Source organism: Enterobacter sp. BNK-34 (assembly GCF_048684445.1).
In the GTDB taxonomy this organism is placed as follows: Bacteria; Pseudomonadota; Gammaproteobacteria; order Enterobacterales; family Enterobacteriaceae; genus Enterobacter; species Enterobacter pseudoroggenkampii.
Genome location: NZ_JBLQUA010000001.1, coordinates 3,645,004 through 3,702,674 on the forward strand (window position 1 = coordinate 3,645,004; position 57,671 = coordinate 3,702,674).

Here is a 57,671-nt window from a genome sequence, read left to right on the forward strand (position 1 = left end):
GCGGGTCGGCAAAAAAGGTGCGCCAGCCGGTGTCCTGATAACCCGCCACCGCGGGCGTCAGGCCGTTGCGCGAGAGTGAAAATTGCTGAGGTACCGGTGACGCCGGGCGCTGGTACTCAGGGGCCAGCGAGACGCAGCCTGCCAGGATAAATACCGTACTGATGCTAAGTCGTTTTAACAGGAACATAACGGTCCAGATGAAGTCCAGAGTATTTTTAGGGCTACTCTACGGAACACATCCTGTTTGACGGGTGACAGGATAATGACAATGTTGTCATTTTTAACGTAAGTCATTGTGAACGGTCGCGGGCGCCATAGAATGTCATCAGCAGCCATTCTGGGGAGCACGATGAAAATACTGATCGTCGAAGACGAAATGAAAACCGGTGAGTACCTGAGTAAGGGGCTGACTGAAGCGGGGTTTGTCGTAGACCACGCGGATAATGGCCTGAACGGCTACCATCTCGCCATGACCGCTGAATACGATCTGCTGATTCTGGATATCATGCTGCCCGATGTGAACGGCTGGGACATTGTCCGTATGCTCCGCTCTGCCGGCAAAGGGATGCCCATTCTGTTACTTACGGCTCTCGGTACGATTGAACATCGGGTTAAAGGGCTGGAGCTGGGCGCGGATGATTATCTGATTAAGCCTTTCGCCTTTGCCGAGCTGCTCGCCAGGGTAAGGACGCTGTTAAGACGCGGAAATACGGTGATCGCGGAAAGCCAGCTTCAGGTGGCTGACCTGACGGTTGACCTCGTGTCGAGAAAGGTCAGCCGGGCCGGAAGTCGCATCCTGTTAACCAGCAAAGAGTTCAGCCTGCTGGAGTTTTTCATGCGCCATCAGGGGGAAGTGCTTCCCCGCTCCCTGATTGCCTCCCAGGTGTGGGACATGAATTTTGACAGCGACACAAACGCGATTGACGTGGCGGTAAAGCGGCTGCGCGCGAAAATCGATAACGATTTTGAACCGAAGCTGATCCAGACGGTGCGCGGCGTGGGCTATATGCTGGAGGTGCCGGATGCACGTTAAGCTTCCCCGGCGCCCCTTTTCTCTTGCCCTGCGGCTGACCTTTCTTATCAGTCTCTCCACTATACTGGCCTTTTTCGCCTTTACCTGGTTTATGCTCCATTCCGTTGAAAAGCATTTCGCCGAGCAGGATGTCAGCGATCTGCAGCAAATCAGCACTGCGATGCACCGCATACTGCAATCACCGGCCGATCCCGATCAAAAGAAAATCAGCAAGATTAAAGAGTCGATCGCCAGCTACCGCAACGTGGCCGTCCTGCTTCTGGATCCGCAGGGCAATACCCTGTTCAGCTCGGCGCAAGGGGCGGCTTTGCGCCCGGCAATGAACACGGCGAACTTTAGCGAACACCGTCGCGCACAGGATGTGTTTCTCTGGACGGTAGAAGACCCGGCCAACCCCATGCACGCCGGGTCCGACATGAAAATGGAAACCTACCGGATTATCGCCTCTTCAGGCACGGCGACGCTGCAGGGAAAAACCCAGGACTACGTCATGCTGATCGGGCTCTCCATTAATTTTCATCTCCACTATCTTGAGGCGCTGAAAAAGAATCTCCTGGCGATTGCGGCGGTTATCAGCCTGCTGATTATCCTTGTCATTCGCATCGCGGTGCGCCAGGGACATTTGCCTCTGCGTAACGTCAGCAACGCCATAAAAAACATCACCTCTGAAAATCTGGATGCACGACTGGAGCCGTCCCGCGTACCCGTTGAGCTGGAGCAGCTGGTCATCTCCTTCAACCAGATGATCGAAAAGATTGAAGATGTCTTTACCCGTCAGGCTAACTTTTCCGCCGACATCGCGCACGAAATCAGAACCCCCATCACCAACCTGGTGACGCAAACGGAAATCGCGCTGAGTCAGAACCGCACTCCGAAGGAGCTGGAGGATGTGTTGTACTCCAGCCTGGAAGAGTACAACCGGATGACCCGCATGGTCAGCGACATGCTTTTCCTGGCGCAGGCGGATAACAATCAGCTCATCCCTGACCGGGTGATGTTTGATTTAAGCGCCGAGGTCATGAAAGTCTTCGATTTCTTCGAAGCCTGGGCGGAAGAACGCCACATCGCGCTGAAGTTTAACGGGATGCCCTGCCTGATAGAAGGCGATCCGCAGATGTTCAGAAGGGCCATCAATAATCTGTTATCTAACGCCCTGCGCTATACGCCAGCGGGCAAAACGGTGACGGTCTCACTGCGAAAACAGGATAATGACGTTGAGCTGGTGACAGAAAACCCCGGCACGCCGATCCCGCAGGCGCATCTGCCGAAGCTGTTTGACCGTTTTTATCGCGTCGATCCGTCCAGGCAGCGTAAAGGCGAAGGCAGCGGCATTGGGCTTGCCATCGTGAAGTCCATCGTCACGGCACATCAGGGTAAAGTCCGCGTGGAATCGGATGCGGTGTCGACGCGCTTCATCCTCACCGTGCCGGGGAAAGTGCTCTGAGCGTCAGCAAACAGCGCGGCACACCTCAAGGACCTTTTCCCTGAGCCACCGGTGCGCCGGGTCCCTCTCCATGCGCGGATGCCACATCTGTGAAACCGTTATGGTCCGGGTCTTAAAGGGCAGTTCAAAGACGTGCACGCGCTCGATCATCGCCTGATTGAGCAGATATAACGCCGGCACCATGGCAATCAGATCGGACGCCAGCGCCACGGATAACGCTGTCGGGAATCCTGGCACCACGCTGGCGACCTTGCGCTTCATCCCGCGATCCGCCAGCGCCTCATCGACAACCCCGTGCAGCGATCCGTCCGGCGAGGCCACCACATGGCCCCAGGCGACATAGTCGCTCAGGCTGACCTCCGGCTGCTCTGACAGCGGATGCCCCTTACGCACCGCGCCAACAAACCGATCCTGAAAGAGCCTTTGCAGCCGTATTTCAGGCCCCATATTGCCCTGCACGCCGATCTCAAGGTCGACCAGCCCCTCACGTAAATAGCGCGACGTTTTTTCCGGTTTCGGTGAGAAGCGGATGCACACCCCGGGCGCGACGCTCGCCACCGCAGCAATCAGCAGAGGCCCAAATGCCACTACAAAACCGTCGTTGGCCCGGATGGTGAACAGCCGCTCAAGATTTTCCACCTTCAGCGTGTCGGTGGAGGGCTGCAGCACCGCCCTCGCCTCGTGCACGGCGCTTCTGGCGCGGTCCCGGGTGGCTTCGGCCCAGGGCGTCAGCACCATATGACGCCCGGCCCGCACGAGGATCGGATCGCCGGTCACCTCCCGCAGCCGGCTCAGGGTGCGGCTCATGGCGGAGGTGCTCAGGTTCAAACGTCGCGCCGCGCCCGCCACGCTGGCTTCTGCCAGCAGAACGTCGAGCGCAACCAGAAGGTTAAAGTCAGGATCGGACACGATGCCTCCTCAGATGTGGCGTTACGTGCAATGATTAAGTGCAAATGCTGCGTCTTCCGCCCTGTATACCGCATGATTATAGTTTCGTCATCACGATTCTTATTCGGAGTAACGACGATGACGCTCTTTTCAAACCAGCCCGGCGATGATGGTTTACCCGGGCACGAACGCGCCAGGGTGATGGCCGCCGTTATGACCACCACGCTGATGGGCGTTTTTGACGGTACCATGATCAACATCGCGCTCCCCTCCATGGCAAGAGCGATGCAGGTCCCTGCGAACGTTGCGGTCTGGTTCGCCAACGGTTATCTGCTGTCAGCGGCGATGACGTTGGCCATCTTCGCGGCGCTGGCAGCCCGCGTGGGCTATCGCCCAATCTTTCTGGCCGGGCTTGCCACCTTTACGCTCACCTCGCTCGGCTGCGCGCTGGCAACAACGCCGGAAATGTTAACCGGGATGCGAATTCTGCAGGGCATCGGCGGCGCGGCGACCCTGAGCATCGCCCCGGCGATCTTGCGGTCCGTTTTTCCGGGCCGACTGCTGGGCCGTATTCTGGGGCTGCACGCCCTGCTTATCGCCTCCAGCACGGCGATTGCCCCGGTACTCGGCGGAACAATACTGGACGCCCTGAGCTGGCAATGGCTGTTCGCCATTAACCTTATTCCAGGCAGCATCGCCCTGCTGCTGGCATGGTGGGCCTTGCCGCGGGAATCGGCCGCTGACCGCACTCCCTTTGACGCGCCGGGCGCCGTGCTCTCCGCCGTCCTGTTAGGTTCAGCGATCATGCTGGCCGACAGCCTTCAGCACGTGACGCAACACATTAACCAGGAGGCCGTCTGCTGGGGCGTTCTCGCGCTGGTCGGCGCCTTCGCCTTTACATGGCGTATCCGGCGCGCACAACATCCGTTACTGCCGCCGGTGATATTCAGAAACGGGCGCTTCACCCTCGCCGCGCTGACCTCGCTGGCGTCGTTTGTGAGCCAGGGGATCACGTTTGTCGCGCTGCCGTTCCTGTTTCAGAGCGTGTATGGCTACAGCCCGGTGGTGTCGGCGCTGCTGTTCACCCCGTGGCCGATTGGCATCGTGCTGATTGCACCGCACGCGGGTCGCTGGGCGGATACGATCTCCGCGCCACTGATCTCGACCCTCGGGCTGGTGATTTTTGTGGGTGGGTTGGTCCTGCTGGCCACGTTGCCGGAGAATCCTTCCGTGTGGAATATCTGCCTGCGCAGTCTGGTATGCGGTATTGGATTTGGCTGCTTCCAGAGCCCCAATAACCGGGAAATGCTCGCTAACGTCGCGCGGGAATATGCCAGCTATGCCTCCGGCGTGTTGTCGATTGTGAGGACATTCGGCCAGTGTCTCGGCGCCGCCGTGGTGGGGGTGCTGCTGGGAGCAGCGGCAGGATGGGACCATCAACATGCTATCCAGGTTGCACTGTGGCTAGCCGTCATCGCCTCGACGGGTTCGGTGGTATTTAGCCTGAGCAGGCTGCGCTCTGCTCGGCCTACAGGCAAGCGTTGCACAATGTAAGCCGGGTAAGCGCAGCGCCACCCGGCAAGAAAGACGACTCGTTTGTTTACTCCAGCGCCAGCAGCGCAAAGCTCGCCAGCCAGTGCCCGCCGCTATAGTGGCTGCCGACGACATGCCCGACGCTGGCAGCCAGATGTTTCGTCACCGCCTCGCGCAACGCCGGTTGCGCCGGGTGGCTGGCAGGAAGCACTTTCGCAATGTGCTTCATACACCACGCGCGGCTGAGGTTTAACCCGTCCAGATGGGCAATTTTCGGGTCGGTACGGTCGCTCACCTCCGCCGGGTTCATCAGTGCCGTAACGGCGCTCACCTCCGGCAGAAACGCGTCAAACCAGGCCGGGAAGTCTTCAGACACCTTGCTCATCAGCAGCGCCTCCGTCAGCGCGCCGGAAATATACTCGTCTCCGCCGGGCTCATAATGAGCCGGATAGCGCGTGTCGGCGAGATAAAACCGCTCCGCTGCCGCCAGAATCGCCTGTTCAAGCGCCTTGTCTCCGACTGCGCGACCGTAATCGAGCGCCAGCGCGAGAGCAAACGCCGTGTTGTAGTGCGTCCCGACGCGGATCGGATAGGTCAGCTTAGCAAGATAATCCAACAGCCTGTTGCGAATATCCTGGGTGAGCGGCTCCAGCGTCCGGTACCAGCCCGCGGCCTGCGGCAGCGACGACTGTTTCAGCTCCTGGGCCAGCGCCAGCAGCCAGCCGTAACCATACGGGCGCTCAAACGAGGCGCGGAACGGCGCGGTGAAATAGGCCAGCTCCTTCGCCACGTTCTCTTCGGTCATATGCTCGTCAAAAAGCGCGACGATCGCGTCCCGGCACGGTAATTCTGGATAGAGGCGCACGCAGCGCAGCAGCAGCCAGTAACCGTGCACCGCCGAGTGCCAGTCAAAACAGCCGTAGAAAATGGGATGCAGTTCACGCGGCGGCAGAACGTCACCATCATCATTAAGCAGGTGCATGATGTGGTTCGGGTATTCCTGGCGCAAATAGGTCAAAGGCATGCGGGCAAACGCGTCGGCCTGATGTTGCGTTAATTCCATGACAGCTCCTTAGCGAAACACGAGGAAATACATTAAGAACACGTTCACCACCAGCAGGGTTAACGCGGTCGGGATCTGGATCTTGATCACCTGATATTTGTCTTTCAGCTCCAGCAGCGCGGCGGGAACGATATTGAAGTTCGCGGCCATCGGCGTCATCAGCGTGCCGCAGTAGCCCGCGTACATGCCAATCGCCAGCAGCGGCGCAGGGTTGCCGTGATGCACGTTGATCAGAAACGGCAAGGCGATACCGGCACTTAACACCGGGAAGGCCGCAAAGGCATTACCCATAATCATGGTAAACAGCGCCATACCCACGCAGTAAATCACCACCAGCATAAAGCGGCTGTCCGGGTTCACAAACAGGCTCACCACCTTCTGTACCGAGTCGCCCGTGTTGGCCACCACGAACACGCCGCCGAGCATGGCCAGCATCTGCGGCAGGATCACCGCCCAGCCGATAGTATCGACAAGACGACGGGACTGACGAACGGCATGCAGCGGCGTGCCTTTGGTCAGCCACCAGCCGGTGAGGATCGCCGCGACGCAGGCTACGCAAAGCGCCGCCAGTGTGAGCTGCTTCTGATCGAGCAGAAACACGCCGCCGACCGTAACGCCCTTCAGGAATAACGTGCCCAGCACCGTCACCACCGGGATCATCAGCGCGGGCAGGAACAGCCAGTTTTTGAGCCGGTTCGATGAGGCAACGCGCTCCTCCTCGGTCGACATTTTATAGTGCCCTTTCCCGACCAGACCAAACCCCGCCAGCAGCGCGATGGCGATAACGCCGCCGCCGATAATCCGGTACGCCAGCGATTTGCCGAGTTCCTGAACCATCAGATCGCCAAACAGGAAGATCCCGCCAAACAAGAACCAGAACAGCGCGGTGGTAAAGCGCTTCGGATTGGCGCGATCGCGCAGGGTCATCACAACCAGCAGCATCACGACAAAGCCAATCAGGTAGTACACGCGGTTAATGGTGATAAGCGTCATCATTGCGCGGCCTCCTGCGTACCCTGCTCTGCACGCCAGGCCATCACGTCGCGACGGATACTTGCATCGAGGCGCAGCAGGCGCGTCATATGAATAATCAACGCCGCAATGGCGGTTGGAATGGCCCACAGGCCGATATGCAGCGGTTCAATGCCCTGAATGCCATTCTCTTTCAGGAACGCGTCGATCAGCAGCACCGCTCCAAAGGCGATAAAGATATCTTCCCCAAAGAAGACCGCGATGTTGTCGCACGCGGCGGCGTGGGCTTTGATTTTGTCGCGAATGTGCTGCGGCAGCTCGCCATATTCATTCAGCGCCGCCCCTTCGGCCATCGGCGCCAGCAGCGGGCGCACCGTCTGCGCGTGACCGCCCAGCGACATCAGGCCCAGCGCGGCGGTACCTTCACGGGCGACAAAATAGAGCATCAGAATACGCGCTGAGGTGGCGCTGGCGATCTTCGCCACCCAGGCCTGGGCGCGCTCTTTAAGCCCGTAATATTCCAGCAGACCAATCACCGGCAGGATCAGGATGAAGGTGGCCAGCGATCGGCTATTGACGAATTTCTCGCCGAAGGTCTCCAGCAGCATGCCGAAATCCATCCCGACCAGCAGACCCGTCGCCAGCCCCGCCACCACGACCACCAGCAGCGGGTTGAAGCGCAGTGCAAAACCAATAACCACGATCGGTATCCCGATCAGCGGCAGCAGCGTAGTACCGTCCATAACGTTTACCCTATCGAAAGTGAGCGTTGCGCGCCGACGGCTATTTTTTTAATTTGCGGCGAGCGATGTTGTGTTTTGTTGGCAGGCTTCGCAAAACCTGCGCTAAAAAGCTATATCTGAACCTCAAAAACATGTAAACAAATTATCAATAAAATGTTCTTATTTTATCGATGAGTTTACATTTCTGGCTAAGGAACGTTATGACCTCAGAAAAGAGTGCTTCACCCGATCGCGACGATATCAACGATGGCCGGATCGTCTCTTCCCGCCACCTGGTATCCGAGCGCTGCGCGGAGTTATCAGAGCTGGAATATGCGCTGATCATGACCAGCAACGCGTTTAACAAATGGATGGTGCGCTGCATGACGGCTGCCGGCGAGCCCGATATGGGCGCCTTTGACGTTTCGCTGCTGCATCACGTGAACCACCGCGACCGCAAGAAAAAGCTGGCCGATATCTGCTTCGTCCTCAACGTGGAAGATACCCACGTGGTGACCTATGCCCTGAAAAAGCTGGTCAAAGCAGGCTACGTGACGAGCGAGAAAGCGGGTAAAGAGCTTTTTTTCTCTACCACGGAGGAAGGGAAAGCGCTGTGCATGAAATACCGGGACGTGCGGGAAGCGTGTCTGATTGCGATCCACGCGGAGAGCGGCATTGCCGGGAAGTCGATTGGCGAGACCGCGCAGCTGTTACGCACGATCTCCTCCCTGTATGACACCGCCGCCCGGGCGGCGGCGTCACTGTAATTAAGGTCGTCGGAACAGCGTTATGCTGCGACCGGCCAGTTCATATTCTACGGTTTCGGTGATCGCTGTCCCGGTGGCAGCATCATCCGCCGTAGACAGCTCCAGCACCCATCCCCCTTCGCCAAACTGCGGGATCTGGAACGGCACGGTGCCTTCAAACGGGTTGAACAGCATCAGCACGTCGTGCCAGATACCGTCCTCCTGCCGAAGATCCGGCCTGCTGATGGAGACCCCAAGCGTCGAACCTTCATCCCACTGCTCGGCCTGCTGTGGACCGCCTCCGGCATTGAACCAGCGGATCTCCAGCCCGTCGCGCCAGCTCTCACGACGCAGCAGCGGCTGCTGCGCGCGCAGGGCAATCAACCGCCGGGTGAACTCGCGCAGCGCGGCGTCATTTTCGGACAGCCCTTTCCAGTCGATCCATGAGATCTCACTGTCCTGACAGTAGCCGTTATTGTTGCCCTTCTGCGTACGGCCAAACTCATCCCCGGCCAGCAGCATCGGCGTGCCGTGGGAGAACAGCAGCGTGGTCAGAAAATTACGTTTCTGCCGTTCGCGGGTAGCAATAATATCCGGGTTCTCGGTTGGCCCTTCCTCGCCGTAGTTGTACGAGCGGTTATCGTTATGCCCGTCGTTATTGTCCTCACCGTTGTCGGCGTTGTGCTTTTCGTTGTACGACACCAGGTCATTCAGCGTAAAGCCGTCATGGGCGGTGATGAAGTTGACGCTGGCCCACGGACGACGGCCGCGCAGATCGTACAGATCGCCGGAACCGAGCAGACGCGCGGCAAAGTCCGTGGAGACGTTATCCCCTTTCCAGTACTCGCGAACGGTGTCGCGGTATTTGTCGTTCCACTCCCCCCAGCCCGGCGGGAATCCGCCCACCTGATAGCCGCCGGGACCGATATCCCAGGGTTCACCAATCAGCTTGAGTCGGGATAAGACCGGATCCTGAGTCATGGCGTCAAAAAAACCGCCGCGCGGGTCAAACCCTTCGGGCTCGCGGCCCAGGATCGTCCCGAGGTCGAAACGAAAACCGTCAATGTGCATCGATTCCGCCCAGTAGCGCAGGGAATCCATCACCATCTGCAGCACGCGCGGATGCGAGGTGTTGACCGTATTTCCCGTCCCGGTGTCGTTGATGTAATACCGGTGCTGGTCCGGGAGCGTGCGGTAATAGCTGTAGTTATCAATCCCCTTAAACGAGAGCGTCGGGCCAAGCTCGTTCCCTTCCGCCGTGTGGTTGTACACCACGTCCAGAATCACCTCGATGCCTGCGTCATGATAGGCGCGCACCATATCGCGAAAGCCCTGGATCCCCGCCGGGCCGTAGTAGCGTGACGCAGGGGCAAAAAAGCCCAGCGTGTTATAGCCCCAGAAGTTCTTCAGGCCACGATCGAGCAGATGCTGATCGTCCGGGAACCAGTGAACCGGCAGCAGCTCCACCGAGGTGATGCCCAGGCTTTTGATATAATCGACCGAGGCTTTATGCCCCATCCCTTCAAACGTGCCGCGCAGCTCGGGCGGGATCGCCGGATTCATCTGGGTAAAGCCCTTCACGTGGCTCTCATAGACAACGGTATGCGGCCAGGGCACGTTGGGCCGGTTGCTGTCATGCCAGTCAAAGGCATCCGGGTCAATGACCCTGCATTTCGGCGTGAACGGCGCGCTGTCCCGCGTGTCAAAGCTCAAATCCAGCTCGTCATGCCCCAGCTCATAGCCGAAATGGGCGTCGTTCCAGTCGATATCCCCCACCAGTTCACGGGCGTATGGGTCGATAAGCAGCTTATGCGGGTTGAAGCGATGACCGTTTTCCGGGTCGTAGGGGCCGTAGACGCGATAGCCATACAGCGCCCCAGGCTTCAGGTCGGGAACATAGCCGTGCCAGACCTCATGGGTATACTCCGGGAGCGTCAGCCGGGCGATTTCGGTTTTCCCGGACGGATCGAACAGACAGAGTTCCACCCGCTCAGCGTGAGCGGAGAACAGCGCGAAGTTGACCCCCTTCCCATCATAATTCGCACCCAATTGCTGGCCATGACCGGCCCGAATTTCAAACGTTGTATCCTTTGCCATTTTCGTTCTCCACGATTATTCGCAGGTAAGCAGAACCAGTACAGATCCCTTTTCTGACGTTAAATCCAGCGTTTCTTGCAGCATGCGGCTTTCGCCGCTGAACAGATCCCGATAGCGCTTCCCGGCCAGTTCGTCGGGTAACGCGACCGTGGTATTGACCCACAGCTGATGATTATCGGTGACGTCAAAAACCAGACGCGGCACGGCAACAATCAGCGCCTCGCCGTCCTTAACGCGCGCATAGACAATCAGGTTATCCTCACGATCGCCGGTGACCTTAAGCGGCAGCCAGTCGCCGTAGCGGAAAAGCTCGTCGTAGTGCGGTCGAAGCCGCAGCAGCGTGGCGGTAACGAACTGTTTGACCCTGCCGTCCCGCCAGCATGCCGGGTTGTCAAACACCCCGGCATCCGCCGCGCTGAGGTGCTGTACCAGGGCCGGAAAGTCCGGCTCCCGCCGGTTATCCGGGTCGACAAGGCTAAAATTAAGCGCCTCGCTGCCCTGATAGATATCCGGGACGCCGGGCGCCGTCAGCTTGATCACCGTCTGGCTGAGGCTGTTCATCAGCCCGGCGCGGATAAAAGGCTGCATCGCCTCGCTGAAATCGTGCAGGAACAGGGTGTTGTCCGGTGAAAGCAGGTGCCGTGCATAGCTCAACACCACGCTCTCATAGCTCTCGTTGCTGTCGATCCAGTCGGTGCGCTGCTTCGCCTCGCGCAGCGCTTTCTCAAGGAAGCCAAGGAAACGTTCTTCCAGTGATTTCAGCCCGTCGGCGTCGTCCGGTGACAGCGTGGCGGGCCAGACGCCCGCCAGCGCCTGGTAGATCATCCAGGTATCGGCGGCGTTCGGCGCGGTACCGTCATTGAGAAAACGCACATGGGTCTGGTTCATCTGTCGCCAGCGTGCCAGGTTTTCACCCCACCGTTCCGGCGCCTCCGTCAGGGTGTAGAGACGCGCCCGGGCATCTTCCCCGCGCTTGGTATCGTGCGTGGAGGTGCCCAGCAGCGCGTCGGGCTGACGGGCGAGACGAATGCGCATCTCCTGGTGGAAGCGGGATAATGAAAACGCGCGCGGGGTCGGGTCGGCACCCACTTCATTGAGCGCCAGCTCCAGGTTGTGGCGGAAGAACAGCGTGTCCTCCACCGACTTCGCCATCAGCGGCCCGGTGAGCTGCTGGAAGCGGGTCCTGAAAAGCGCGGCGGACTCGCGGCACCCGTCCGGCAGGTCGCCGGTAAGAATGCGCACAATCAGGCTGAGCGCCGCTTCCGACGTCTCCACGCTGGCAACCACGCGGTTGAGCAGCGCCACGTCCGTCTGGGTTAATCCCTCCCGGGTGCCGTAGGTGCGGTAGACCGGAAACGCAATAAGCAGCTCACGCAGCGCGTGGCGGATTTCCTCGCGCGGCAGCGCAACCTCATTGCGGCGGGCCAGATCGTCAGCAAGGTTCAGCAGCGTGGTGAATTCACCCTCAAAATTACGATCGGCCATCAGGCCTTTGGCATCGCGCAGTTCCGCGTGGCGATCGACCGTGATGCCCAGCGTCTCGTCGTGGATGGTCTCCAGGCGCGACAGACTATCGTCGTCGACCAGCACTTCCGCCAGCGAGGCGATAAACTCGTAGCCGGTGGTACCGGATACCGGCCAGTCAGAGGGGAGCTGTTCCCCTTTGGCGAGAATCTTTTCGACCGTAATGTAGCAGTCGGGCCCGGTGGCCTGCCGCAGGTGCTGCAGATAGCCCAGCGGATCCGCCAGGCCGTCGACATGGTCAATGCGCAGGCCGTCCACCACGCCCGCGTGGACCAGCTCAAGGATCAGCCGGTGCGTGTCGTCGAAGACCGCATCATCTTCAACCCGAACGCCGACCAGCCCGGTGATCTCAAAGAAGCGCCGCCACGAGAGCTGCTTCGGCGCTTCCCGCCAGGACATCAGCCGCCAGCTTTGCGCGTCGTGCAGCTCGGCAATGCTCTTCTCCTCGCTGTACGTGCCGGGGTTGAGCGGATACTCGGCGTCGTAGTAGACCAGCGCGGCCTTTTTCGTGACAGTGTCACGTTTTAGCGTGATAGCTCCCTTCTCCAGCTCCGCCTCAAAGGTGTCGCCAAGAAACGGCAGCGTTAGCGGTCGCGACCCGTCGATATCGAAGTAGCGGAAATAGCGGCTCTGCTGGCCATATTCAATTACGTCGCGCCACCAGAGGTTTTCCAGCGAGGTGGACATATGGTTCGGGACAATGTCCAGAATCAACCCCATGCCGGCCTGCTTAAGCGCGGCGGCCATGCGGTCAAATCCTTCCCGCCCGCCGATGGCGGGGTCGATTTCATTCGGGTTGGTTACGTCATAGCCGTGGGTGGACCCCGTCGTGGCAGTGAACACGGGCGACGCGTAAAGGTGGCTGATGCCGAGGTCCTTCAGATACGGCACCAGCGCCACAACGCGGTCGAACGTCATGCCGTTACGGAACTGAATTCGGTACGTGGCGGAAGGGATCATAACGATGCTTCTCCATCAGCAAAGCGAACGACAATACCGTTCGGGGGTAAAACGTCGGTGACTTCCGGCGAGGCAAAACGCGTCTCCCCCGCCAGAGCGGGCAGCGCGGCGGGCTTAATGCCGATATTCAGCGCCAGAGAGAGCGTTCCCGACGGGAAGCGCCAGCTCACCGCCACCATGCCGGGCGCGGTCTTGAGCACATGGCCCTCAACGGCGCCGCCCGAATGCAGAAGCGGAACGATATAGCGATGGCGCAGCGTCAGCAGATGGCGCGTATAGCGCAGCCACGTCTTGCCCTCGTCGGTGGCGACTTTATGCCAGTCGAGCTTTGAGCGGATAAACGTGTTCACGTCGTTCGGGTCCGGGACGGTTTCATCGTGTCCGGCATGACCGGTAAACTCTTTCGCGCGCCCTTCACGGACCGCGTTAGCCAGTTCGCCGTGAAAGTCGGTGAAGAACAGGAACGGATGCGTCTCACCATACTCCTCGCCCATAAACAGCAGCGGAATATGCGGGGAGAGCAGCAGCGCGGCAAGCAGCACCCGCGTCTTGTCGGCACCCGCGAGGGAGATAAGCCGCTCGCCCTGAGCACGATTGCCGGTCTGATCGTGGTTTTGGATAAAATCGACGAAGAACTGCGGCGGCTGCGTGCGGCACTCCACCCCGCGGGATTTGCCGGTTTGCAGAGACACTTCGCCCTGGTAGACAAAGCCTTCCGCCAGCGCCCGGGCGAACTTTTTCTCCGGCTCAAAGGCAAAGTCCTGGTAGTAGGCGTGCGTCTCGCCGGTGGCAAATACGTGGGCGGCGTTGTGGAAGTCATCGTTCCACTCGCCGGTAAACAGCGGCGCGTTGCCCTGTTCATCGCGCGGATGCAGGAAAATCACGTTGCGGCTGTCTTCCGTGGTCAGGTGAACGTGACGGTGCGGAATGGCCTCGCGGATCCTGGTGGCAATCTCCTCGAGAATATGCGTGTCGGAGCCGTCTTTTATCTGGTCTATGGCATCAAACCGCAGGCCGTCAAGGCGGTATTCCGTCAGCCAGTAGAGCGGCGCGTCGGTCATGTACTGCCTCACCGGCTCGCGCTCGTAGGCGATGCCGTTGCCCCAGGGCGTCATCCGCTGTGCATCGAAAAACGCGGGCGACAGCAAAGGCAGATAGTTCCCCTCCGGCCCGAAGTGGTTAAGCACGATATCCAGCACCACCGAAAGCCCCAGCCCGTGCGCGGCGTCGATAAACGCGTGGAAATCCTCCGGCGTACCGTAGGCTGAGTGTGGGGCATATAACAGCACACCGTCGTACCCCCAGCCGCGGGAACCGCCAAACTGAGAGACGGGCATCACTTCAAGCTGGGTAATCCCGAGTTCTGCCAGATACGGCAGCTTGTCGATGGCCGCCCGGAAGGTGCCCTCCGGGGTAAAGGTGCCCATATGCAGTTCGTAAATGACCGTCTCTTCCCACGGACGCCCTGCCCAGTCGCGGTTGACCGGCTGGTAGCGTCGGGGATCGATCACCACCGAGGGGCCGTTAACGTCGCCCTTTTGCGCCCGCGAGGCGGGATCGGGCACCGCCATGCCGTCCTGAAGAACAAACTGATATTCTGCACCGTGCGTGACGCCGGGCACATCTGCCTGGAACCAGCCGTCGCCCGTTGCCGTCATCGGCACGTCGGCGGCGGCCAGACGTAGCGTAAGTTCTTTCTGTCCTTCTGCCCAGACGCGAAAACGTACAACGTCATCGGAAATAAACTCAGCACCCCACTGCTTTTGAAATGTCCTGAATTCCATTCATTGTCCTCGAATGACCCACATTTTACGCGGAACGAAGTACAAGCTTAGTTCAGGATTAAAAGTGCGTGAGCTCAGCGGATTTAACCGCTTCGTCTATTCTTTATGAAATAACTCACTATCGGGAATACTATGCAGATTCGAAAAGGATTAAATACGGACCTCGTCCGTCTTGAATGTTGTGACTTTTCTTTCACTATTAGCCACATTGCGCGAGAGCCCTTTATCCACTGTGATTTGCATATCGAAGCCGTCGCCGAGCCGTGGATAAAAACCTACGAACTTGACATTCAAACGCTTGAAAACCATTGCGTTAATCCGGACGCCATATTTCTTGTGGCGGAAACAGATGATGGTGAATTAGCCGGATTTATTACCGCGTCAATCGGCTGGAATAAGTTTATTTCAGTGGATTATATTGCCGTTGATCGCACCAGACGCAGAACCGGCGCCGCGCAAAAATTAATGGCCGCCGCCCACGTCTGGGCCCGCAGCGTAAACGCGCCCGGATTACGGCTTGAAACACAAAATGTGAACGTCTCCGCCTGCCTGTTTTACCGTCACTACGGATTTACTCTGGGCGGGTACGACCGTTATCTCTACAACGCCTTGCCGGAAAAAGACGAGGTCGCCCTGTTCTGGTATTACATGCTGGTCTAGCGGAAACACATTGCCACATCGCGGTCATATTTCTGTCACTGAATTTCATTACGCTTTCGGGATTTTAACCAGGGTGTTGAGGAAAAAAGCGTGAATTCAATGGCTAAGGCATTACTGCTGGCATTACCTGTTTTGAGTGCAGCGGCAACCGCGACGGCTGCCGGGCGCGACCTGTGTGAACCAAAAGCGTACGAAATGGCGCTGCGCTATCAGCAGAAATCGGCAGAGATTATGGCCCTTCAGCTGCAAACCTATCGGTTTGCCACCGAGCGTTTCAACGAGAAGTTAAAGGATCTGAAAACGCCCGAAAATTACGCCGTGGTGATGGACCTCGACGAAACGGTGCTGGATAACACCCCTCTGCTGGTGCGCGACGCGGAGCAGTGTCACGACTATACACAATGGGACACCTGGAGCGACTGGGAGAAGCAGGGAAAACCCGGCTTAATCCCGGGGGCGAAAGCGTTTCTTGACCACGTGAATCAGAGCAAGGTCCGGATCTACTACGTTTCGGATCGTATGCAGGAAAATAAAGCCGACACGCTGAAGACGTTAAACGCTCTCGGCCTGCCGCAGGTGTCTGACGAAAGCGTGCTGCTGGATACGGTCAGCAAGGAAGAGCGTCGCCAGAGCATCCTCAAAAAACAGCAGATCGTGATGCTGTTCGGCGACAGCCTGCCGGATTTCGCCGTGCAGTTTAAAAGCAAAAAGCCGAGCGAGCAGCAGCGTGAGCTGGTTGAAGCCAGCGCCGAACACTTCGGCAACGACTGGATTGTGCTGCCTAACGCCGCTTATGGCGCCTGGTCCAAAGCCACGCTGGATAGCTGGAACGCACCGCTGAAAAAATAAGGTCTTACGGGCCGGAAAAGGCGTCCCCCGCCTTCCCGGCCCTTCGGTTGACTATCCATCCCGTTTATAGGTCCTATCATTTCTGGGCAGGTTCTTATAATTTTACGAAGAAGTAAGATGAGTGCTTTCAAAGGAGACTCGTATGCTTACCGTGAAAAAACTTGCTCTTTCCACGCTGATTTCCAGTTCACTGCTTTTCTACCCTGCGCTGCAGGCCTCGGCAGAGACGCCCCAGCACGTCGTTAAACAACCGGCGGGCGGGTACAGCATTCAGGTTGGGGACATTCTGGTCACCTCGTTTACCGACGGAACCGTCGCGCAGGATCTGCACAAACTGCTGCGCAGGACAACGCCGCAAAACATTGATGCGCTGCTCGCGAAAAATTTCCAGACCAACCCGCCTGAGGTCTCCATCAACGCGTTCCTGATTGCGATGCCCGGACATAAAATTCTGGTGGATACCGGCTCGGGCCAGCTCTTTGGCCCCGGTAACGGCGGCCGTCTGATTGAGAGCCTCGCCACGCAGGGGATTAAACCCGAGGACATTACTGAAGTCCTGCTGACTCACGCCCACTCCGATCATGCCGGTGGCCTGGTGAAAGATGGCAAGGTGGTGTTCAGCAACGCGCGCGTTTTTGTTGGTAAACCGGATATCGACTTTTTCTTTAACGACGACAATCAGAAGAAAACCGGCTACGGCAAGAACTACTTTGACGTCGCGCAGAAGACCTTAAAGCCCTATCTTGACGCGGGGAAAGTGGTGCCGTTTAGCGGCACATCGGAGATTATCCCGGGGCTGACCGGCACGGTTCATCCCGGACACACGCCGGGCTCAGCCTTCTACACGCTGACAAGCAAAGGCGAGAAGATCACCTTTGTCGGCGACATCATTCACGCCGCGGCGGTCCAGTTCCCGCAGCCTGCGGTGACCATCACCTACGATGAAGATCAGAACAAAGCGGCAAGCGTTCGCGAGCATGCGTTCGCTGACTTTGTGAAAAATAAAGATCTCATTGCCGCCCCGCACCTGCCTTTCCCGGGCATCGGCTATGTAACGAAAGGCGAGAACGGCGGCTATGCCTGGGTCCCTGTCACCTATACCAACCGGGACGCCAGCGGCGCGAAATAGAGCGATGACGCGGATATCTGACATGGACATAGACCTGCTCCTGACGCTGGACGCCCTGCTTCAGGACAGGAACATCACCCATGCGGCCGCGCGGCTGGGCATCAGCCAGCCCGCGCTGTCTGCCCGTCTCGCGCGTCTGCGCTCGCTGTTTGGCGAACCGCTGTTCATTCCCTCCCCGCATGGACGCGGGGTATTACCCACGCCGCGAGCGGAAGCGCTCAAGCCGCAGGTGGCGAACGTACTGCGCGGCATCAGCGCGATGTTTGCCCCCACGGCATTTGATGCGCAAACCAGCAGCCGGACCTTTGTTATCGCGCTGCATGAGAACCCGGCGCTGATGCTCGGCACCGGGCTGCTTAACCAGGTGGGAACCGATGCCCCCGGCATCCGCCTGCGCTTCGCCCTGCCGGAGATGGCTGACCTGCCGCAGCAGCTGGAAAACGGGGATGTGGACATCTACATCGGCGTGAGCGCGGGCGCTCATGACGGCTGGGTGAGGCGCAAACTCCTCGACGACGCGTTTGCCACCGCCCAGCGTAAAGGCCATCCGCGCGGAACAGGCCCGTTAGATCTGGAAAGCTACTGCGCGCTTTCGCATCTGGTGGTGTCGTCGGCGGGAGATCCCTTTACCGGCTTTATCGACCAAACCCTTGCCGGGCTGGGCTATCAGCGACACGTCGCCATGTCCACCCAGAGCTACGCCATGGCGCCACCGCTTGTTGCCGGTACCGACCTGGTCTGTACCCTGCCGGAACGGATGCTGCGACAGTTCGCCAGCACGCTGGATATTTTCCCACCGCCGCTGCCGCTCCAGCCAATTACCATCAACATGTACTGGCACCCGAAAAACAGCCAGGATCCGGCAAATGCCTGGCTGCGCGAGCAGCTGCTGCGGGCCGCCGGACGTCAGGTGTGATCGAGGGTAACCAGAAACTTTTTAAGCACTTCTGAGCGAATAATCCGGTGGCAAACCAGGGTGAGTTCGCTCTCCCGCAGCCGGTCGAGAATGTCCACGTAAACCACATTCTCGACGCTCACCGCCTTTGCCGACGCGGGCAGCAGCGCCAGCCCAAACCCTGTCGAAACCAGGCTTATCACCGTAGGCACGTCGGTCGCGTTTTGCACTACGTCCGGCTGAAAGCCCGCCCCGCTGCAGGCGTCATAGAAATACTGTTCCAGCCCCATTCCCTCCGGGTCGCGCAGGGAGATCCATTTTTCGTCTTTCACCGACGAAAGCGTCAGTGCGGCGGACCCGGCCAGCGGATGCTGACGATACAGCGCCAGCACCGTTTTCTCCGAGGTGAACGGACGACTTTGCAGATCGTCCGGCAGCGACGGCAGCGGCGCGCGGATGATGGCCACATCGAGCTGATTGCTCTGCACGGCGGCATAGAGCGTCTGCACGTTTCCCGTCATCAGCGACATGGTAATGGCCGGCCAGCGGCTGTGCATCTGGCGAAGCGCGGCGGGCAGCCTGCCGTCGAACATCGCGCTCGACACGCATCCGAGGTTTAACACCCCCTGCTCGCCCCGTGCCGTTTGTCTGGCGTCCAGCACCGCCTGCTCGGTGAGGGAGATGGCGAGCCTGGCTTTTACCAGGAATGCTTCGCCCGCGGGCGTCAGGGTTAAGCGGCGATTCGCACGGCTGAAAAGCGTGACGCCTAAACGCTCTTCCAGGGCCTTTATCTGCTGGCTCAGCGCCGGTTGCGCCATGTTCAGACGCTCGGCGGCCCGGTGCATGTGGAGCTCTTCGGCCACGACGATGAAGTGGCGCATCTGACGAAACTGCACGAGACGCCTCCTTATATTGATATTAATTTACTTATCAATTTAACATTAATGATGCAATTGATGCTATTAGCCATTGCCATAAAAATGGAGGTATTCAACCGAGGGAGGAAAATATGGAAAACAAGATTAACGATCTCCGCAGCGCCATCGCCTTACTGCAGCGCCACGAAGGGCACTATCTTGAAACCGATCGTCCGGTCGATCCCAACGCGGAGCTGGCGGGTGTCTATCGCCATATCGGCGCAGGCGGCACGGTCAAACGCCCAACCCGCACGGGCCCGGCCATGATGTTCAACAGCATTAAGGGCTATCCGCACTCCCGCATTCTGGTGGGCATGCACGCCAGCCGCGAGCGCGCGGCGCTTCTGTTGGGCTGCGAGCCCTCTGAACTGGCAAAACACGTCGGCCAGGCGGTGAAAAAGCCGGTTGCGCCGGTTGTCGTTCCGGCCACACAGGCCCCCTGTCAGGAGCAGGTCTTCTACGCTGACGATCCTGACTTCGATCTGCGCAAGCTGCTTCCGGCTCCGACCAACACGCCGATTGATGCCGGTCCGTTCTTCTGTCTGGGGCTGGTGCTGGCAAGCGATCCGGAAGACAGCTCGCTAACGGATGTCACCATCCACCGCCTCTGCGTGCAGGAGCGCGACGAGCTTTCCATGTTCCTTGCCGCCGGGCGCCACATCGAAGTGTTCCGCAAAAAAGCGGAGGATGCCGGAAAACCGCTGCCGGTGACGATCAACATGGGACTCGATCCCGCCATCTATATCGGCGCGTGCTTTGAGGCCCCCACCACGCCATTTGGTTATAACGAGCTGGGCGTCGCCGGGGCGCTGCGCCAGCAGCCGGTTGAGCTGGTGCAGGGCGTGGCGGTCAAAGAGAAAGCCATCGCGCGGGCGGAGATCATCATCGAAGGCGAACTGCTTCCGGGCGTGCGCGTGAGAGAGGATCAGCACACCAACACCGGCCACGCGATGCCGGAGTTCCCGGGCTACTGCGGCGAGGCGAATCCCTCTCTGCCGATGATCAAAGTGAAAGCCGTGACCATGCGAAACCACGCCATCCTGCAAACGCTGGTGGGGCCGGGGGAAGAACATACCACGCTGGCCGGATTGCCGACCGAGGCCAGCATCCGTAATGCGGTTGAAGAGGCAATTCCCGGATTCCTGCAAAACGTCTATGCCCATACCGCGGGCGGCGGTAAGTTCCTCGGGATACTGCAGGTGAAAAAACGCCAGCCTTCAGACGAAGGACGCCAGGGCCAGGCGGCGCTTATCGCCCTGGCCACTTACTCAGAGCTGAAAAACATTATTCTTGTCGACGAAGACGTGGATATTTTCGACAGCGACGACATCCTGTGGGCGATGACGACGCGCATGCAGGGCGATGTCAGCATCACCAATATTCCGGGGATCCGCGGCCACCAGCTCGATCCATCCCAGTCGCCGGATTACAGCACCTCGATTCGCGGCAACGGCATCTCCTGCAAGACGATCTTCGACTGCACGGTGCCGTGGGCGCTGAAGGACCGCTTCGAGCGCGCGCCGTTTATGGAGGTGGATCCGCGTCCATGGGCGCCGACGCTGTTTGCTGACAACACGAAATAAAATCACGCGCGTATGACCTGCGGGTCATACGCTGATTTTCTTCTCAAGCGTGGCAATATTTTCACCCGCCACGCGTTCCACAGTGAAACGATCGACGCTCAGCAAAATGAGCATCAGCCCCCTACCGCTCTCCAGCAGCGGCGACATTTCGCAGAAGCGGTCTCGCCTGGCGGCCTCAAGCCGCTCCTGCGGGAACGCGTCACCCGCGTCGCTAAAAACAACGCAGACGTCATTGCCGCGGACGTCGAACTGGACGCGAAAGACGCGCGAGTTATCCTCGTGAAGCGCGTAGCGGATGATGTTCGTCGCCACTTCACAGGCGGCGAGATCGAAGGCGAAACGCCACTCATCATCGACGGGAAGCGCGCTCAACCTGTCGCCAAGCCAGCCGGACAGCGGCGTCAGGGACGCGATCGCCGCCGGAAATTCAGCCTGTTCCGGCCTCTGCATCTACTGCCCCAGCTGCGCAAGCGCGCTATGTTTATCCGGATAGATGCGGAAGATGCGATCCATTCGGGTCAGGGTGAACATGTTCATGATCCCGGGGTTCAGGGAGCACAGCGCCATTTCGCCTTTTCCATTCATCAGCTTGAACAACGACACCAGCATCCCCAGCCCGCTGCTGTCGATAAAATCCACTTTGCTAAAATCGACAATTAAGGCTTTACGATCGCTGCCAATTTCTTCCGTGACAGAGGCCTTAAACGCCGCGGCAATGGACGCATCCAGCCGCCGAACTGCGGGGGTGAGAATATTGGCATGTGGTAATCGTTCGGTGTTAATAATCATTCTGTTCTCCCTGACGCTCAATCACGAGCAGTGACACGTCATCGGTTAAGGCAATGGATTCATCACGATTTGCATTGCGCCAGCCGGTCAGGTGGTCACCAAACCGCGGCAGGAGCTGGTCAACCGGGAGCCGGGCATGCTCATGAAGCCAGCGTTCGAGACGCTGCGGGCCAAACTGCTCGCCGCTGACGTTTTCACACTCCGTAATACCGTCACTGAATAAGCATAAGCGATCCCCCGGATTGAGGGTAAACGCGACGTCCTCCCAGCTCAGGTCTGGGATCAGCCCGACCGGCGGGCCGCCATCGCCCACGGACGTGACTTCGCTGTCTGCGTTCACAATGACGGGAGTGGGATGCCCGGCCTGACATAGCAACCCCTCACCACTCTCTGGATCGATCACGCCGTAAATGAGCGTGAAATAACTGGTGATGTCGCTCTCTTCACTGCAAAAGCGGCTGTTCAACATCCTGACGACCTCCGCAGGTGACTGAATACCGCCCTCATCGGTAAACAGAAAGCGATCCACCACACGGCCATGTAAAAACTGGCGAGCCACCGCGAGGGACATCATCGCGGCCCCCACGCCGTGACCCGAGACATCAACGCAATAGAATCCCAGATGGGAATCCAGCGGAAAGATATTGAACACATCGCCCGAGACCCAGGCTGATGGTAGGAAAAGCCAGTCGGAGAAGTAGTCACCATAGCGTAAGCTGTGTGAAGGCAGCACCGAGTGCTGAACGCGCGCCGCCAGTTCAAGATCTTTTTCAATCTGATGTAACGCTTCACTCAGGCGCTTGTTATGCGCCGCGAGAGTCGCCTCCAGCGTCAAAATACGGACCCCGGCATGGAGCCGCGCCCGTAACTCAGCCTGTTCGACGGGCTTGCTTAAAAAATCATCCGCCCCGGCATCAAAACCCTGCGTTAAATCCCCGGCATTCTCGCGTGCCGTGAGCAGAATGACATACACATAGTGGCCAAACTGACGGTTACGGATCGTCTGACAGAGCGTAAGCCCATCCATTTCCGGCATTTCCCAGTCGCTTATCACCATGCTGACCGGCTGACTGGACAAGATTTCCAGCGCGGCGACGCCATTTTCCGCCTCGCTCACGAGATACCCCCACTGGGTGAGCATCCGGGAGAGTAGACGACGATAAATCAGCGAATCCTCAACAATTAACACGTGCAGAGCCGACATGTATCCCTCCTATAGCGGTAAGAACCAGATGAGGCTCACGGTCCCTTCCCTGAATTTGGCGTTACCGTTGCCGTGCCCCGGATAGCGCGTCCCCGCATAGTTAGCATACTGAACAGAGAACGATCCCGGCGTATAGCCCGCGTAGCCAAAGCTGTAGCTGTAATCGCCGTTCCAGGGCTGCTGCTGGCTGCTGTCCGGAAACCAGAATGCCGTCGCACGAACGAAGAAATGTTGTTTGAAGGTGTAGCCGCAGCCGCCCAGCATGACGTTTTTATTTTTACGGATGTCATCGCTGCTGAGATCGTAGTAGCGCGGGACCCAGCTGTACCCGACCTGGCAAATGATGGAATCCCCTTTGTTTATCAGCAGCGAATTTTCTATCGGCTTGGGCAAGGAAAACTTATAGGCCAGCGTAAATGCACCCTGTTCGAAATAGGTATGTCTCCGGCTACCCGACGTCCAGAAGTGGTTATCACCGTAGTTGCCGTAAACCAGGCTAAACGTATTTGCATGCCAGTCGTCATAGCCGAAACTATAGCGAAAGTCCGCGGTATAGCGGTTGGTATCCCTGACGGGCAACCGGGAGGTAATGTTGGCAAACCAGAAGCTGTACGGGGAATACTGAAGACTCAGATTCAGCGTCTGGTTAATTTTTTTCTCCTGCGCGGCGCTGTCCGAGCTATTGGGCACGCTCACCATCTGCTCTTTCAGCCCTGAACTAAAGCTCAGGGCACCAGAGAATTTCTTGTCATTTCCCGAGAACAAACGCCCCCACCGGCTGGTAAACACGCCTGCCTGAACGGGTTCACCGTTCTTATCGCGCAGGGTTTCTTTATCACTGCTTTGCGCCGCCTCTGCGGCGGGGATCGCGGCGAGCAGCACGCCCGCCAGAAGCCATTTTTCGCGCATAACCGCCATCCTTAGTTAGGTATCCAGCGTGCGCCGACGTCGTATTTTGCCATCAGCCACAAAATACCCAGTGCCGCCGCATGCACTAACGTGTTCTCTATCCAGGCGTGACGCCATAAGTCGAAGGTGATGAACTGGCTCACCAGCAGCACTACGTACACATGCAAAATAAAGGTATAAAGCGAGTGCTGGCCTAGCGGGATCAGGAACCATCCCAGCAGGCGGTTGAGCGGCGTCCAACAATACGTCAGCACCAGGTAGACGGTAACCATCAGGGCGATATCGTTTAGCACCCGCACCGGGCCCAGCCCATTCTTCGCCGCCCAGGTGTGATAAAAGGTATTGAAGCTGTCCGGTGGAATCAGGTGCATCAGCAGCGCGGGGGGCATAAACGGGTTGGTATGGTTCTGTGCGACGAACCCCAGAATGAGCGCCACCATCACCAGCGCAACCACCACCACTTTACCTGCTGACGTGCGTGCGAAAGAGATCAGTTCGGCTTTATACCAGCCGCTGACCATGCCCAGCACAAAGATGAACTGCCAGGCCAGCAGCGGAAAGGCAAATTCGAACTCCGACGGGGTCAGCCGAAGCGGCCACCGCTGCCACAGGCCGTACACCAGCAGCGACAGCCATAACAGCCACCAGACTTTCCCTTTCTGCAACATCCCTAAAAAAAGGGGGCTAAAGAGCAGCAAAAAGATATACAGCCCCAGAATTTGCGTCTGATGGGGGCCGATCTGCAAATAGAGAATAATGTTGAACCAGGTCTCTTTAATCTGCGGCGTAACAGGGTAAAGCGACCAGCTTTGCCCCGAAAAACGGTCGGTAAAATGGGTAACCTCGAAAACATTAATATGTGGGATATAGGCCAGAAGAATAAATGACACTATGACAATGATATTTACGCGATATATTTTCCACGCCCTGAGATAAAGCCCCCAGGAAACCGTGAGTAAAACCACTTTTTGCAGACGCGCGCGATTCAGCATTCCCAGCATAAACCCCGAGAGAATGACAAAGCCTTCTGCACCGGTTGTTAACCCAAAACGCTCCCAGGAGAATATATTAAATACCGACATGACCTCCGTATGCGCCACGACCATCATGACGAGGGCTATGCCGCGCATAAAGTCAATTCTCAGGTCCCGTGCACCTGCTACGGCATAACGCCATGCTGTTGATTTAGCGTCATCTTCTTGCGCTACCGACGGCGCAACATGGCTCATAGGGTGTCCTTTGCCTGAAAACGAAAATTAAGGTCTAAATAAAGTAGATAGTCTAAAGGAATAGTAACTGCAATTTATCACCGGCAGATGAAACATATTAAGCAGAATTAAATCCAAATTAACCACTGCTACATATTAATAAAAACGACGCTGGACACTTTTATTCGGCGTTCTACACTTATCTTAAATCTTGTTTAATCGCTATTTTCTTTCTCTTTTGGGCAACTGTCTGCGCAGCAGAATGGGTCTGCATTTTCACGGAATCAGGAATGCCGGAACTATGGATTTTTATTTTTCCCGTTTTGAACATCGTCGTCCTCCGGAGCCGTTAACAACACCGCGTTGGGTAATGATGACCTGGCAGGTGTTAGCGGTCGCGGCGCTTATTCTGGGCGCCAATTATATTTACTGGCGCTGGACCTCCTCCCTGAATACGGACGCGTTATGGTACGCCATACCGCTGGTTCTCGCCGAAACGCTGGCGTGGATCGGCACCGTGCTGTTTACCATCAATTTATGGAAAGAACAGGATCCTCCCCAGTGCCCGCCGCCTGGCGAAATTAACGAATGCCTGTCGCCAGAAGAGGCCGTAGAACCTCGTCCTGTAAAAGTGGATCTGTTCATTGCCACCTACTCGGAAGATACCGAACTGGTCAGGTTATCCATTCGCGACGCCCTTAAGATGGCGTACCCGTTCCCGCTTGACTACCGGATCCACGTGCTTGATGACGGCCGTCGCCCGGAGATGAAAGCCGTTTGTGATGAGGAAGGCGTCAATTACATCAGTCGACAGACCAACATCGGCTTTAAGGCCGGTAATCTGCGTAATGGCCTTGAGCAAACTGACGGCGATTTTATTGTCATCTGCGACGCCGACACCCGGGTATTTCCCACCCTGCTCAGCCATACGCTGGGCTATTTCCGCGATCCGGACGTGGCCTGGGTGCAGACGCCGCAGTGGTTCTTCGATCTTCCGGAAGGTGAAAATTTGTCACGCTGGGGCCAGCGGAAAGCGGGAAAAGTGGGCTACGGTCTGGGCTGGCTGATTCAAAAGTGTGTTGGCCCGGTCACGATAGGCCGCGACCCGTTTTTTAACGATCCACGCATGTTCTATGACGTGATCCTGCGGCGGCGAAACTGGGCGAACGCGGCTTTCTGCTGCGGCGCGGCCTCCATCCACCGTCGCGAAGCGGTCATGCAGGCCGCGCTGCGCAGCTATGTCTGGTCCGTCGAAGAGGAGATCCATCGCCATACGCGCGATATTCGCGATGACGAAACGCGGGAAGCGCTGCAGGAGGCAATGCGCCCGCACGTAGCGTTTGACACTGAGCTAACGCCCTACAAATTCCACGTCTCGGAAGATATTTACACCTCGGTGCTGCTGCACGGTGACGCCGCGCGACGCTGGCGCTCGGTCATGCACCCGCGGGTGGAGTCGAAGATGCTCTCTCCGCAGGATATGCTGACCTGGATGATCCAGCGCTTTAAGTACGCCGCCGGCTCGCTGGATATTTTGTTCCATGACAACATCTTCAGCCGTCGCCGCTTCAGGCTTTCCCTACCCCAGACGCTGATGTATGCCACCACCTTCTGGTCGTACATGGCCTGCGTGTGGAACACGGTGTTTTTGATTTCACCCATAATTTATCTGTTCACAGGCATTCCGCCGGTATCCGCCTGGTCGACGCCGTTTTATCTCCACTTTCTCCCGTTTTTTATTTTCTCTGAACTGGCCTTTATGTTCGGGACATGGGGGATTTCGGCCTGGGACGGCAGGGCCTCCTACCTCTCCTTCTTTTCCATGAACCTGCGCGCGCTCAATACGGTGCTGCGGGGCGAGCAGATCAAATTTCACGTTACGCCAAAAGAGCGGCAGACGGGCCGCTTTCTCTACCTGGTGAAGCCGCAGATAGCCATCGTGGTGCTGACCCTGACAGGACTCGTCTGGGGCGGTATCCAGGTGGCGCGTGGACAGGTGGACGACCCCTCCGGCTACGTCATCAATATTTTCTGGGGAGGGGTGAACATCGCCGCCATGCTGCCGCTAATTTTCGCGGCCATGTGGACGCCCGCTGAAGAGGACGAGGTCACCCAATGAGGATACGTGATGCCCTGCTGCCCGCTCGCAGCTACCTCACCATTTTGCTCGGGTTCCTGCTCGGCTTTGCCATTGTGGTCTGGGTGGAGAAACAGATGCCCACGCGTGTGGAAAGCAGCGGCGGCATCGCGCTCAGTAAAGACTTCCCACCGCTGCCTGCGAAACGGGCGCTGACCTATGACGAAGCCATCTGGGCGCGGGTCGCCTGGCAATACTACGTGAATAATACCCAGCCAAACGGCCTGGCGAACGCCAGCGACGGTGAACCGTGGCTGAGTCTATGGAGCGTGGGGAGCTATCTGTTTGCGACTGCCGCCGCACAGCAGCTCAACATCATTTCCACCGATGAGTTTGACGAAAGGGTCAGCACGGCCCTGTTTACGCTGGGGCAGCTGCCGCTCAACGAGCGAGGCCTCCCTGCCGCGTATTACCATGCTGACACACTCAAGATTCTGGGCAAACCTGACGCCTCCGCAATCGGTCTGAGCAGGCTGCTGACGGCATTACAGACCCTGCTGTGGCGCTATCCGCAGCACGCGGCGGCCATCCGCGATTTGTTGAGCGTGTGGCGCACCGCGGCGCTGATTGAAAATAACACCCAAAGCCAGGCTTCGGTGCCGCTCCATCACTGGACGCTGACCGATGACGAACAGCGGGACAGCTTTGGCTATAGGCTCTATGCCAGCCATACGCTGCGCTTAATTGACAGCGCGGCAGGCCTCGCGGTGACCAACCCGCCTGAAGGGCAAAAGATGATCGATCTGGACGGCGTGATGGTGCCGGATGAAGGGCTACGCACGCCCTGGGGCAAGCAAACCTCCCTGATCAGTCTCCCCTATCTGTTAACCGGCCTTGAGCTGGGCTTTGACGCGCAGAGCGCTGAAATCGCGTGGCGGATTATGCAGATCCAACAGCGGCGTCATAGCCTGCGTACCCCAAAACCGCCGGTCAGCACGGATTATGCCGAACCGGCGCCGGATTATGTTAACGATCTGCCTAACAGGCAGCCGGTTCAGGCGCGCAACCTGCGCGACGAAGTGCCGGAGAAGGTGGCGATTACCTCCACACGCACCGCGTTTGCCTGGTACGCCCTGTTCCGCAACAGCTGGAGCGAAGCGCTGCGCCAGCAGGTTCTGCCGCTTCAGGTGCCGGGTAAAGGCTGGCAGCGCGGGTTAAATCTCAACAACAGCGTCAATGCCGTCGTAGACGCCGATACCAATGCCATTGTGCTGGAAAGTCTGTCTTACATCTCGCATGGCCAGATGCTCTGTCTGGCCTGCCTCTACACTTCCCCCTCAGCAGGAGCAACGCCATGAAGCCACGATCCCCGATCCTTTTCCACCTGCTCACGGGAATAACGATCTTCTGGCTGGCCTTATCGACCGTGCGTGCGGACACCGAGCTTCCTGCATCAGGTTACTCCCCGCGTAGCGGCGAGCTGACCGCCCGAGAGATGACCATCGCGAAAAACGCCTGGCAGTATTTCGTCTCCAACTATCAGCCCACGACGGGCCTGGTGAATGCGGTCAACAAATACCCCTCCACCACCATGTGGGACAGCGCCTCCTATCTGGCCGCCCTGACGGCGGCGCGCGAGTTGGGGATCATTGATAAAGCGGAATTTGACCGCCGGATGCTAAAATTCCTCGCCACGTTAAACACCCTGGTACTGTTCCGCAACGAGCTGCCCAACAAGGCCTATAACACCATCAGCGGCCAGAAAGTGGACTACACCAACAAGCCCGGTGAAATTGGCTTCTCGGCGCTGGATATCGGGCGAATGCTGGTCTGGCTGAAAATCATCAAAGAGCGTTATCCGGAGTACGGCAACAGCATTGATAACGTGGTGCTCGGCTGGGATTTCAGCCACGCGATCGACCCCTGCGGCACGCTGTACGGCGCCTATCTGGAGAACGGCCAGCCGAAATATGTTCAGGAAGGTCGGCTGGGCTATGAAGAGTACGGCGCGGCCGGTTTCCAGCTGTGGGGGTTTAATACCTGTAAAGCCAGCCGTCCGCAGCCTTACGAGCTTGCCGATATCTACTGCGTGCTGGTCCCGTACGATACACGCGACCCGCGCAACACGTCGCAGCATAACTACGTGGTGACGGAATCCTACCTGCTCTACGGGCTGGAGTTCGGCTTTGATAAACCGACCGACCGGGATAACGCCCCGCGCGACTACTCCCTGACGTGGATGAAAAACTTTGCTGACCGCGTTTATCAGGCTCAGGAGAACCGCTATACCATTACCGGCGTCCTCACCGCGCGATCTGAGCACCAGCTCGATAAAGCCCCTTACTTCGTCTATGACACCGTCTTCAGCGACGGGTACAACTGGAACACCATTACCGATAAAGGCCAGTTCGTCCCTAACGCTGCCGCGATATCGTTGAAGGCGGCGCTGGGCATGTGGGTGCTGTGGAACTCCCCCTATACCGACCGCCTGCTGAACACCATTGAGAATGCCAACGAAGAGGGAAAAGGCTACTACGAAGGGCTATATGAAAACGGTGACGGGCCGATCAAGGAGTTCACCGCGAACAATAACGGCATCATGCTGGAGGCCCTGCTGTTCAAAAAAGAGGGAAAACTGCTGGCCTTCAACACCGACAACCCGAAGAGCAAGGATTTTGCCCCATCGCTGTGGGATCAAAAGCTGCTCGATCAGTTTGAAGAGAACAACGCGCTGCGCAGTCGCCCGTTCCTGAGCAGCACGCCGGCCGTAAAAAGCTGGTGCGACCGGACCGGCGTCACGCAGCGTACCAAACCCGCCTGTCAGGCCTGTCAGTGCGCGTCATGCAGCGTGGACGAGCCCGTTAAACTGCCACCGGTGACTGCGCAATGCTTAAAACCATAGCCAGAGGGCTCGCGGGATTACTCCTCGCAGGCGCGATCATCTTTGCTCTGTTTGGCCATCAGGGAGCAGGCTGGCGCTGGCTCATCAACGGCGGCTGGCACTCCAGCGCGCGTATCTCTGCCCTGACGCCGGAAGAACAGAAATGGGCGGCAACCGCCTGGCGCTATTTCGTCAATAATACCCAGCCGCAAACGGGGCTGGTCAACGGGAGCGACAAACAGCCCCGCGTCACGCTCTGGCAAATGGGCGATACGCTTATCGCCCTGCTGGCGGCAAAAGAGCTGGGGCTAATTGATGACGCCGAGTATGACGCTCGTTTAACCCGTCTAATGGGCACCCTTAACCGCCTGACGCTGACCGAGGTCCGGACGCCGAGCCGGCTCTATTCCAGCCAGACGGCGGCGCCGATCGATTTTAGCGGCAACCCCGTCAAAAATGGCTGGTCCGCGCGCGACATGGCGCGTCTGATGCTCGCCCTGCGCCTCACCGCTGAGCGGGAGCCACAGTACAGTGAATACCTCGATAAAATTATCCTGCGCTGGAATTTCTGCCCGGTCATCGACGGCGAAGGCGAACTGTGGTCATCTTCGCTGCAAAACGGTCAGCCGGTGGTCCGGGAAGAGCTACGTCTGGGCGAGAGCGAATACGCCGCGACGGCGTTTCATCTATGGGGTTTTTCCCCGGATAAAGCGTTTACGCCGCCGATGAACCACGTCATCATCTCTCAACGGCGGCTGGCCGTGGATGCCCGAGATCCGCGCACCACGTGGCAGCCCTCCCTGATTACCACCCTTCCCTATATGCTGCCGGGCCTGGAGTTTGGCTGGGAGCCCGAAAGCGTTGCGGCCGATCTGCAAAAGCGTCTGCGCAAGCAGGCCGAAAACGTCTGGCTAAGCCAGAAGACCCGTTGGGAGACCGATAAGATCCTGACGGCCAGGGCAGATTTCTCGCTCTCTCAGACGCCCTGGCATATTCAGGATACCGTCTGGGGAAATGGCTATGCCTGGAACTCTGTCGGCGACGATGGCCGGGACTACACCCGTTTCGCGCAGGTATCGACCAAAGCAGTCTTTGCCCTGTGGGCCCTATGGGACACCCCGTACACCGACGTGCTGATGACGGTTACAAAACACCTTAACGATCCGCAGAAAGGCTGGTACGAGGGCCGTCAGGAAGCCACGGGGGATACCAACGCTGCCTTAACCCTCTCAACCAATGCCACGGTTCTGGAAGCCCTTTTCTTTAAACACAACGCCGGGCCGCTGTTTGACGTGCGTCGATCGACGAAAGAGAGCTATTTTTCACGCCGTCTGGCAGAGGAATACACGCCTGTCGGCCACTGTCTGCCGGGCGAAAGCACTATAAGGAGGACGCCGTGAAGTTTTATCGCGATCTGTTTGAATCCAGCCTGAACCGCGTCTTTCCGAATAATGAAAAAACCGCGTTTTTTCAGACGTTCTATGACGCCTTCGTCCATATGTCACCCGAAACGGAAGCGCATTTTTCTCGTCTGCCGGATCGGGAGGGTCAGCAGACCCTGTTTAAAAGCTTCTTCGCCATGCTTGCGGTAGACGGCGCATTAATCGTGCCTGATTTTCTCGAGCGCCTGGCGCGGGAGCAAAGCGACGACGGCCTCCACCTCCCACCGCGATTCTTTGCCCTGTGGCGCGAAGCGATGTTGAACGCGGTGAGCGAGCGCGATCCGCAGTGCGACGATGAGATCCTGACGGCCTGGGCCATGGCGATCGCGCCCGGGCTGGAATACCTTCGCCGACAGGCAGAACTGCACTACCGCGCGTAGGGAGGATCACGATGAGCACATTCACGTACGATCTTAACGCGCTGCCGGCCGCCGTCATGATTTATGACCGCGGGGAACGCCTGCAGGCCTGGAATCACAACGTGGCCCTGTTTTATCCGGTCATAACCCCGTGGCTGAAGGTGGGGACGACCCTTGAGGCGCTGGCGGAACGCTTTATCGATGCCGTTTACAACGTCGACCCCGGCCTGCGTCAGACGCTGAGGGAGTCAGTGGTACGCAACTGTCGACAGGATAAACACTGCGAAGTGCGGCAGGCAGGCCAGCGGCGGATCTTCGTTCAGCATCAGCGGCTTTCGGACGGCGGTATTGTCAGCCTGCACAGCGATATTACGGAGCTGGATGAAGCGCAGCGCGCGCGCCACCAGCTGCATGACGACTTTCTGCTGACGGCGGAATCCATTCATATCGGGATCTGGGACTGGCAGGTTTCCGGCGACACGCTCCAGGTGAACGACACTCTGCTTGCTATGCTGGGCCAGTCGCGCACACAGTGGCGATATCCGGTGCGGTTTTTGCTGAATCAGGTCCACGAGAACGATCGCGCAGCGCTGCGCAAGGCGCTGCACGCTTCGAAGCAGGATCACCGTCCGGTCTTTGAATGTGAAATTCGCGTACATCATCCTACCGAAGGACTGCGCTGGATGCTGCTGTCAGGCCAGGTGGTCACGCTCTCCATTGAGGGAAACGCCGAGCGCGTGATTGGCACGCTGCAGGATATTACGCGGCGCAAAGAGGCTGAAATTCAGGCGTTCGCCTCGGCCCTTGAGGCACAAAAAGCCAATGAGGCAAAAAGCGCGTTCCTGGCGAATATGAGCCATGAAATTCGTACCCCGATGAACGGCATTATTGGCATGACCCAGCTGTGCCTGGATACGTCTCTCAGTGCCGATCAGCGCGATTACCTGACGCTGGTGATGAGTTCTGCCCAGTCTCTGCTGCATATCATCAACGATATTCTCGACTTTTCCCGTATCGAAGCCGGCAAAGTAGAGCTGGAGACGGACCCTGTGCCTGTCCGCCCCTTCATTCAGTCGCTTATTCGTCCGCACATGCCGGGGGCGAGCGAAAAAGGCATCGAGCTGCTGGTTGATATTGCGCCCGACGTTCCCGACGTGCTGCTGGTCGACGGCGCGCGACTGCGCCAAATCCTGACCAATCTGCTGGGCAACGCGCTGAAATTTACGCATCAGGGAGAAGTGATCCTGGTTGTTGAGCCCGACGATAGCGCGGATCGATGGCGTTTTCGCGTGCGCGACAGCGGCATTGGCATACCGACAGATAAGCAGAAGGCCATTTTTGAAGCCTTTAGCCAGGCGGATAACTCAACCACACGCCGCTATGGCGGTACGGGGCTCGGTCTAACCATCTCTGCGCGACTGGTTGCGGCGATGGGGGGCGAATTAACGGTCTCCAGCGAGCCGGGAAAAGGCAGCGAATTTTCGTTCTCGCTGCCGCTGGTGGCACAGACCCTGGCGCCTGGCGAGCGCCCACATAGCCATCGCTTTAACGGTGACTCCGTGCTGGTAGTTGATGATAACGAGACCAATCTGCGGCTGCTGGCAGCAATGCTCAGCCAGATGGGGCTGAAACCCACCTGCGTCAACAACGCCAGCGAGGCCATCACCCGGGTTAAAGCTGGAACAGTATGGCCGCTGATCCTGCTGGACGCACAGATGCCGGATATGGACGGCGTGTCTCTGGCCCTTGAGCTTTCAGTTCTGCCGCAGGTTGCTGAGAGCCATATCATCATGCTGAGCTCCATGAGCCGACATTTTGATATCAATATGCTGAAGCGGATCGGGATCAAGAACTATCTGCATAAGCCTATCGCCCAGGATGAATTACATCAGGCGATTGCCGCCGCGTTTGAACGTTCGCCGGCGCCCGTGGGTGAAAGCACGCCCGCGCCTGTCGCCTCGCCAGGGGCTACGGGACTGCGGATCCTGCTGGCAGAAGATAATCTGGTTAACCAGAAGGTCGCCGCGCGCCTGCTTGAGCGGCTCGGGCACACCTGTCAGATCGTCGATAATGGCGTCTCGCTGCTGGAACGCTGGCGCGCGGGCGCGTGGGACGTTCTGCTGATCGACCTTCAGATGCCAGAGATGGACGGTGAGACCGCCATTCGCCTGCTGCGTGAAGAAGAACGGTCCCGGCCTGGCCCGGCTCAGCCCACCGTCGCCATGACCGCACACGCCATGCAGGGGGACAAAGAGCGCTGTCTTAACATGGGTTTCGACGGCTACATTGCCAAACCCATCAGCCAGGAGCGTCTCGCTGAAGAGATTGCTCGCGTGCTTCAGCGCCACGAAGATTCCTCCGGTCTTCCGGATGAAGCTCGCCTGCTGAAGCAGTGCGCTGACGATCCCGCCCTGGTGCAGGAGCTGCTGGCCCTGTTTGGCGAAGGGCTGGAGGAGGCCATGAAGGCCATCACCCGAGCTATCGACAGCGACGACCGCGACGCGCTGCGCCGCGCGGCCCACAAGCTGCGGGGAGAAGCCGTCACCCTGGACTTCAGCACGCTCGCACAGCAGCTACAGGTGCTGGAAAGCGACGCTCATGCGCTGGATAGGCAACAGCTTGCAGCCCTGAATGAAAACCTTCGCCAGGAATCGCGGCGCCTGACGGCATGGCTCACCGCGCGCGGGGTAAACGCATGATGACTCGCAACTGCGCGCTGCTTCTTGCCCTGTTGGCCCCCCACACGGTGGCGAACTCTGCGCCGGTCAGCTGGTCTCTGGCTGGAGAATGGCAGGTTCAGGACGCAAATGACAGTGCGCATCCTGCTGCATCAGGCTGGCGCCCGCTTCAGGTTCCTGCCAACTGGTACAGCGCCGGGTACGATCACCAGGGCGCGCTGTGGTATAAGCACGCGTTTTCCCTGCCCGTGCAGCCCCCCGACGTAATGAGTACCCTGGTGTTTGACGGCGTCGATTACCTTGCAGAGGTGACGCTGAACGGCCAGCCGCTGGGCAAGCATGAGGGCTATTTTCAGCGCTTTTCGCTGGATGCCCGTTCGGCGCTACAACGTCACAACCAGCTCGTAGTCAGGGTCGACAGCCCTTACGAAGATCCCACTAAGGTCTGGCCGCTGCATAAAACGCTCATGAAGGGGATCCTTAACCAGCATGACACGCGTCCCGGTGGGGCCTGGTCGCCGCAAGGACAGGACGCCAACTCGGGCGGCATCTGGGCACCGGTCAGGCTGCATCTTAGCCGGGGCGCTACCCTTGATGAGACCATCCTGCGACCCGACTGGACGCAGGGGCTGACTCGTCCGGCGCTAAAGGCGGAGATACGCTATCGCGCGCTCGGTCAGGGCCCGGCGACCGTGCGGCTCACCGCCACGCCCGCCAATTTCAGCGGCAAGCGCTATCAGGCTGACTTTCCGGTTACCCTCGAAAGCGGCGCCCATTCCGTGCAGGTGACGCTGCCCATGCCGAAGGCAAAACTGTGGTGGCCGGTCGGCACGGGGAAACCGCACCTGTATACCATTCGCGTGGCATTGCGCGATGAAAACGGCCTGATGGACACGGCGGTGACCCGCACCGGGCTGCGCAAAATCGTTGAGCAGCCCGACAATAAAGGCTGGCTCATTAACGACAGACGCCTTTTTATTAAGGGCAGTAATTACATCGGTTCCCCCTGGCTCAGCACCATGACGCGAGAAAAATACCGTCGCGATCTTCGTCTGGTGGAGACCATGAACGCTAACGCCATACGCGTGCACGGACACGTTGCCGGGCGCGCGCTGTATGACGTTGCCGATGAGATGGGGATGATGATCTGGCAGGACGTCCCGCTGCAGTGGGGCTACGACAGCCGTGACGCCTTTACGAAAAACGCGGTTCGCCAGACGCGGGAGATGATCGAACAGTTTGGCAATTCCCCCGCCATCATCGTCTGGGGCGGGCATAACGAACCGCCCTGGAATTCGCCGTGGATGGAAAAACGCTTCCCGGACTGGAATAAAGATCTGAATCGCGAGCTCACGCAGCGGGTGGCGGACACGCTCGCCGAAGATACTTCCCGCATCGTGCATCGCTTTTCCGCCGTTGAGGAGCATTACTGGGCGGGCTGGTACTTCGGCACCGTGCGCGACCTGCTGACGCCGGCCAAAACGGGGATCATCACCGAGTTCGGCGCGCAGGCGCTTCCCCGCTTATCGACGCTAAAAACCATCATCCCGGCGGCGTCGCTCTGGCCAAAAACGACCGCCGCTGACGATCCCGGCTGGACCGTCTGGAAATACCATAATTTTCAGCCTTTCCAGACCTTTAAGTTTGCCGGTATTCCGCGCGGGAAGAACATTCAGGCGATGATTCGCAATACTCAGGCGTACCAGTCTCAGCTGGTGGCCACGGCGGCGGAAAGCTATCGCCGACAGCGATACCAGCCGGTGACGGCCCTGTTCCACTTCATGTTTGTAGAAACCTGGCCCTCCATCAACTGGGGCGTGGTGGACTACCTGCGTAAACCTAAAGCCGGGTTTTACGCGCTACAACGTGCGTACCAGCCTGTTCTGCCGTCCATTGAACCGGTCACTGCGCAGTGGCAATCCGGGGCGGCGGCGACCGTGCGTCTGTGGGCCATCAACGACACCTGGAAACCGTGCCGCGAATGCCGTCTGACCTGGCACATCACCCAGCGCGATAAGATGCTGGCAAAAGGCACGACGACGATGACGATCGCAGCAGACTCGGGAACGATGATTAAAACGCTGACGGCCACGCCCGCAGGCCAGGATGACGTGTCGATTCGGTTTACGATAAAAAACAGTGCGGGAAAAATTGTCGGCGAAAATCAGCGCACGGAGTCCGTCATAAAGTGAGCGAGGGGAAAAGGAAAATTGCCGCTTCCCCTGCTTTCTTGTACCCTTTCAGCGTTTACCCCAATCCCCTAAAAATCGAGACATCCGGACGCCTATGACTGCACATATTTCCAAAGATCCTTTGCATGGCGTAACGCTGGAGATGATGATCAATGCTCTGGTGGCGAAATATGGCTGGAGCGAGTTGGGCGACCGCATCAAAATTAACTGTTTCAGAAAAGACCCCAGCGTTAAATCGAGCCTGAAATTTCTGCGCCGCACCCCGTGGGCGCGTGCGGAAGTGGAAGCCCTGTATCTGGACTCCCTCAACGATGAGGGAAATACAGAGCAGGCGGCGCCCGCCTTTAATCCCTGGGCCAACAGTCGGATTATCAAGAGCTAATACGCAAATGACGCGACACGTAAAACGGATTGGTGCGCTGGCTGCCTGCGCGCTTTTACTTGTGAGCTGCTCCTCAAAACCACCGAAATCGCTGGTTACCCCTCTCCCCACCGTCAGCAAACCGACGCCGCAGGCAAACGAGCCGATGCGCGGCATCTGGCTGGCGACCGTCTCGCGTCTCGACTGGCCGCCGGTCGCGTCGGTGAATGGCCGCAGCGCGGACCAGCGCATCGCGATGCAAAAGCAGGCGCTGATCGCAAAGCTCGACAACCTTAAGCAACTCGGCATCAACACGGTCTTTTTCCAGGTGAAGCCGGACAGCACGGCTCTCTGGTCATCAAAGATTCTCCCTTGGTCGGATATGCTGACGGGCAACGTCGGGGAATATCCGGGATACGACCCGCTGCAGTTTATGCTCGATGAAGCGCACAAGCGCGGCATGAAGGTCCATGCCTGGTTCAACCCCTATCGCGTGTCGACCAACACGAAGCCGTCCACCATCGCCGCCCTGAACCGGACGTCATACCAGACGCCGTCCAGCGTTTATGTTCAGCATCCGGAGTGGGTGCGCATCTCAGGCGACCGCTTTGTGCTTGACCCGGGCATTCCCGAGGTGCGGGACTGGATAACCAAAGTGGTGACCGAAGTGGTGGCGAACTACCCGGTAGACGGTGTGCAGTTTGATGATTACTTCTATGCCGAATCGCCGGGCTCCGCGCTGAATGATTCGCAGACCTGGCGGCAGTACGGCCAGGGTTTTGCCTCAAAGGCCGACTGGCGAAGGCACAACACGCAGCAGCTGATCGTCCAGGTCTCCCGCGCAATCAAGCAGACAAAGCCCGACGTTGAGTTTGGCGTCAGCCCGGCGGGGGTATGGCGTAACCGCTCCTTTGACCCGGCAGGCTCCGACACACGGGGCGCCGCGGCCTATGATGAATCCTTCGCCGATACGCGTCAGTGGGTGCAGCAGGGCCTGCTGGACTACATCGCGCCGCAGATTTACTGGCCCTTCGCGCGTGATGCCGCGCGCTACGACGTGCTGACCAGATGGTGGGCCGACGTCGTGAAGCCGACCCACACGCGCCTGTATATCGGCATTGCGTTCTACAAGGTAGGCGAGCCGTCGAGAAACGAGCCGGACTGGACGGTTCAGGGCGGCGTGCCGGAGCTGAAAAAGCAGCTCGATCTCAACGATTCGCTGCCCAACGTCAACGGCACCATCCTGTTCCGGGAAGATTACCTGAACCAGCCGCAGACCCAGCAGGCGGTAAACTACCTCCGTGGACGCTGGGGTAGCTAAGTAACGATCAGGCAGAAACGCCCGTTTCTGCCTGTTTTTTTACGGCTTCGGCCCGAACATCGCCTCGAGCTGCTGCGCATCCGGCATCCCCACCACCTGCTGCAGCTCGTTTTCCGCATTCAGATAATAAATAGCCGGCGTGGCGTTAGCGCCCAGGCTGTCCATCAGCGCCTGATGTTTCTGTAGGATCTCAACCGTTTCGCGGGAAGCCTCGCCTTCAGGCTTGGGCAGTTTTTTGCCACCCGAAAGCTCGTATTCGCGCCAGGCCGAAACCGGATCTTTCGCATTCAGAATGGCGGCGGCGTTGCGTCCGCTGTTGGGGTTGAGGAATGCCACCAGCAGCGTATTGAGCTGAACCTTACCGGCCTTGACCCACGGCTGCGCTTCGGCCCAGAACTGCTTGCAGTACGGACAGAACGGATCGGCAAAGACAAAGACCTTACGCGGGGCGTTATCCGCCCCTTCTTTCAGGGGATGCGCCGCATTGAGGTTCTTCCACATTTCACGTCCCATTGGGGCGTAGATCTCTTTCTGGAAATAGCCTTCGCTGAGGTTTTTTCCTTTTTCATCATAAAGATAACCTGAGATCACGTGCTTGCCGTCCGGCGTAAGAAAGAGCGTGACGCCCATATCCTGATACTGCCCCAGCCAGGCTGGCGCCCCGCCCGGCGCATCCAGCTTCTTGATGATTTTGATGTTCTGCTGCTCGCTGAAGTGCTTCACCACATCCGGTATGGCTTCAGCTGCCTGTACCAGCCCTGACGTCGCCAGCGCCGAAAGTAACAGTAATTTTTTCATTTCCCTCTCCGGTTTGTCGGGGGCATCACGCCCCCTTCAGGTTAGCGGTTTTTCAGTGCTTCACTGACCATTTCGTCGAACTGTTCGTACGGCACCCAGCCGGGCAGCAGCCCCTCTCCGATAAGCGTGGCAGGCGTGCCCTGGATCCCCATTTTTTCCGCCACAATGAGGCTGCGCCTGATCGTCAGAAAACTCTCCTCGTCCGGCGTCGTCACGCTCACGCCCGCCCGCTTTTGCGCCTCCTGAATGCTGGCGTCATCGTGGTACCCCTTTTTCGCCATCAGAGTGTGGTTCAGCTTCATAAACTGCTCAGGATGCGCACGCCAGACGGTTAACGCGTCTCGCGCGGCGGTCAGCGAACTTTCCGAGCGGAAAGGTAAAAACTTAAAGACCACCGCCACGTCCGGGTGTTTTTCGACAATCTTCTCCAGGTACGGATCGAATTTTTTACAGTACGGGCAGTTGTAGTCGGTAAACACCACCAGGGTGAGCTTTGGGTTTTTCGCGCCGATGCGCGGGGAGTTCGGATCGTTAAACAGGAAGTCAGCGATCATCTTCTGCGCGCGCTGCTCCTGGTCCGGCGTCAGCGGCTGGCCAGCAAATACCTGAAGCGGGGCCAGCAGGAGCAGAAGCGTAATAAAGAGTTTTTTCATCATACCGTTAGCCTTTTGCATTGTTCAGAGTGATGACCAGGATGCGCTTGTCCAACAGCGGCGAGAGGATTTCCCCTTCAGGCAGGCCGGGACCATACACCGCGTTAAACGGAATGGCGTAACGGTTTCGCTTCGCCAGAAAATCCGCGATAAACGCGGACGGCTGGCTCCAGTCTCCGCGCAGGGCCACCACGTCCGGCTGGCGCAGCGCGGCAATAACATCCGGCTGACTGAGTACGCGGTGCTCGTTCACCTTACACGTCACGCACCAGTCCGCCGAGATATCTACAAACACCCGTTTCCCCTGCGCCAGCCCCTGCTCAATGGCCTCTTCACTGAGCGGCTGCCACGAGATGGTTTGCGCAACGTTTTGTGCCGGTGCGTCAGGCGGCGCGTTAAGCAGACCGCGCAGCTGATACCCGCCGAACGCCGACAGCGCGATGACCACCAGCCAGAACAAGGGTGAGGATTTTTGTCCCTTCAGCGCGAACAGCACCAGCGCAGCGGCAGTCAGCGCCAGCATCACGATCTGGCTGACCGCCTCGCCCAGATGCACGCTCAACAGCGTCGCCAGCCAGAGGCTGGAGGCCAGCATCATCATGCCGAGGATGACCTTGAGCGTGTTCATCCAGCGGCCGGGTTTCGGCAGCAGCATGGCCGTTTTCGGTACCAGGGCAACGAACAGCCACGGCAGACTCATGCCCACGCCGAGCATCAGGAAGATCAGCCACAGGGCGTGCAGCGGCGCGCCAAGGGCAAAGGCGACCGCGGTACCGAGGAACGGCGCGGAGCACGGCGTCGCCAGCAGGGTGGCGAACATTCCTTCGCAGAAGCTGCCGCCGATCCCCGATCCCCCTGCCGTCGCCAGCCGTCCTGCGGCAGAAGAAGGCAGCAGCATTTCAAACGTCCCAAACAGGTTCAGCGCAAACAGAAAGGTCACGGCGACCATCAGGCCGATAAACCACGGGTTCTGGAACTGAATGCCCCACCCCAGCGACGCTCCGGCCAGCTTCAGCGCGGTGACCATCCCGGCCAGCAGCATAAAGGAGGTGAGGATCCCGGCGCTGGTGGCCAGAAAGCGCAGCCTGATGGCGCGACTGTTCGATCCCGCCAGCAGGATGCTGTTAAGCTTCATGCCCATCACCGGCAGCACGCAGGGCATCAGGTTCAGGATCAGCCCGCCCAGCAGCGCAAAGAGCACCATTTTTCCCGTCCCGTCCGGCACGGAGGTCTCTTCGGGCGTTGTCCCAACGGTCATGGTGGTTTGCTGCGCCCGTTCGCCGTTGGTCAGCACAAACGACAGCCTTTTGCCTGCCAGCGAAGCGGGTTTATCGCCCCATTCGTCGGTCACGGGTACCGTCACCCGAAGCGTAGTGCCGTCATGTTTAATGACCGGCTCGCCGGGCAGAATATCGCCCTCCAGCGGGTCAAAGTAGATCCCCGGATTGTCCCACTTCCCGTCCGTGGTGCCGGTAATCACCAGCTTGTCGCCTGAAAGCCACGCGGAAAGATCCGACGACACGCCTGATGAGCCCGGCACGGCGCGCATCGCCTGCTCGAAGGCGCTGTGGAAGCCCTCATCCACCGGCTGGGTAAAATTGAGATGCAGCGGGTAGTCCGTCAGCAGACAGACGTTGCTGCAGGTAGAGAGCGTCAGCGTCCCGTCGAGCGTGTCGCCCTTCGCTCCGTCGAGCGTCATCGGGATCGTCACCTTATCGTGATAGCCCTGCGTGGTCATGCCGGAGATATCAAAGCGCGACGGCACCGGCCAGGACCAGCTGTCCGTTACGCCTTCCGGCCAGCTGATTTTTGGCGCGACGCCGCCCTCGCCCGGCGATCGCCAGTAGGTTTTCCAGCCGGGCTTTAGCTCAACGGTGAGCAGGCCTTTAACATGCGTTTGTTCCCTCTCCGCCTGAAAGCGGATGCGGGCGTGATCGTTTTGGGGGGAAACCAGCCAGCCGGTGTCCGCCGCATGGACAATGCCGATGCAGGACAGCCACAGGAAGACGAATCCCCTGAAGAGGTTAACCATGTTGTACTCCGTGAACAGTGAAAAATTATCGTGTGATGACGATGTTTTTCATTCACGGAAAACGCAGTTTTTAAGGTGTATTCGGGGAGGCGGCGCCTGAACGGGCTGTTCCACGGGAGCCAATGCCCGCCCTTGCGTCAACAGCTGCAGCAGCGCGAAGAAGATAATAATGGCCGGTAATGCACCGTCGAAGAACAGCGGCTGGGCGCAAAGCAGCGAGTGCGCGCCGAGCTGACACGGCGACGGGCCGGGTTGTTCAGTGCTGCTGGTTTGAGCCGGGGCATCTGCACTCAGTGAAATCTGCGGATCCAGTCCCTGTAAAAAATGGTTGAGCATCACCGCACGCTGCACGAGGCAAAGCGCCATCGCGAGACAGGTGATAATCAAAAGCCATTTTCCGAGGAGCTGACGGTTGCGCATAACATTCCAGAGTGACAAGACGCCCCGATCATAAACGATAGTGATGAATCTACAAGTGCCGGAAGTGTAAGGTTTTGTCTGTCGCCGCTATTCGCCCGTCAGCGCGTCATAGACGTCCCGCAGCCGCGTGCGCAGAAACAGCACCGCCTTGTGCTTGCGGGATAACAGCGCCTGTTCGCTGGCGCCGGTCTCCTCTGCCAGCATTTTAATGCTGTAGCCGTGGAGCTCGGTCTTTTCAAACGCCTCCCGCTGCGGCGGAGGAAGTTCAGACAGCGCCTGCCCCAGCTCTTCCCATAGCAGCGTCTTGAGGTACTCCTCCTCCGGCGTGTGCGGTACGCCGAACAGGGTTTCGGCCAGCTCGTCTTCCGGAAAACCGTCGTCATCTTCGCCCGTAAAATAGCCGGAGAGCGACACCTCGCGCTTTTTACGCGCCCGGTCGGTCATCTCGTTACGCGCCGCGCGGAACAGCCAGGCGGCGACGTTTTCGACCGGCTGCTCCACTTTCATCAGCTGATACGTCACTTCCTGCAAAATGTCGTCGGCATCATCGCGGACGGACGTCCGCCCGCGAATGAAGGCTTTCAGCCGGGCGCGACAGGCGTTGAGCGCCGACATCAGCATGGATCCGCCCGCCTCCCCGGCTTTCATCTCGCTCACTCTGCGTCCGGCGCTTTTGGCGTGGCGTCATCGCGTTTTTCGTCACGATGACCATGCCAGCCGCAGTGGCCGCGGCCGTGGCGACCGAACCCTTCGCGGCGCTGCTGAATAAACGCCTCGCGCTGCTCGGGCGTCATGTTCATCCAGCGTTCGTGCATCCGGCGGTGCGCGCCAAACATCCCCGGGCGGAACCCCAGCCCACCGAACAGAATGCGGCTCAGCACCAGAATGCCCAGCGCCTGCCAGAATCCGATGGCCTTAACGCCGAGGATGGCCGGGAGCAAGGCGTTCCACAGGGTCATCACCAGCAGGCCGAGCACGATGAAAATCACCGCGCCGATGACTAACCCCTTGCCCATACGGTGGCGACCAAATCCGCGTCCGTGACCTCTGCCGTGCAGTTCAAAATCTCTCATGGTGTTTACCTCGTTTACAGTAACTGATTATGGCTTGTGATGAGGTAGACGGATGAGGAAGGGAAATATTGCTGGGATGAATATTAATTTTTTTGTGCTGCCGAATTTGCACTCATAGCGGTAACGGCTGGCGGATGCTATGCGTCGCTTGCAGGCAAATCACTGCTTATGAAGAATTCGCTTAACCAATGCGATAGCAATGACGGCCAGTATGATTGAAAACAATGCCAGGAAGATGAGCAAGGATAATAGTGGATTTAACAAGCCACCTAAACTAGTGAAGTCGCTGATACGGCCGAGTTGCTCGGACGTGCATACACGCAGAATGATCTCAGGGATAATAAGCAAAAATATAATTACGGTCAGGACATAAATCAGAGCACTCTTGCGCTTTCCCATTTTCGATGTTGCCCCTCAATTCATGTTGAGAATTAATTCTTCCAATGCGCGGTTCCGATTTCTGATTGCGCTGCGGTTTACGTTGCCGGTAAAAAACGAAGCTTTTTATTTCCTGAAGCCAATTATGCTGAATTCAGGCGAATCCTCAAAGCAGTTAAGCCATTGCAGGCGCTTGTCCATCGTTTAAGACCAGTTAAGCGCAATCTTATGCCTTATTTCCAGGATTTTATCTGCACACTCTGCCGCTGATAAAACGGCTGTGTCCAATATGAGATGTTCTCTCCCCCAGGGTTCGTACTCACGGTTTTTTACCTGTTCCCAGTCAGGAGGCATGAGCCCTGGGATATCAGAGACTCTGTTCTCTACGCGATAACGATGTTCTTTTTCGTCTGAGCAGACAATTTCAACTTCCAGGAAAGGGACATTCAACGACAGAGCAATATTGCGGAAAGCATCTCGCACAAGGTTAATATCATTAACGGAATCGGTCACAACGGTGGAGCCCAGCTTAAGATTCTCTCTTGCTAAACCATAGATGGCAAAATATCCCTCCGGTCCAATTTTTTGACCAGGTTCCGAGACCGACCGAATGGCCTGCTCAACGGTATCAACCCGCAGATAAACAGCCCCCAGCCTTTGAGTAACGATTTTTGCAATAGTGCTTTTACCACTGCCGGGTAGCCCACTAAAAATAATTAACATAATTTTCCCTGGCGATAATTACTAGTAGATTCGTGCTGCCTGTAGAGACGTCCTGAATTATACAGAAAGGGTTACACCAGATACAAAAAAGGCTCCCCCAGGAGCCTCCTTCATACCATCAAGCCTGCACCGGCAAACTAAAACTCGAAATACTCCGTGAAAGCTGCTGCGCCTGCTCTTCCAGCGATGCCGCAGCAGCAGCAGACTGCTGCACCAGCGCGGCGTTCTGCTGCGTCACGCCGTCCATCTCGGTCACCGCCTGCCCGACCTGACTGATCCCGCGGCTCTGCTCTTCGGAGGCGACGGAGATCTGCTCCATCAGCGTATTTACTTTATTCACCGATGTAATAATCGAGTCAATCACCTCGCCGGAGCGGCTCACCAGCTCCGCACCGTTTTTCACGCTGGATACCGACTGCGCGATCAGGCTTTCGATGTCCTTGGCCGCCACCGCGCTTTTCTGCGCCAGGGTGCGGACTTCACTGGCCACGACCGCAAAGCCGCGGCCCTGCGTACCGGCGCGCGCCGCTTCAACCGCCGCGTTCAGCGCCAGGATGTTGGTCTGGAAGGCGATGCTGTTAATCACGCTGGTAATGTCTTCAATGCGCTTCGAGTTCGCCGCGATGGTATTCATCGTGTCGATCACTTCACGGGTCACTGCTTCACCGGTGTGGGCATTTTTCACAGCGTCCTGCACCAGCTTCCCGGCCTGATACACGTTATCGGTATTGTTCGCCACCGTCGCGCTCAGCTCTTCCATGCTGGCCGCCGTCTGGGTTAACGCCGAAGCCTGCTGCTCGGTGCGTGAAGCCAGGTCGATATTACCGGAGGCAATCTCCTGGGCTGCGTGCGTTACGGTATGGCTCGCATCGCGCACCTGGGCGATGGTCCCCAGCAGCGCCTGACGCATCTGCTCCATCGAGCCCATCAGATGGTCGATTTCGTTGCCTGTACTCCCCTTCACCGGCACCGGAATGTCCAGCTTGCCTGCCGCAATCTGGCTGCAGTGCTCGCGCGCCAGGTTGACCGGCGCAAAGACAAAGCGCTTCATCAGCAGGCTGACGGCGACAATCACCACCACAAACAGGCTGGCGATAGCGGCAATGATCGCCAGGCCAGAGACGAAGTTACTGCTCGCATCTTCGTTCAGGCTTTTGGCGTATTTCTGGTGGACGGAAAGGACCTGGTCGAGAACGATCTCGTACTGGCGGTCGAGGCGGGAGACTTCCGGGATCAGCGCGTTAAATTTGGCGACATCGTGCGCCTCGGCGGCATCGATCAGCGGCGCCAGCCCCTGATTGCGGTAGTTTTGCCAGGCGTCCTGATAGGCAGTGACCAGCGGCGCTTCATCGCTCAGGCGCGGCGACGCCATAAAGGCCGCAAAGGCGTGATCCGCTTTGGTCAGCGCCTCTTTCACGGCGGTAAGCTTTGCAGCGCCGTCCGCCGCGTTGCCCGCTTCCACCATCTTCACATACTCCATCACCCGCACGCGCAGCGTACGGCTATGGTTGATCGGGTCAATAATGGACAGCACAACCTGGATCTCTTTGTTGACGTTATCCAGCGAATTATTACTTTTAATGATGAGGCCAACGCTGGTGACGGTGCTGACAACAAAGAAGAAAAGCAGCGAGAACAGGACAATCAGGGACGACTTTTTCAACGACATAAACCAATACCTCAAGGAGAATTATTCCTTATGGTTATCGGCGCTTCCAAAACTTAAATTAATTAAAGTTATTGATGTATCGGTCCGGGCTATATTGCTCACTTATAGCGCCGCTGCAGGGTGGCAGACAGCTTGCGTTGCAACGGTTCCGGGGTCTCCCCCTCGATCAATTTGCTAATCAAATCAAAGCAGTGCCACGCCAGCTGGCGGTTATCCTGGCGGATGGTATCCACCGGGATCGTCAGCGAATCGTAGAGATAGTGATCGTCAAAACTGGCTAACCTGATATCGCTCTGCAGCAGGTTATGCTGGCCCATATAGCGCAGCACCCCTTCCAGCAGCCCGCAGGCGGCGGCGAAGAGCGCTTTCGGCGGACGCCCCAGGCGTGCGCAGAGTTCAGCAAACATCTCGTACCCGGAGCTCGGGTGATAGTTGCCGTGAATGATCCACTCGGGGCGCAGTTCCACACCGGCCTCACGCAGCCCTTGCTTAAACCCTTCCAGACGGTCGCGTGTGGGCGACAGGCGGGGCTGGCCGCCGAGAAAGTAGAACTCATCAGGATGCTGGCGCGCAATGTCCGCCACCAGTTCGGTCGTCGGGGTAATGGAATCGGTGATCACCAGCGGCAGCGCGCTGTCGTTGATGTGGCGGTCAAACAGGACAACGGGCAGCTGCTCGCTCAGCTTGTGGTAGTCCGCATCGTTAAGCATGCTGGAGGCCACAATCAGCCCGTCCACCTGACGCGCCACCATGTTGTTCACCACCACCGTCTCCTGCCCCGGGTTTTCATCGCTGCAGGAGATCAGCAGCTGAACGCCCGCCTCACGGCACAGCGTTTCCAGCTCGTGAGAAAAGACGGCAAAACCGTAGTTGGTGATCTCCGGGACCACCAGACCAATGGTGTGGCTGCGGTTATCGCGCAGCGAGCGGGCGTGAATGCTGGGCTGATAGTGGTGCTCTTTTGCAATTGCCAGCACGCGCTCGCGCGTCTCTTCCGCCACGCGAAGCTCTTTGCTGCGACCGTTCAGGACCAGGCTGGCGGTGGCTTTTGACACACCCGCCAGCTCCGCGATGTCTTTAATGGTGACGCGTTTTGTTTTTCTCACAACGACTTAGATCCGGCTGCCAAAACCCTCATTCTATCATGCAGGCGCGCAGCGACCAGTAGCGTAATGTGATATCGGACGCACCTTCGAATCGCACCCGGGTCGGATGGTCAGGAAAATAGCGGCTGCTCATCACCCCTTCACCGTGATTGATGAAAATTTCAACGCTGGAACGGTCGCACAGAACGCGCAAATGACGGACGTCGCCCTGCCAGTAGCGGGTCAGCGTTTCACCGGTTTTCAGGCTCGCGCGTTCCAGGCGTATACCCTGCTCATCGAGCGTGAGACGCAGCGCGCCGCCAAAATCGACATTCACATGCGATGCGCCCAGCTCAAACTCCAGGCGCGTCGCGTCCAGGTCTGGCGCGTCGCTGACGTGCCCCTGCCAGCGCTGCTCATCTTCACGCAGCGCCGTCAGCTCGCGCGCCGGGGTCTGCCAGAGCCTGCCGTCGCGATAGCGTAATTCGCGCGGGCAGGTCATCTGGTGCATCCAGCCGTGCGCCCGGGTTGGCTGAAGCATCTCTTCCCCGTCCGGTACGCCCATCCAGCCGATCAGAATGCGGCGTCCATCTTCCGCCAGCGCAGTTTGCGGCGCGTAAAACTCAAACCCCGCGTCCAGCTCGTGCAGCTCGCCGTGATCGAATGCGGCGCTGGCGTAATCAAACGCCCCGCTCATCCAGGTGGCCGGATAGGTATTGAGGTAGCGATGCGGCTCGCGCGCCAGCCCTTGCGGGCAGCAGATCAGGACGTGCGTCCCGTCGAGAGCGAACAGGTCCGGACACTCCCACATATAACCCGCGTCCGTCAGGCCGTTAACCCCGTGACCAGCGATCTCCCCGCAGGACGTCCAGGCGTGCAGATCGGCAGATTTAAACAGCAGCACCTTGCCGCGCTTCTGCACATCCTGCGCGCCGAGCACCATGTACCACTCCCCGTCGTGCTGCCACACCTTCGGGTCGCGCACGTGGCCGGTGTAGCCTTCCGGCAGCGCCAGCACCGGCCCCAGCTTCGTAAAGGTTCCGTCCGGCTGTTCCACTGCCAGGCACTGCCAGGCCGTGCGGCTGCCGTCATCGAACTTAACGTTTCCGGTGTAGCACAGGGTCAGAACACCCTGGTTATCCACGGCGCTACCGGAGTAGCAGCCGTTGCGGTCATACGCTTCGTCAGGCATCAGCGCCAGCGGCTCATGCCGCCAGTGCACCAGGTCCGCAGAGCTCCAGTGCCCCCAGCACTTAAAGCGATGCTCGCAGTCCAGCGGGTTCCACTGATAGAACAGGTGATAGCGGCCGGCAAACCAGATAAACCCGTTCGGGTCGTTCATCAGCCCCGTCACCGGCGCGGGGTGCCACTGCGGATAGTGGCTATCCGCCAGCGCCCGTGGCTGACCTTTCATAACGGCCTGCAGGATCGCAGGCCAGCGGGAAGGCAACGTCATTATTCAGAGTCCGTTTTATATTTCAGCAGCAGTGAGACGGTAAACGCCACGCCGAAGGCAATCACCATGCCGATAATATAGTTGAGCAGCGAGCTGGCCTGCACGATGGCCATACCCGGAATGGCGGTCAACCCAACGGCGGTCATGTAGACATGCACGGAGACCACCCATGCCCCGCCCACCGCGCCGCCAATCAACGCGGCGATAAACGGCTTAACGAAGCGCAGGTTGATACCAAAAATGGCCGCTTCGGTGATGCCCAGCATCGCAGAAAACGCCGACGGTAAGGTAATGGCTTTGATTTTGGCATCTTTGGTTTTGAACCACACCGCCAGACAGGCGCCGCCCTGCGCCACGTTCGCCATAGCCCAGATAGGCAGCAGGAAGTTAACGCCAATCGACGGGTTACCCAGCAGCCCGGCTTCAATCGCGTGGAAACTGTGGTGAATACCGGTGATCACAATCACCGAGTAAAGCCCGCCGAACAGCAGCCCGGCCAGCCAGCCCGCGTGGGCGATCAGCGTGCTCAGAACGAAGGAGATGCCATCCCCTAAGGCGCGCCCCGCCGGACCGATAATCAGTAAGGCGATAAATCCGGAGATAACGACGGTGAGGAACGGCGTCAGGATCAGGTCTAACGCATCCGGGATCGCGCGGCGCAGGTTTTTCTCCACGATGCTCATAAACCAGACGGCCAGCAGCACCGGGAATACCGTACCCTGATAGCCAATCATCGCGATCTCAAGGCCGAAGAAGTTCATGGTGTGGAAACCAGAGGCCACGCCCCAGGCGTTGGTCAGCGCCGGGTGGGTCAGAATCCCGCCCAGCGTCGCGCCGAGGTACGGGTTACCGCCAAATTCGCGCGCGGCGGTAAAGCCAATCAGAATAGGCAGAATGATAAACGCCGCCGAGCTGCACATGTCCAGCATGATGTAGATGGCGTTATCCGCATTGACCCAGCCGTAGGTTTTCACCATGCCGAGCAGACCCATCAGCAGACCGGACGCCACAATCGCGGGAATGATCGGCACAAAGATGTTGGAGAGCAGACGGGCAATGCGCTGGAACGGGTTCAGCTTGCGCGCCGCCAGGTCCGCGGCTTCCGATTTACTGGATTCGCTGATCCCCGCCGCCTGAATAAACGCGGCGTACACCTTGTTAACCACGCCCGTGCCAAAAATCACCTGCATCTGCCCGGCGTTACGGAAGCAGCCTTTCACGCCGTCGACCTTGCCGATAGCCTGCTGATCCGCCAGCGCGTCATCAACCAGCACCAGACGAAGACGCGTTGCGCAGTGCGCCGCGCTGGCGATATTTTCCTTGCCACCGAGCAGTGGAATAAGCTCGCGGGCGATTTGATTAAAATCCATAGATACCTCTGCCTGACTTCTTTTTATGATGTGCGAAACGCTCCCGCCAGGCGGGAGCGTGATGGGTTAAAACCAGGTTTCCATCTGGACCCCAAAGTTCCATTCCCCGCCGGCGTTGAAGCCGCTGCTGCCAAAGGCATCATCGCTGGCGTAATGATCCAGTTTGCTGCTCCAGTCCATCCAGGTGGCAAACAGGCGCAGCTCCGGACGGCTGAAGAAATCGCCGATTTTGCTCGCTTTTAACGTTGGCGCAAAGGTCAGCTTGTAGAAACTGCCGTTCACGGCGTTGCGGTCCTTATAACCTTCCGGATTTAAATCCATGTACTGATAGCTTCCCTCAAACGCCAGCGCGAAGTTCTGCGTCACCTCTTTAATCAGGCGAGTGTTGAGCGTTACCCACTCATAGCTATCGCCCTTGACGTAGCGATCTTTACTGCTCTGTGCCAGTACGGCTGGCGCAACGCTCCAGCCACCGCCGATCGGCGTGACACCGTAACTTGCGAAGCGCCAGGTATCCGCCTCAGACAGCAGCGCGCCGTCGGAGCCGATGCTTTTCACCTCCGCACCCAGCCCGTGTCCATAAAGTAGCGCCGTTTTGGCGGTCCCTTCGCGCAGGCCGTAGAAGCTGTCATTATGCAAACCCACCAGGGCATGAACGCCGGTATTGGCGGCATCCGTTTTGATGAGATCGCCATTGGTATCTTTACGGTCGTCGTTATCTTTCGCCCGCAGGCCGCTCACCATCAGCTGGAACGGGCCGGCGAAGTGGTTCATGCTGAGGATATAGTTCTGAACGTTGTTGTCGGTCTGCTCCACGCTGCCGAAGTTGCGGCCGTAGATGGAGAAGTTGCTGCGCAGCGAATCGTTCCATTTCACGTCGTAGACGCCGCCGCCGGTACCGGCGAGGAACACCACGTCGGAATCCAGCCAGTGAATGTCAAAGTTGTCGCGGTCGAAGCGTTTACCCGCCCAGAAGGTGCTGCCCTTCAGCGCGCCGGTAAAATCAGGCAGGTTGCCCAGCTCCGCGAAAGCCTGGCGAATATTGAGATCGCTGGTATCGGCTGACCAGTCGTTATAGGTTCTCTGACCGTCGGCCAGCATCGCTTTAAAGCGCGTGGTCGCCCCGTTATCCAGGGTTTGCTTGTGCTCCAGATTCAGCTCCACGTAGGTATCGGCTTCGTTACCCAGACGCCCTACCGCACCGCCGGTTTCACCGGCCGGGGTCAGATAAGGACCGCTTTTGCTGCTAGAAGCCGCATCGTTCATCAGCAGGCCAGAACGAGCATAGCCGTGGAACTCAAACCCGCCGGTCTGATCCGCCTTCTTCTCCAGCGCGGTGGTGCGCTGCGCCACCTCCTGGGTCGTCGTTTGCGCCTGCTGCTGAGCGGCAACCAGCTGCTGCGTTTTTTGTTCTGCATCAGTGGCGCGCTTCTCAGCCACCTGCGCACGCGTTTCCGCCGCCTGGAGGCGCTGCTCCATTGCGGCAAGACGCGCTTCGATACTTGTCATATCCGTTTGGGCAAAAACAGAGGTACTTCCGGCCAGCATGCCTATCATCACGGCAAGTCTGCGTTTTTTATACATTTTGTCGCATCCCTAAAAGAAGTCATTAAACGTGCTAAATTGCTAAACCGGTTTAGGTTGCTGATACTAAACCTCTGGATTTTGGATCGGCAATCTTTTTTGCTAAACCGATTTAGTAAGTGTGATCGAGGCGACAATTCAGGCCGCCGGATGGCGGCCAGGAGAGGAGAAATTACAGGTCGTGCTGCCAGGGCAACGCGGTCATCGCCCCTTTGGCCGTGGTGGCCAGCGCGCCGCAGCGCTGGGCGAGCGCGATAACCGCAGGCAGCGCCTGACCGTCAGCCAGACCGTAGAGCAGCCCCGCCACAAAGGCGTCGCCCGCGCCGGTCGTATCAACGCACTGCACAGGCGTTGCCGAATAGTGTTTCACAGTGCCTTCATGCCAGGCGATCACCCCCTCTTTACCCTGCGTGACCAGCACCAGACGCGCCGGGCAGCGCTGCATCAGCACCTCCAGACCAGCGTTTACCTCCGCGCTGCCGGTGAAAAAGGCCAGTTCTTCTACCGAAAGTTTCACCACGTCAGCGCTTTGCAGCGCCTGTTCAAGACAGCGGTGAAGTGCGTTCTCATCCGGCCAGAGATCCGGGCGAATATTGGGGTCGAAGCTGACGTAACCGCCCGCCTCCCGGATGGCGGCCATCGCCTGAAATGTCGCAGAACGGCTCGGCTCGGCGCTTAAGGCGATGGAGCAGACGTGCAGCCACTCCCCGGCGCTGAACGTCGGCAGGTCGGCGGGTTCGAGAAACAGATCGGCGCTCGGGCGCACCATGAAGGTAAACGATCGCTCGCCGTGGTCGTCCAAATCGACCACCACCGTTGAGGTGCGGTGCGCCGGGTCAAGGCGCATCCACGTCACGTCAACCCGCTCGTCAGCGAGCGTTTTCGTCATAAAGCGCCCGAAAGGATCGTCGCCAACCCTGCCGATAAAGGCGCTCTGGCCGCCCAGCCTGGCAATACCGACCGCGACGTTCGCCGGCGCGCCACCGGGACACTGCAGTAATCTGCCTTCTCCATCGGGCAGCAAATCCACTACCGCATCGCCAAGTACCCAGATTTTCTTCATGTGATCCTCGTAGCTAAACTATGTTAAACCGTTTTAGCTATTTAAGCACAGGCCGGGCTAAGGGGAAATAACGGGAGGGAAATTTGACTTAACGCACCAGATGCGGCCAGTGGATATCGCCGACGCCATTCAGCTGCGGCCGGGCAAACAGGAATCCCTGAAAGCGTCGGATCCCGGCAGATTCGAGCCAGCACCACTCCTCAATTTTCTCGATACCTTCCGCCACCAGGGTGATTTCAAGATCGGAGCAGCAACTGATGATGGAGCGCACAATCGCCTGTTTCGGGCCGCTCAGGTGGATATTGCTGACAATTTCCCGGTCGATTTTAATTTTATCCGGCTGGAACCGGGTCAGCAGCGAAAGTCCGGCATAGCCCGAGCCAAAATCATCGATCGCCAGGCCAATCCCCTCACCGCGAAGCTGCTTGATGGCACTGTTAAACTGGTTGAACCCGGAGATCATCTCGTTTTCAGTGACTTCAATGACCACCTGTTCCGGCTGAAGTCCATGTTTTTTAATCTGATCGACCAGAAATTCCACTGCGCCAGGGACATTCACCAGCGACATGGGCAGCAGGTTTACCGCGATTTTATGGCTGCCAATGCCCAGCTTTTCCGCCAGCGCAAAGGCATAGGCTTTTGTCTGGAGATCGACTTCGTAGACGTTGTCCGGGTCGACAGTGCTGAAGAAATGCTCCGGACTGCCGCCGTCGTTGCCGCGGATAAGGGCCTCAAGGGAGCTGATCTTCCCTTCCGAGGGCTCGACAATAGGCTGCAGCGCAAACTGGCAGGTTTGTCCGGTAAACAGGCCCAGGTGTTCGCCAAAGGGTAACGCCTCGGGTGAAAGCGTCCATTTTTCAGGGGCGTAGCGCGCGCCCGATGGGGCCGGACGTTTGCCCATGATAAACGTCTGAATAAATTTGAACACCCGATCGTCAGAGGTGAGATAGCTGTCCAGCTTGCTGTAATGCAGGACCGACTGCAGCACCTCTTTCGGTGACTGCGTCTGCAGATCGAACAGCAGCATCCCGACGTTTTCGAATCGTCTGCGCGGGCCATAATCCCGCATCAGTTCAACCACCCCGCTGTGCCGCTTGTCCTCACGGATGGTGTGGAACAGTTTGACCACACTCTCTTCCGACCCTTCGAGGATTTGCAGAACGTCATTCCCTTTTGCCAGGAGGACGCCGGTGATATCCAGTTTTGTGTTGCGGCCCCTGGCGCGATCCACCAGCTCCCGCAGTTCGGTGGACGGGCGGGATAAATTCAACTGGCTTCGGTAGATCAGAGTCGTCAGCACAAAAGTGGGTTCCGATGAGAGAGAGGTGCCTTGAAGCTATTATTTAACATACTTAATCAATGCGACCTAACATATTCACGCCACAATAGAACGTTACTTTTTCGCGTCCCCGATCCGGCTGTTAATCCTCTCCTGCATGTAGTCGTAAAACGGGTTCGAGGTGACCCGCATCAGCGCCTCCTTTCCAACGCTCAATACAGACGTTTCGCCCCAGAGCGCAATCGTCCCCAGGCTGATGCCATAGCGGTTTTTCACCCCAGGCTCGCGACCATAGAGATCGTCATCCGGCGGGAACGGCACGGCAACGTGCGACAGGGAATAGACATCCTGCGGCCAGGCCTGCGTAAGCGGCACGACCGTCTCGCGGGTGCTGCCTGCCGGAGTTGTTTTCGCTACCGCCGAGAAACTGTGCTCGTCCGCATTGGTGATAACCGTGACACCGTAACGTCTCTGCGCAACCGGCAGCAGCGCCGTGGTGGCCGTCCATGATGACGGTTTAAAGAGCGGACGGAAGCTCGCCGCCTGGTTAATATCGAACATCACCAGCTCGCTGCCGTTTGCCGGAAGCTGGTCAAACAGGCCGCTGACCACCGCGCGAGTGCTGACCGTAGAATCCATCACCGACTGGAACGCCAGAACCGGCGGGAGCTGCGCCAGCCGTTGCTCCCGCGCCACGCGGCCAATTTGCTCCTGCAGGGCCTTCGTCAGCAGCCACGACTGGCGGGCGGCGTTCACCGGGAACGAGTTGTATTTATACGGATTATATTCCGGGGAGATATTCAGCCAGGCCGCTTTGGCAAATGCCGGCAGCAGCGCCGGTAGCCCGGCGAAACCGGCAAAGCGCGCAAAGGCCGTCACGCCGATCATCGGTGAGAGCAGTATCACCTGCTGCGGTTTACGCAGCGCAGGCGCGTCCAGCGCATCGAGGGCATATTTCATCGCCAGCGCCCCGCCGTTGGAGTAGCCCACCAGATGCAAAGGGACAGCCTTACCCGCCAGGCGTGTGGCTTCCCGTACGGCAAGGCGCGTGGCCGCCAGCCACATTTCCCAGTCAACGTCCGTCAGCGCGCCGGGCGCGGTGCCGTGTCCGGGAAGACGCGGGACTACGGCCACAAAGCCGTGCTGCTGATAGTTCACGGCAAGGCGCCTGACGCTGTATGGCGAATCCGTCAGCCCGTGCAGCAGCACCACCGCGCCGAGGGGCTTGCCGGCTGGCATCAGCACAAAGGAGCGGTTGGCATCGGGGGCAAACTGACCGGGCCACACCAGGCTATGACGGTAATAGCGGTTTAACGGGGTTTGTTCCTCGCCCGCTGTTTTCGCCGTCACCGCGTTATCCAGATCGGTGAAAATCGCCTTTTCCCGCGCGAGGTACCCGGCAAAGTCGGCGTTATCCAGCTCGCGCACGGACATCTCATCGGCCCGCCAGGTATGCCAGAGATGCAGTTCCGGCCCCTGCTGCGAGAGATACACCCGCACCGCCAGCAGAACGACCAGAACGATCCCCACGACCATTCCTGTTTTCTTTGCAAGCGCGATCAGGCGCACGCTGACTCGCCAGGGCAAATTCGCCATGAGGGATCCTTTTATGTTCTCAGTGCTTCTATCTTATCAAAAATGTGAACAGGCTGACGTATTCACCAAATTCATACCTGCACGGTCAGACAGTGCACCAAAAGTGAACTACGCTGCACAAATGTTGATCATTGGTTAACCAAATATTGCATGAAGTTTACTGCGCAGCGGGTTTTCACCCGCCTGTGAACATGGCACGCGTCATGCATTGTTAACCAGGTAACACAATTTCAGCCATTGACAGCCTGTTAACAGCGAGGCGGTATGACGACGAAACCTGAGATGTTGAGCCGTATCGAAGCGACCTTCAGCCAGCTGACACCCAGCGAAAAGCGGGTCGGGAGCTGGCTGCTGGCGCACGCCGCGCAAATCCCGTTTGAAACGGCGGAGAGCGTCGGGCTGGCAAGCGGGACCAGCGGAATTACCGTCGGTCGCTTCCTGCGCAAGCTGGGGTATCGCAACCTGGAGGATGCCAAAAAGAGCCTGCGCGATCCGTACCAGCCCTGGGGCATGAACGAGCGCCTCGACTCCTGGCAGCAGCAGCGCCCCCTGCCCAACCGCCTTCAGCATGCTCTGTCGCTGGAGGTGGATGCCATCACGCAGGTGTACCAGCTGGCGCAAACGGATTCCTTCCGCCAGGTGGTGCACCATCTGGCCCACGCGGACGCGGTCTTTGTGCTGGGGATCCAGTCCACGCGCGGGATCGCCAACGCCTTCTTCAGCCACCTTGAATACCTCCGCCCGCGGGTGAGCTACTCCGAAGGGGCATCCGGCAGCTGGGTGGAATCCCTGAACTCCGGGTTTGCGCACCCTTATGTCGTGCTGGCCGATACGCGTACCTACTCCACGATGGCCCGACAGTACTGCCGCGTCGCGAGCGAGAAAGGCATTCCGCTGGCCTTAATCACCGACATCTGGTGCCCGTGGGCGCGGGATTACCCGATTGATTTACTGCAGGTGAAAACCGATACCGGTCATTTCTGGGATTCACTTGCCCCCGTGAGCTGTCTGTTCAACCTGCTGCTGTCGGGCGTGGTGGAAGCGCTGGGTGAGGCGCTCCCGGCGCGTCTGGCGGTAAACCGACAATTACAACAAGAGTTTGGTCAATTCGAACGCTAAAGGAGCGGAGCTATGCCCGAAGAGAGTGAACTGATTGATGTGGCGAAGACGTTTCCCACGCTGCATATCGATCTGAAGTACGCCACCGCCGACAACATCACCGGCCGCCCGATCTATCAGGAGGCGCTGTGCCTGCTGCATACCGACGCGGCCACCGCCCTGGCAAAAGCCATCAGCATTGCCTCGCTGGCCGGTCTGAAGCTGGTGGTCTACGACGCCTATCGGCCGCAGCAGGCGCAGGCCCAGCTATGGGATGCCTGTCCGAACCCGGAATACGTGGTCGACGTGGCGATTGGCTCCAATCACAGCCGCGGCACGGCCATCGACGTGACCCTGATGGATGAACATAACGCCGTGCTGGATATGGGGGCCGGTTTTGACGAAATGCATGACCGATCGCATCCGTATCACCCCTCCGTGCCGCCGCACGCCCAGCGCAACCGTCTGCTGTTGAACGCCATCATGTTTGGCGGCGGTTTTGTGGGTATCAGCAGCGAATGGTGGCACTTTGAACTGCCGAATGCCGCCAACTACCCGCTGCTTGACGACCGTTTTGCCTGTTTTCCACTGACTCACACCCCTCTTTAAACCTGGAGCACTGCCATGAAAACATCGCTTATCTCGACTCTGATCGCCGCCACGCTGGCCCTGAGTGCCCCGCTGGCGCTGGCTGCCGTCCCAAAAGACATGCTGGCGATCGGTAAAGCCGCCGACCCGCAAACGCTCGATCCGGCCATCACCATTGATAACAACGACTGGACCGTCACCTATCCGTCCTACCAACGTCTGGTCAAGTACAAGCCAGGCTCTACCGAAGTGGAAGGCGATCTGTCGACGGGCTGGAAGGCGTCCGACGACCAGAAAGAATGGACCTTTACCCTGGCGGATAACGCCAAATTCTCCGACGGCACGCCGGTCACCGCCGAGGCGGTCAAACTCTCCTTTGAGCGCCTGCTGAAGCTCAGCCAGGGGCCGTCCGAAGCCTTCCCGAAAGATCTGAAAATTGATGCCGTTGATGAGCATACGGTGAAGTTCACCCTCAGCCAGCCGTTCGCGCCTTTCCTCTACACCCTGGCGAACGACGGCGCCTCCATCATTAACCCGACGGTGCTGAAGGCCAATGCCGCGGACGATGCGCGCGGCTATCTGGCGC

At 58.5% G+C, this 57,671-nt stretch carries 50 protein-coding genes (2 of these 50 only partly in view); 21 read left to right on the plus strand and 29 right to left on the minus strand.

Translation table 11 applies throughout. From position 1 onward, the window contains the following. Positions 1–187, minus strand: partial view of an efflux transporter outer membrane subunit gene (locus ACMGG5_RS17895; protein ID WP_420278287.1) — the start only. The gene continues 1,199 nt to the left of window position 1, outside the view; the window shows 187 of its 1,386 coding nt (coding positions 1–187); the start codon lies at positions 185–187; its stop codon lies off the left edge, out of view. A gap of 162 nt (positions 188–349) precedes the next feature. Between ACMGG5_RS17895 and ACMGG5_RS17900 the strand changes: the two genes are divergently transcribed. Both ACMGG5_RS17900 and ACMGG5_RS17905 read left to right on the plus strand, forming a co-directional pair. Further along, complete coding sequence (locus ACMGG5_RS17900) at positions 350–1,033, plus strand: copper/silver response regulator transcription factor (RefSeq protein WP_023311824.1); 684 nt, start codon at positions 350–352, stop codon at positions 1,031–1,033. Beyond that, entirely contained in the window at positions 1,023–2,477 is a 1,455-nt protein-coding gene (locus tag ACMGG5_RS17905) for a Cu(+)/Ag(+) sensor histidine kinase (protein WP_420278288.1), read from the plus strand. Before ACMGG5_RS17900 ends, ACMGG5_RS17905 begins: the two co-directional genes overlap by 11 nt. Positions 2,478–2,480: 3 nt before the next feature. Here ACMGG5_RS17905 and ACMGG5_RS17910 read toward each other — a convergent pair whose 3' ends face one another. Beyond that, a complete protein-coding gene (locus ACMGG5_RS17910; protein WP_420278289.1) occupies positions 2,481–3,386 on the minus strand; it encodes a LysR family transcriptional regulator in 906 nt (301 codons plus the stop codon). 117 nt (positions 3,387–3,503) lie between these two features. Between ACMGG5_RS17910 and ACMGG5_RS17915 the strand changes: the two genes are divergently transcribed. After that, complete coding sequence (locus ACMGG5_RS17915) at positions 3,504–4,919, plus strand: MFS transporter (RefSeq protein WP_420278290.1); 1,416 nt, start codon at positions 3,504–3,506, stop codon at positions 4,917–4,919. 46 nt (positions 4,920–4,965) lie between these two features. On the opposite strand, the gene ACMGG5_RS17920 is transcribed toward ACMGG5_RS17915, so the two are convergent. Genes ACMGG5_RS17920 through ACMGG5_RS17930 form a run of 3 tightly spaced genes read right to left on the minus strand, consistent with a single transcriptional unit; the run spans position 4,966 to position 7,676 of the window. Continuing rightward, positions 4,966–5,961, minus strand: a complete 996-nt coding sequence (locus tag ACMGG5_RS17920; protein WP_420278291.1) for a DUF2891 domain-containing protein — start codon at positions 5,959–5,961, stop codon at positions 4,966–4,968. A 9-nt stretch (positions 5,962–5,970) separates the two neighbouring features. Then, positions 5,971–6,957 carry a DUF979 domain-containing protein gene (locus ACMGG5_RS17925; RefSeq protein WP_267214836.1) on the minus strand — a complete coding sequence of 329 codons (987 nt, stop codon included), beginning with the start codon at positions 6,955–6,957 and terminating at the stop codon, positions 5,971–5,973. Continuing rightward, positions 6,954–7,676 (minus strand): DUF969 domain-containing protein, encoded by a 723-nt coding sequence (locus ACMGG5_RS17930; protein ID WP_008501655.1) that lies wholly within the window; start codon positions 7,674–7,676, stop codon positions 6,954–6,956. The genes ACMGG5_RS17925 and ACMGG5_RS17930 overlap by 4 nt, the downstream gene beginning before the upstream one ends. A gap of 200 nt (positions 7,677–7,876) precedes the next feature. On the opposite strand from ACMGG5_RS17930, the gene ACMGG5_RS17935 reads away from it, so the two are divergent. Next, a complete protein-coding gene (locus tag ACMGG5_RS17935) occupies positions 7,877–8,422 on the plus strand; it encodes a winged helix DNA-binding protein (protein ID WP_024908533.1) in 546 nt (181 codons plus the stop codon). Here the strand turns inward: ACMGG5_RS17935 and glgX are convergent, their stop codons facing one another. The 3 genes from glgX to treZ are packed head-to-tail and all read right to left on the minus strand — an operon-like array spanning position 8,423 to position 14,766. Continuing rightward, positions 8,423–10,498 carry a glycogen debranching protein GlgX gene (gene glgX, locus ACMGG5_RS17940; RefSeq protein WP_420278292.1) on the minus strand — a complete coding sequence of 692 codons (2,076 nt, stop codon included), beginning with the start codon at positions 10,496–10,498 and terminating at the stop codon, positions 8,423–8,425. A 15-nt stretch (positions 10,499–10,513) separates the two neighbouring features. Continuing rightward, on the minus strand, positions 10,514–12,982 hold the full coding sequence (gene treY, locus ACMGG5_RS17945; RefSeq protein ID WP_420278293.1) for a malto-oligosyltrehalose synthase: 2,469 nt from the start codon (positions 12,980–12,982) through the stop codon (positions 10,514–10,516). Continuing rightward, on the minus strand, positions 12,979–14,766 hold the full coding sequence (gene treZ / locus ACMGG5_RS17950) for a malto-oligosyltrehalose trehalohydrolase (protein ID WP_420278294.1): 1,788 nt from the start codon (positions 14,764–14,766) through the stop codon (positions 12,979–12,981). Before treZ ends, treY begins: the two co-directional genes overlap by 4 nt. Before the next feature lie 132 nt (positions 14,767–14,898). Here treZ and ACMGG5_RS17955 point away from each other — a divergent pair, with 132 nt between their 5' ends. From ACMGG5_RS17955 to ACMGG5_RS17970, 4 genes are all read left to right on the plus strand, one after another. Next, positions 14,899–15,426 carry a GNAT family N-acetyltransferase gene (locus ACMGG5_RS17955; protein ID WP_045910584.1) on the plus strand — a complete coding sequence of 176 codons (528 nt, stop codon included), beginning with the start codon at positions 14,899–14,901 and terminating at the stop codon, positions 15,424–15,426. 99 nt (positions 15,427–15,525) lie between these two features. Continuing rightward, positions 15,526–16,275, plus strand: a complete 750-nt coding sequence (locus tag ACMGG5_RS17960) for a 5'-nucleotidase, lipoprotein e(P4) family (protein ID WP_420278630.1) — start codon at positions 15,526–15,528, stop codon at positions 16,273–16,275. A gap of 142 nt (positions 16,276–16,417) precedes the next feature. Next, complete coding sequence (locus ACMGG5_RS17965; protein ID WP_417927420.1) at positions 16,418–17,404, plus strand: MBL fold metallo-hydrolase; 987 nt, start codon at positions 16,418–16,420, stop codon at positions 17,402–17,404. Between the two features lie 4 nt (positions 17,405–17,408). Further along, positions 17,409–18,320: a LysR family transcriptional regulator gene (locus ACMGG5_RS17970; protein ID WP_157189205.1), complete on the plus strand. Its 912-nt coding sequence runs from the start codon at positions 17,409–17,411 to the stop codon at positions 18,318–18,320. On the opposite strand, the gene ACMGG5_RS17975 is transcribed toward ACMGG5_RS17970, so the two are convergent. Then, positions 18,311–19,195, minus strand: a complete 885-nt coding sequence (locus ACMGG5_RS17975; protein ID WP_208762887.1) for a LysR substrate-binding domain-containing protein — start codon at positions 19,193–19,195, stop codon at positions 18,311–18,313. The two genes, ACMGG5_RS17970 and ACMGG5_RS17975, sit on opposite strands and share 10 nt — an antisense overlap. Before the next feature lie 113 nt (positions 19,196–19,308). On the opposite strand from ACMGG5_RS17975, the gene ACMGG5_RS17980 reads away from it, so the two are divergent. Continuing rightward, on the plus strand, positions 19,309–20,799 hold the full coding sequence (locus ACMGG5_RS17980; RefSeq protein WP_208762888.1) for a UbiD family decarboxylase: 1,491 nt from the start codon (positions 19,309–19,311) through the stop codon (positions 20,797–20,799). A 24-nt stretch (positions 20,800–20,823) separates the two neighbouring features. Here ACMGG5_RS17980 and ACMGG5_RS17985 read toward each other — a convergent pair whose 3' ends face one another. From ACMGG5_RS17985 to opgC, 5 genes are read right to left on the minus strand one after another with little or no spacing between them, the layout of a single operon-like run. Further along, the gene (locus tag ACMGG5_RS17985) at positions 20,824–21,249 is read right to left on the minus strand and encodes an ATP-binding protein (protein WP_208762889.1); all 426 of its coding nucleotides are present in this window, start codon (positions 21,247–21,249) and stop codon (positions 20,824–20,826) included. Then, on the minus strand, positions 21,250–21,588 hold the full coding sequence (locus ACMGG5_RS17990; protein ID WP_208762890.1) for an STAS domain-containing protein: 339 nt from the start codon (positions 21,586–21,588) through the stop codon (positions 21,250–21,252). Continuing rightward, entirely contained in the window at positions 21,578–22,792 is a 1,215-nt protein-coding gene (locus ACMGG5_RS17995) for a PP2C family protein-serine/threonine phosphatase (protein ID WP_420278295.1), read from the minus strand. Before ACMGG5_RS17995 ends, ACMGG5_RS17990 begins: the two co-directional genes overlap by 11 nt. Before the next feature lie 9 nt (positions 22,793–22,801). Continuing rightward, positions 22,802–23,701 carry a hypothetical protein gene (locus ACMGG5_RS18000; RefSeq protein ID WP_081112037.1) on the minus strand — a complete coding sequence of 300 codons (900 nt, stop codon included), beginning with the start codon at positions 23,699–23,701 and terminating at the stop codon, positions 22,802–22,804. Positions 23,702–23,712: 11 nt separating this feature from the next. Continuing rightward, a complete protein-coding gene (gene opgC, locus ACMGG5_RS18005; protein ID WP_420278296.1) occupies positions 23,713–24,930 on the minus strand; it encodes an OpgC domain-containing protein in 1,218 nt (405 codons plus the stop codon). A 280-nt stretch (positions 24,931–25,210) separates the two neighbouring features. On the opposite strand from opgC, the gene ACMGG5_RS18010 reads away from it, so the two are divergent. The 9 genes from ACMGG5_RS18010 (at position 25,211) to ACMGG5_RS18050 (ending at position 38,220) form a co-directional block, all read left to right on the plus strand. Next, entirely contained in the window at positions 25,211–27,028 is a 1,818-nt protein-coding gene (locus ACMGG5_RS18010) for a glycosyltransferase (RefSeq protein WP_032647318.1), read from the plus strand. Next, the gene (locus tag ACMGG5_RS18015) at positions 27,025–28,344 is read left to right on the plus strand and encodes a DUF3131 domain-containing protein (protein ID WP_420278297.1); all 1,320 of its coding nucleotides are present in this window, start codon (positions 27,025–27,027) and stop codon (positions 28,342–28,344) included. Before ACMGG5_RS18010 ends, ACMGG5_RS18015 begins: the two co-directional genes overlap by 4 nt. Continuing rightward, positions 28,341–29,888: a DUF3131 domain-containing protein gene (locus tag ACMGG5_RS18020; protein WP_417927427.1), complete on the plus strand. Its 1,548-nt coding sequence runs from the start codon at positions 28,341–28,343 to the stop codon at positions 29,886–29,888. Before ACMGG5_RS18015 ends, ACMGG5_RS18020 begins: the two co-directional genes overlap by 4 nt. Further along, entirely contained in the window at positions 29,873–31,267 is a 1,395-nt protein-coding gene (locus tag ACMGG5_RS18025; protein WP_420278298.1) for a DUF3131 domain-containing protein, read from the plus strand. Before ACMGG5_RS18020 ends, ACMGG5_RS18025 begins: the two co-directional genes overlap by 16 nt. Further along, complete coding sequence (locus tag ACMGG5_RS18030) at positions 31,264–31,689, plus strand: globin (RefSeq protein WP_024909518.1); 426 nt, start codon at positions 31,264–31,266, stop codon at positions 31,687–31,689. The genes ACMGG5_RS18025 and ACMGG5_RS18030 overlap by 4 nt, the downstream gene beginning before the upstream one ends. An 11-nt stretch (positions 31,690–31,700) precedes the next feature. Then, positions 31,701–34,367: a response regulator gene (locus tag ACMGG5_RS18035; protein ID WP_420278299.1), complete on the plus strand. Its 2,667-nt coding sequence runs from the start codon at positions 31,701–31,703 to the stop codon at positions 34,365–34,367. Next, entirely contained in the window at positions 34,367–36,538 is a 2,172-nt protein-coding gene (locus ACMGG5_RS18040; RefSeq protein ID WP_407860001.1) for a glycoside hydrolase family 2 protein, read from the plus strand. The genes ACMGG5_RS18035 and ACMGG5_RS18040 overlap by 1 nt, the downstream gene beginning before the upstream one ends. Before the next feature lie 94 nt (positions 36,539–36,632). Next, positions 36,633–36,920 carry a VF530 family DNA-binding protein gene (locus tag ACMGG5_RS18045; RefSeq protein ID WP_024909521.1) on the plus strand — a complete coding sequence of 96 codons (288 nt, stop codon included), beginning with the start codon at positions 36,633–36,635 and terminating at the stop codon, positions 36,918–36,920. 7 nt (positions 36,921–36,927) lie between these two features. Continuing rightward, positions 36,928–38,220, plus strand: coding sequence for a glycoside hydrolase family 10 protein (locus ACMGG5_RS18050; RefSeq protein ID WP_407858572.1), 1,293 nt, complete (start codon positions 36,928–36,930; stop codon positions 38,218–38,220). A gap of 39 nt (positions 38,221–38,259) precedes the next feature. On the opposite strand, the gene dsbG is transcribed toward ACMGG5_RS18050, so the two are convergent. The 15 genes from dsbG to ACMGG5_RS18125 form a co-directional block, all read right to left on the minus strand. Continuing rightward, positions 38,260–39,018 (minus strand): thiol:disulfide interchange protein DsbG, encoded by a 759-nt coding sequence (gene dsbG, locus ACMGG5_RS18055; protein ID WP_417927431.1) that lies wholly within the window; start codon positions 39,016–39,018, stop codon positions 38,260–38,262. 41 nt (positions 39,019–39,059) lie between these two features. After that, positions 39,060–39,671: a DsbA family protein gene (locus ACMGG5_RS18060; RefSeq protein WP_417927706.1), complete on the minus strand. Its 612-nt coding sequence runs from the start codon at positions 39,669–39,671 to the stop codon at positions 39,060–39,062. A gap of 7 nt (positions 39,672–39,678) precedes the next feature. After that, positions 39,679–41,703 (minus strand): protein-disulfide reductase DsbD family protein, encoded by a 2,025-nt coding sequence (locus ACMGG5_RS18065; protein WP_420278300.1) that lies wholly within the window; start codon positions 41,701–41,703, stop codon positions 39,679–39,681. A gap of 48 nt (positions 41,704–41,751) precedes the next feature. Then, the gene (locus ACMGG5_RS18070; protein ID WP_048992352.1) at positions 41,752–42,123 is read right to left on the minus strand and encodes a hypothetical protein; all 372 of its coding nucleotides are present in this window, start codon (positions 42,121–42,123) and stop codon (positions 41,752–41,754) included. Between the two features lie 87 nt (positions 42,124–42,210). Continuing rightward, positions 42,211–42,771: an RNA polymerase sigma factor gene (locus ACMGG5_RS18075; RefSeq protein WP_023327516.1), complete on the minus strand. Its 561-nt coding sequence runs from the start codon at positions 42,769–42,771 to the stop codon at positions 42,211–42,213. Positions 42,772–42,776: 5 nt separating this feature from the next. Further along, positions 42,777–43,196: a hypothetical protein gene (locus tag ACMGG5_RS18080; protein WP_061715087.1), complete on the minus strand. Its 420-nt coding sequence runs from the start codon at positions 43,194–43,196 to the stop codon at positions 42,777–42,779. A gap of 582 nt (positions 43,197–43,778) precedes the next feature. Then, positions 43,779–44,297, minus strand: a complete 519-nt coding sequence (locus tag ACMGG5_RS18085) for an AAA family ATPase (protein WP_420278301.1) — start codon at positions 44,295–44,297, stop codon at positions 43,779–43,781. Positions 44,298–44,415: 118 nt separating this feature from the next. After that, entirely contained in the window at positions 44,416–45,966 is a 1,551-nt protein-coding gene (locus ACMGG5_RS18090) for a methyl-accepting chemotaxis protein (RefSeq protein ID WP_420278302.1), read from the minus strand. A gap of 98 nt (positions 45,967–46,064) precedes the next feature. Then, positions 46,065–47,072: a LacI family DNA-binding transcriptional regulator gene (locus tag ACMGG5_RS18095; protein ID WP_048992344.1), complete on the minus strand. Its 1,008-nt coding sequence runs from the start codon at positions 47,070–47,072 to the stop codon at positions 46,065–46,067. A gap of 28 nt (positions 47,073–47,100) precedes the next feature. Further along, the gene (locus ACMGG5_RS18100) at positions 47,101–48,507 is read right to left on the minus strand and encodes a sucrose-6-phosphate hydrolase (RefSeq protein WP_024909533.1); all 1,407 of its coding nucleotides are present in this window, start codon (positions 48,505–48,507) and stop codon (positions 47,101–47,103) included. After that, complete coding sequence (locus tag ACMGG5_RS18105; RefSeq protein WP_024909534.1) at positions 48,507–49,877, minus strand: sucrose-specific PTS transporter subunit IIBC; 1,371 nt, start codon at positions 49,875–49,877, stop codon at positions 48,507–48,509. The genes ACMGG5_RS18100 and ACMGG5_RS18105 overlap by 1 nt, the downstream gene beginning before the upstream one ends. Before the next feature lie 66 nt (positions 49,878–49,943). Further along, entirely contained in the window at positions 49,944–51,461 is a 1,518-nt protein-coding gene (locus ACMGG5_RS18110; protein WP_024909535.1) for a carbohydrate porin, read from the minus strand. Between the two features lie 172 nt (positions 51,462–51,633). Further along, the gene (locus ACMGG5_RS18115; protein ID WP_420278303.1) at positions 51,634–52,524 is read right to left on the minus strand and encodes an aminoimidazole riboside kinase; all 891 of its coding nucleotides are present in this window, start codon (positions 52,522–52,524) and stop codon (positions 51,634–51,636) included. Positions 52,525–52,612: 88 nt separating this feature from the next. Beyond that, complete coding sequence (locus ACMGG5_RS18120) at positions 52,613–53,824, minus strand: diguanylate phosphodiesterase (protein WP_420278304.1); 1,212 nt, start codon at positions 53,822–53,824, stop codon at positions 52,613–52,615. Positions 53,825–53,917: 93 nt separating this feature from the next. After that, positions 53,918–55,399 carry an alpha/beta hydrolase gene (locus tag ACMGG5_RS18125; RefSeq protein WP_420278305.1) on the minus strand — a complete coding sequence of 494 codons (1,482 nt, stop codon included), beginning with the start codon at positions 55,397–55,399 and terminating at the stop codon, positions 53,918–53,920. A 264-nt stretch (positions 55,400–55,663) separates the two neighbouring features. Between ACMGG5_RS18125 and ACMGG5_RS18130 the strand changes: the two genes are divergently transcribed. The 3 genes in view from ACMGG5_RS18130 to ACMGG5_RS18140 are tightly spaced (at most 15 nt apart) and all read left to right on the plus strand, a layout consistent with a single transcriptional unit that may run on beyond the window. Further along, positions 55,664–56,518, plus strand: a complete 855-nt coding sequence (locus tag ACMGG5_RS18130) for a MurR/RpiR family transcriptional regulator (RefSeq protein WP_420278306.1) — start codon at positions 55,664–55,666, stop codon at positions 56,516–56,518. Positions 56,519–56,530: 12 nt separating this feature from the next. Beyond that, positions 56,531–57,106 carry a D-alanyl-D-alanine dipeptidase gene (gene ddpX / locus ACMGG5_RS18135; protein WP_420278307.1) on the plus strand — a complete coding sequence of 192 codons (576 nt, stop codon included), beginning with the start codon at positions 56,531–56,533 and terminating at the stop codon, positions 57,104–57,106. 15 nt (positions 57,107–57,121) lie between these two features. Beyond that, positions 57,122–57,671: the beginning of an ABC transporter substrate-binding protein gene (locus ACMGG5_RS18140; protein WP_024909541.1), read on the plus strand. 983 nt of this gene lie beyond the right edge of the window; 550 of the gene's 1,533 nt are visible here — the first part of the coding sequence; its start codon is at positions 57,122–57,124; its stop codon lies beyond the right edge, outside the window.

Coding starts and splice junctions, on each gene's coding strand:
- ACMGG5_RS17900 (WP_023311824.1), top strand. CDS start 350: ATGAAAATACTGATCGTCGAAGACGAAATGAAAACCGGTGAGTACCTG.
- ACMGG5_RS17905 (WP_420278288.1), top strand. CDS start 1,023: ATGCACGTTAAGCTTCCCCGGCGCCCCTTTTCTCTTGCCCTGCGGCTG.
- ACMGG5_RS17915 (WP_420278290.1), top strand. CDS start 3,504: ATGACGCTCTTTTCAAACCAGCCCGGCGATGATGGTTTACCCGGGCAC.
- ACMGG5_RS17920 (WP_420278291.1), bottom strand. CDS start 5,961: ATGGAATTAACGCAACATCAGGCCGACGCGTTTGCCCGCATGCCTTTG.
- ACMGG5_RS17925 (WP_267214836.1), bottom strand. CDS start 6,957: ATGATGACGCTTATCACCATTAACCGCGTGTACTACCTGATTGGCTTT.
- ACMGG5_RS17930 (WP_008501655.1), bottom strand. CDS start 7,676: ATGGACGGTACTACGCTGCTGCCGCTGATCGGGATACCGATCGTGGTT.
- ACMGG5_RS17935 (WP_024908533.1), top strand. CDS start 7,877: ATGACCTCAGAAAAGAGTGCTTCACCCGATCGCGACGATATCAACGAT.
- glgX (WP_420278292.1), bottom strand. CDS start 10,498: ATGGCAAAGGATACAACGTTTGAAATTCGGGCCGGTCATGGCCAGCAA.
- treY (WP_420278293.1), bottom strand. CDS start 12,982: ATGATCCCTTCCGCCACGTACCGAATTCAGTTCCGTAACGGCATGACG.
- treZ (WP_420278294.1), bottom strand. CDS start 14,766: ATGGAATTCAGGACATTTCAAAAGCAGTGGGGTGCTGAGTTTATTTCC.
- ACMGG5_RS17955 (WP_045910584.1), top strand. CDS start 14,899: ATGCAGATTCGAAAAGGATTAAATACGGACCTCGTCCGTCTTGAATGT.
- ACMGG5_RS17960 (WP_420278630.1), top strand. CDS start 15,526: ATGGCTAAGGCATTACTGCTGGCATTACCTGTTTTGAGTGCAGCGGCA.
- ACMGG5_RS17965 (WP_417927420.1), top strand. CDS start 16,418: ATGCTTACCGTGAAAAAACTTGCTCTTTCCACGCTGATTTCCAGTTCA.
- ACMGG5_RS17970 (WP_157189205.1), top strand. CDS start 17,409: ATGACGCGGATATCTGACATGGACATAGACCTGCTCCTGACGCTGGAC.
- ACMGG5_RS17980 (WP_208762888.1), top strand. CDS start 19,309: ATGGAAAACAAGATTAACGATCTCCGCAGCGCCATCGCCTTACTGCAG.
- ACMGG5_RS17985 (WP_208762889.1), bottom strand. CDS start 21,249: ATGCAGAGGCCGGAACAGGCTGAATTTCCGGCGGCGATCGCGTCCCTG.
- ACMGG5_RS17990 (WP_208762890.1), bottom strand. CDS start 21,588: ATGATTATTAACACCGAACGATTACCACATGCCAATATTCTCACCCCC.
- ACMGG5_RS17995 (WP_420278295.1), bottom strand. CDS start 22,792: ATGTCGGCTCTGCACGTGTTAATTGTTGAGGATTCGCTGATTTATCGT.
- ACMGG5_RS18000 (WP_081112037.1), bottom strand. CDS start 23,701: ATGCGCGAAAAATGGCTTCTGGCGGGCGTGCTGCTCGCCGCGATCCCC.
- opgC (WP_420278296.1), bottom strand. CDS start 24,930: ATGAGCCATGTTGCGCCGTCGGTAGCGCAAGAAGATGACGCTAAATCA.
- ACMGG5_RS18010 (WP_032647318.1), top strand. CDS start 25,211: ATGGATTTTTATTTTTCCCGTTTTGAACATCGTCGTCCTCCGGAGCCG.
- ACMGG5_RS18015 (WP_420278297.1), top strand. CDS start 27,025: ATGAGGATACGTGATGCCCTGCTGCCCGCTCGCAGCTACCTCACCATT.
- ACMGG5_RS18020 (WP_417927427.1), top strand. CDS start 28,341: ATGAAGCCACGATCCCCGATCCTTTTCCACCTGCTCACGGGAATAACG.
- ACMGG5_RS18025 (WP_420278298.1), top strand. CDS start 29,873: ATGCTTAAAACCATAGCCAGAGGGCTCGCGGGATTACTCCTCGCAGGC.
- ACMGG5_RS18035 (WP_420278299.1), top strand. CDS start 31,701: ATGAGCACATTCACGTACGATCTTAACGCGCTGCCGGCCGCCGTCATG.
- ACMGG5_RS18040 (WP_407860001.1), top strand. CDS start 34,367: ATGACTCGCAACTGCGCGCTGCTTCTTGCCCTGTTGGCCCCCCACACG.
- ACMGG5_RS18045 (WP_024909521.1), top strand. CDS start 36,633: ATGACTGCACATATTTCCAAAGATCCTTTGCATGGCGTAACGCTGGAG.
- ACMGG5_RS18050 (WP_407858572.1), top strand. CDS start 36,928: ATGACGCGACACGTAAAACGGATTGGTGCGCTGGCTGCCTGCGCGCTT.
- dsbG (WP_417927431.1), bottom strand. CDS start 39,018: ATGAAAAAATTACTGTTACTTTCGGCGCTGGCGACGTCAGGGCTGGTA.
- ACMGG5_RS18060 (WP_417927706.1), bottom strand. CDS start 39,671: ATGAAAAAACTCTTTATTACGCTTCTGCTCCTGCTGGCCCCGCTTCAG.
- ACMGG5_RS18065 (WP_420278300.1), bottom strand. CDS start 41,703: ATGGTTAACCTCTTCAGGGGATTCGTCTTCCTGTGGCTGTCCTGCATC.
- ACMGG5_RS18070 (WP_048992352.1), bottom strand. CDS start 42,123: ATGCGCAACCGTCAGCTCCTCGGAAAATGGCTTTTGATTATCACCTGT.
- ACMGG5_RS18075 (WP_023327516.1), bottom strand. CDS start 42,771: ATGAAAGCCGGGGAGGCGGGCGGATCCATGCTGATGTCGGCGCTCAAC.
- ACMGG5_RS18080 (WP_061715087.1), bottom strand. CDS start 43,196: ATGAGAGATTTTGAACTGCACGGCAGAGGTCACGGACGCGGATTTGGT.
- ACMGG5_RS18085 (WP_420278301.1), bottom strand. CDS start 44,297: ATGTTAATTATTTTTAGTGGGCTACCCGGCAGTGGTAAAAGCACTATT.
- ACMGG5_RS18090 (WP_420278302.1), bottom strand. CDS start 45,966: ATGTCGTTGAAAAAGTCGTCCCTGATTGTCCTGTTCTCGCTGCTTTTC.
- ACMGG5_RS18100 (WP_024909533.1), bottom strand. CDS start 48,507: ATGACGTTGCCTTCCCGCTGGCCTGCGATCCTGCAGGCCGTTATGAAA.
- ACMGG5_RS18105 (WP_024909534.1), bottom strand. CDS start 49,877: ATGGATTTTAATCAAATCGCCCGCGAGCTTATTCCACTGCTCGGTGGC.
- ACMGG5_RS18110 (WP_024909535.1), bottom strand. CDS start 51,461: ATGTATAAAAAACGCAGACTTGCCGTGATGATAGGCATGCTGGCCGGA.
- ACMGG5_RS18115 (WP_420278303.1), bottom strand. CDS start 52,524: ATGAAGAAAATCTGGGTACTTGGCGATGCGGTAGTGGATTTGCTGCCC.
- ACMGG5_RS18125 (WP_420278305.1), bottom strand. CDS start 55,399: ATGGCGAATTTGCCCTGGCGAGTCAGCGTGCGCCTGATCGCGCTTGCA.
- ACMGG5_RS18130 (WP_420278306.1), top strand. CDS start 55,664: ATGACGACGAAACCTGAGATGTTGAGCCGTATCGAAGCGACCTTCAGC.
- ddpX (WP_420278307.1), top strand. CDS start 56,531: ATGCCCGAAGAGAGTGAACTGATTGATGTGGCGAAGACGTTTCCCACG.